General features: G+C 68.2%; 52 protein-coding genes (2 of these 52 only partly in view). 25 read left to right on the top strand and 27 right to left on the bottom strand.

Translation table 11 applies throughout. The features are described from left to right. Both rfbB and NYE39_RS15190 read right to left on the bottom strand, forming a co-directional pair. Positions 1-231, bottom strand: partial view of a dTDP-glucose 4,6-dehydratase gene (gene rfbB / locus NYE39_RS15195; RefSeq protein WP_341013191.1) — the beginning only. 771 nt of this gene lie to the left of the window's left edge; 231 of the gene's 1002 nt are visible here — the first part of the coding sequence; its start codon is at positions 229-231; the stop codon falls past the left edge of the window. A gap of 1 nt (position 232) precedes the next feature. Then, positions 233-1795: a bifunctional dTDP-4-dehydrorhamnose 3,5-epimerase family protein/NAD(P)-dependent oxidoreductase gene (locus tag NYE39_RS15190; protein WP_341013190.1), complete on the bottom strand. Its 1563-nt coding sequence runs from the start codon at positions 1793-1795 to the stop codon at positions 233-235. Positions 1796-1852: 57 nt separating this feature from the next. On the opposite strand from NYE39_RS15190, the gene rfbA reads away from it, so the two are divergent. Beyond that, the gene (rfbA, locus tag NYE39_RS15185; RefSeq protein WP_341013189.1) at positions 1853-2722 is read left to right on the top strand and encodes a glucose-1-phosphate thymidylyltransferase RfbA; all 870 of its coding nucleotides are present in this window, start codon (positions 1853-1855) and stop codon (positions 2720-2722) included. 113 nt (positions 2723-2835) lie between these two features. Here rfbA and NYE39_RS15180 read toward each other — a convergent pair whose 3' ends face one another. The 3 genes from NYE39_RS15180 to NYE39_RS15170 all read right to left on the bottom strand — a co-directional run bounded on the left by NYE39_RS15180 (position 2836) and on the right by NYE39_RS15170 (position 5635). Continuing rightward, entirely contained in the window at positions 2836-3609 is a 774-nt protein-coding gene (locus NYE39_RS15180; protein WP_341013188.1) for an SGNH/GDSL hydrolase family protein, read from the bottom strand. Between the two features lie 9 nt (positions 3610-3618). After that, positions 3619-4848, bottom strand: coding sequence for a hypothetical protein (locus NYE39_RS15175; RefSeq protein ID WP_341013187.1), 1230 nt, complete (start codon positions 4846-4848; stop codon positions 3619-3621). Between the two features lie 199 nt (positions 4849-5047). Beyond that, positions 5048-5635, bottom strand: coding sequence for an arsenate reductase/protein-tyrosine-phosphatase family protein (locus tag NYE39_RS15170; protein ID WP_341013186.1), 588 nt, complete (start codon positions 5633-5635; stop codon positions 5048-5050). Positions 5636-5718: 83 nt separating this feature from the next. Between NYE39_RS15170 and NYE39_RS15165 the strand changes: the two genes are divergently transcribed. Further along, complete coding sequence (locus NYE39_RS15165; protein WP_341013185.1) at positions 5719-7152, top strand: polysaccharide biosynthesis tyrosine autokinase; 1434 nt, start codon at positions 5719-5721, stop codon at positions 7150-7152. Positions 7153-7176: 24 nt separating this feature from the next. On the opposite strand, the gene NYE39_RS15160 is transcribed toward NYE39_RS15165, so the two are convergent. Beyond that, a complete protein-coding gene (locus tag NYE39_RS15160; RefSeq protein ID WP_341013184.1) occupies positions 7177-8655 on the bottom strand; it encodes a polysaccharide biosynthesis tyrosine autokinase in 1479 nt (492 codons plus the stop codon). Between the two features lie 297 nt (positions 8656-8952). Here NYE39_RS15160 and NYE39_RS15155 point away from each other — a divergent pair, with 297 nt between their 5' ends. The 11 genes from NYE39_RS15155 to NYE39_RS15120 all read left to right on the top strand — a co-directional run bounded on the left by NYE39_RS15155 (position 8953) and on the right by NYE39_RS15120 (position 23288). Next, positions 8953-10758: a polysaccharide biosynthesis protein gene (locus NYE39_RS15155; RefSeq protein ID WP_341013183.1), complete on the top strand. Its 1806-nt coding sequence runs from the start codon at positions 8953-8955 to the stop codon at positions 10756-10758. After that, the gene (locus NYE39_RS15150; RefSeq protein ID WP_341013182.1) at positions 10758-11720 is read left to right on the top strand and encodes a hypothetical protein; all 963 of its coding nucleotides are present in this window, start codon (positions 10758-10760) and stop codon (positions 11718-11720) included. Before NYE39_RS15155 ends, NYE39_RS15150 begins: the two co-directional genes overlap by 1 nt. Continuing rightward, positions 11717-12637 (top strand): NAD-dependent epimerase/dehydratase family protein, encoded by a 921-nt coding sequence (locus NYE39_RS17340; protein ID WP_445667080.1) that lies wholly within the window; start codon positions 11717-11719, stop codon positions 12635-12637. The genes NYE39_RS15150 and NYE39_RS17340 overlap by 4 nt, the downstream gene beginning before the upstream one ends. Then, positions 12634-13833, top strand: a complete 1200-nt coding sequence (locus tag NYE39_RS15145) for a glycosyltransferase family 4 protein (RefSeq protein WP_341013181.1) — start codon at positions 12634-12636, stop codon at positions 13831-13833. Before NYE39_RS17340 ends, NYE39_RS15145 begins: the two co-directional genes overlap by 4 nt. An 81-nt stretch (positions 13834-13914) precedes the next feature. Further along, positions 13915-14862: an NAD-dependent epimerase/dehydratase family protein gene (locus NYE39_RS15140; RefSeq protein WP_341013180.1), complete on the top strand. Its 948-nt coding sequence runs from the start codon at positions 13915-13917 to the stop codon at positions 14860-14862. A 1325-nt stretch (positions 14863-16187) separates the two neighbouring features. Beyond that, positions 16188-17270, top strand: a complete 1083-nt coding sequence (locus NYE39_RS15135) for an EpsG family protein (protein WP_341013179.1) — start codon at positions 16188-16190, stop codon at positions 17268-17270. Positions 17271-17309: 39 nt separating this feature from the next. Next, on the top strand, positions 17310-18107 hold the full coding sequence (locus tag NYE39_RS17335) for a glycosyltransferase (RefSeq protein WP_445667079.1): 798 nt from the start codon (positions 17310-17312) through the stop codon (positions 18105-18107). Positions 18108-18144: 37 nt separating this feature from the next. Continuing rightward, a complete protein-coding gene (locus tag NYE39_RS17330) occupies positions 18145-18741 on the top strand; it encodes an acyltransferase (protein WP_445667078.1) in 597 nt (198 codons plus the stop codon). A 204-nt stretch (positions 18742-18945) separates the two neighbouring features. Then, positions 18946-20274, top strand: coding sequence for a phenylacetate--CoA ligase family protein (locus NYE39_RS15130; protein WP_341013178.1), 1329 nt, complete (start codon positions 18946-18948; stop codon positions 20272-20274). Positions 20275-21042: 768 nt separating this feature from the next. After that, the gene (gene cysD / locus NYE39_RS15125) at positions 21043-21957 is read left to right on the top strand and encodes a sulfate adenylyltransferase subunit CysD (RefSeq protein WP_341013177.1); all 915 of its coding nucleotides are present in this window, start codon (positions 21043-21045) and stop codon (positions 21955-21957) included. Continuing rightward, positions 21957-23288: a sulfate adenylyltransferase subunit 1 gene (locus NYE39_RS15120; protein WP_341013176.1), complete on the top strand. Its 1332-nt coding sequence runs from the start codon at positions 21957-21959 to the stop codon at positions 23286-23288. The genes cysD and NYE39_RS15120 overlap by 1 nt, the downstream gene beginning before the upstream one ends. Before the next feature lie 203 nt (positions 23289-23491). Here NYE39_RS15120 and NYE39_RS17325 read toward each other — a convergent pair whose 3' ends face one another. From NYE39_RS17325 to NYE39_RS15105, 4 genes are all read right to left on the bottom strand, one after another. After that, positions 23492-24361 (bottom strand): nucleotidyltransferase family protein, encoded by an 870-nt coding sequence (locus NYE39_RS17325; protein WP_445667077.1) that lies wholly within the window; start codon positions 24359-24361, stop codon positions 23492-23494. After that, complete coding sequence (locus tag NYE39_RS15115; RefSeq protein ID WP_341013175.1) at positions 24358-24627, bottom strand: hypothetical protein; 270 nt, start codon at positions 24625-24627, stop codon at positions 24358-24360. Before NYE39_RS15115 ends, NYE39_RS17325 begins: the two co-directional genes overlap by 4 nt. A 79-nt stretch (positions 24628-24706) precedes the next feature. Further along, positions 24707-26446, bottom strand: a complete 1740-nt coding sequence (locus tag NYE39_RS15110) for a serine/threonine-protein kinase (RefSeq protein ID WP_341013174.1) — start codon at positions 26444-26446, stop codon at positions 24707-24709. 16 nt (positions 26447-26462) lie between these two features. Next, on the bottom strand, positions 26463-27623 hold the full coding sequence (locus NYE39_RS15105; RefSeq protein WP_341013173.1) for an NAD(P)-dependent malic enzyme: 1161 nt from the start codon (positions 27621-27623) through the stop codon (positions 26463-26465). Between the two features lie 411 nt (positions 27624-28034). Between NYE39_RS15105 and NYE39_RS15100 the strand changes: the two genes are divergently transcribed. Both NYE39_RS15100 and NYE39_RS15095 read left to right on the top strand, forming a co-directional pair. After that, entirely contained in the window at positions 28035-28862 is an 828-nt protein-coding gene (locus NYE39_RS15100; RefSeq protein ID WP_341013172.1) for an AraC family transcriptional regulator, read from the top strand. A 68-nt stretch (positions 28863-28930) separates the two neighbouring features. Then, complete coding sequence (locus NYE39_RS15095; protein WP_341013171.1) at positions 28931-30931, top strand: hypothetical protein; 2001 nt, start codon at positions 28931-28933, stop codon at positions 30929-30931. Positions 30932-30950: 19 nt separating this feature from the next. Here the strand turns inward: NYE39_RS15095 and NYE39_RS15090 are convergent, their stop codons facing one another. The 3 genes from NYE39_RS15090 to NYE39_RS15080 form a co-directional block, all read right to left on the bottom strand. Beyond that, positions 30951-32210 carry an HD-GYP domain-containing protein gene (locus tag NYE39_RS15090; RefSeq protein ID WP_341013170.1) on the bottom strand — a complete coding sequence of 420 codons (1260 nt, stop codon included), beginning with the start codon at positions 32208-32210 and terminating at the stop codon, positions 30951-30953. Next, entirely contained in the window at positions 32210-33304 is a 1095-nt protein-coding gene (locus tag NYE39_RS15085) for an HD-GYP domain-containing protein (protein WP_341013169.1), read from the bottom strand. The genes NYE39_RS15090 and NYE39_RS15085 overlap by 1 nt, the downstream gene beginning before the upstream one ends. 149 nt (positions 33305-33453) lie before the next feature. Further along, on the bottom strand, positions 33454-33639 hold the full coding sequence (locus tag NYE39_RS15080) for a hypothetical protein (RefSeq protein WP_341013168.1): 186 nt from the start codon (positions 33637-33639) through the stop codon (positions 33454-33456). Positions 33640-33767: 128 nt separating this feature from the next. Between NYE39_RS15080 and NYE39_RS17320 the strand changes: the two genes are divergently transcribed. Beyond that, a complete protein-coding gene (locus NYE39_RS17320; RefSeq protein ID WP_370543570.1) occupies positions 33768-33842 on the top strand; it encodes a 50S ribosomal protein bL37 in 75 nt (24 codons plus the stop codon). Positions 33843-34246: 404 nt separating this feature from the next. Here NYE39_RS17320 and NYE39_RS15075 read toward each other — a convergent pair whose 3' ends face one another. Continuing rightward, positions 34247-34540 (bottom strand): GIY-YIG nuclease family protein, encoded by a 294-nt coding sequence (locus NYE39_RS15075; RefSeq protein ID WP_192911574.1) that lies wholly within the window; start codon positions 34538-34540, stop codon positions 34247-34249. A 533-nt stretch (positions 34541-35073) separates the two neighbouring features. On the opposite strand from NYE39_RS15075, the gene NYE39_RS15070 reads away from it, so the two are divergent. Genes NYE39_RS15070 through galE form a run of 3 tightly spaced genes read left to right on the top strand, consistent with a single transcriptional unit; the run spans position 35074 to position 37095 of the window. After that, on the top strand, positions 35074-35724 hold the full coding sequence (locus NYE39_RS15070; protein ID WP_341013167.1) for a sigma-70 family RNA polymerase sigma factor: 651 nt from the start codon (positions 35074-35076) through the stop codon (positions 35722-35724). Then, positions 35721-36023, top strand: a complete 303-nt coding sequence (gene rsrA / locus NYE39_RS15065) for a mycothiol system anti-sigma-R factor (protein ID WP_192911573.1) — start codon at positions 35721-35723, stop codon at positions 36021-36023. Before NYE39_RS15070 ends, rsrA begins: the two co-directional genes overlap by 4 nt. 55 nt (positions 36024-36078) lie before the next feature. After that, positions 36079-37095 carry a UDP-glucose 4-epimerase GalE gene (gene galE / locus NYE39_RS15060; protein ID WP_341013166.1) on the top strand — a complete coding sequence of 339 codons (1017 nt, stop codon included), beginning with the start codon at positions 36079-36081 and terminating at the stop codon, positions 37093-37095. 317 nt (positions 37096-37412) lie between these two features. On the opposite strand, the gene NYE39_RS15055 is transcribed toward galE, so the two are convergent. Together NYE39_RS15055 and NYE39_RS15050 are read right to left on the bottom strand one after the other, a co-directional pair. Then, positions 37413-38654 (bottom strand): fatty acid desaturase family protein, encoded by a 1242-nt coding sequence (locus tag NYE39_RS15055; RefSeq protein WP_341013165.1) that lies wholly within the window; start codon positions 38652-38654, stop codon positions 37413-37415. A gap of 1 nt (position 38655) precedes the next feature. Then, a complete protein-coding gene (locus tag NYE39_RS15050; RefSeq protein ID WP_341013164.1) occupies positions 38656-39738 on the bottom strand; it encodes a ferredoxin reductase in 1083 nt (360 codons plus the stop codon). 246 nt (positions 39739-39984) lie between these two features. Here NYE39_RS15050 and NYE39_RS15045 point away from each other — a divergent pair, with 246 nt between their 5' ends. After that, positions 39985-41166 carry a PucR family transcriptional regulator gene (locus NYE39_RS15045; RefSeq protein ID WP_296216497.1) on the top strand — a complete coding sequence of 394 codons (1182 nt, stop codon included), beginning with the start codon at positions 39985-39987 and terminating at the stop codon, positions 41164-41166. Positions 41167-41395: 229 nt separating this feature from the next. On the opposite strand, the gene NYE39_RS15040 is transcribed toward NYE39_RS15045, so the two are convergent. Next, positions 41396-42016 carry an alpha/beta hydrolase family protein gene (locus tag NYE39_RS15040; protein ID WP_341013162.1) on the bottom strand — a complete coding sequence of 207 codons (621 nt, stop codon included), beginning with the start codon at positions 42014-42016 and terminating at the stop codon, positions 41396-41398. Next, positions 42009-42887: an SOS response-associated peptidase gene (locus NYE39_RS15035; protein WP_341013161.1), complete on the bottom strand. Its 879-nt coding sequence runs from the start codon at positions 42885-42887 to the stop codon at positions 42009-42011. The genes NYE39_RS15040 and NYE39_RS15035 overlap by 8 nt, the downstream gene beginning before the upstream one ends. A gap of 98 nt (positions 42888-42985) precedes the next feature. On the opposite strand from NYE39_RS15035, the gene NYE39_RS15030 reads away from it, so the two are divergent. Genes NYE39_RS15030 through hisN form a run of 4 tightly spaced genes read left to right on the top strand, consistent with a single transcriptional unit; the run spans position 42986 to position 46747 of the window. Next, a complete protein-coding gene (locus NYE39_RS15030) occupies positions 42986-43501 on the top strand; it encodes a DoxX family protein (RefSeq protein ID WP_341013160.1) in 516 nt (171 codons plus the stop codon). A gap of 6 nt (positions 43502-43507) precedes the next feature. Beyond that, positions 43508-44806 carry a 3-phosphoshikimate 1-carboxyvinyltransferase gene (gene aroA, locus NYE39_RS15025; RefSeq protein ID WP_341013159.1) on the top strand — a complete coding sequence of 433 codons (1299 nt, stop codon included), beginning with the start codon at positions 43508-43510 and terminating at the stop codon, positions 44804-44806. Then, on the top strand, positions 44806-45906 hold the full coding sequence (gene rsgA / locus NYE39_RS15020) for a ribosome small subunit-dependent GTPase A (protein WP_072623938.1): 1101 nt from the start codon (positions 44806-44808) through the stop codon (positions 45904-45906). The genes aroA and rsgA overlap by 1 nt, the downstream gene beginning before the upstream one ends. 43 nt (positions 45907-45949) lie before the next feature. Continuing rightward, positions 45950-46747 carry a histidinol-phosphatase gene (gene hisN / locus NYE39_RS15015; RefSeq protein ID WP_192911565.1) on the top strand — a complete coding sequence of 266 codons (798 nt, stop codon included), beginning with the start codon at positions 45950-45952 and terminating at the stop codon, positions 46745-46747. 66 nt (positions 46748-46813) lie between these two features. Here the strand turns inward: hisN and NYE39_RS15010 are convergent, their stop codons facing one another. From NYE39_RS15010 to NYE39_RS14970, 9 genes are all read right to left on the bottom strand, one after another. After that, a complete protein-coding gene (locus tag NYE39_RS15010; RefSeq protein WP_341013158.1) occupies positions 46814-47650 on the bottom strand; it encodes a hypothetical protein in 837 nt (278 codons plus the stop codon). A gap of 158 nt (positions 47651-47808) precedes the next feature. Next, positions 47809-49185, bottom strand: coding sequence for a M16 family metallopeptidase (locus NYE39_RS15005; RefSeq protein ID WP_341013157.1), 1377 nt, complete (start codon positions 49183-49185; stop codon positions 47809-47811). After that, positions 49182-50477 (bottom strand): M16 family metallopeptidase, encoded by a 1296-nt coding sequence (locus tag NYE39_RS15000; RefSeq protein WP_341013156.1) that lies wholly within the window; start codon positions 50475-50477, stop codon positions 49182-49184. The genes NYE39_RS15005 and NYE39_RS15000 overlap by 4 nt, the downstream gene beginning before the upstream one ends. 44 nt (positions 50478-50521) lie before the next feature. Further along, the gene (locus NYE39_RS14995) at positions 50522-51904 is read right to left on the bottom strand and encodes an NAD(P)/FAD-dependent oxidoreductase (protein ID WP_341013155.1); all 1383 of its coding nucleotides are present in this window, start codon (positions 51902-51904) and stop codon (positions 50522-50524) included. A 99-nt stretch (positions 51905-52003) separates the two neighbouring features. Continuing rightward, positions 52004-52972, bottom strand: coding sequence for a PDR/VanB family oxidoreductase (locus NYE39_RS14990; protein WP_341013154.1), 969 nt, complete (start codon positions 52970-52972; stop codon positions 52004-52006). Continuing rightward, on the bottom strand, positions 52965-53633 hold the full coding sequence (locus NYE39_RS14985; protein WP_341013153.1) for an HAD-IA family hydrolase: 669 nt from the start codon (positions 53631-53633) through the stop codon (positions 52965-52967). Before NYE39_RS14985 ends, NYE39_RS14990 begins: the two co-directional genes overlap by 8 nt. Further along, positions 53626-54681, bottom strand: a complete 1056-nt coding sequence (locus NYE39_RS14980) for a histidine phosphatase family protein (protein WP_341013152.1) — start codon at positions 54679-54681, stop codon at positions 53626-53628. The genes NYE39_RS14985 and NYE39_RS14980 overlap by 8 nt, the downstream gene beginning before the upstream one ends. Before the next feature lie 10 nt (positions 54682-54691). After that, a complete protein-coding gene (locus tag NYE39_RS14975; protein WP_341013151.1) occupies positions 54692-55603 on the bottom strand; it encodes a catechol 2,3-dioxygenase in 912 nt (303 codons plus the stop codon). After that, positions 55603-56667, bottom strand: coding sequence for a catechol 2,3-dioxygenase (locus NYE39_RS14970; RefSeq protein ID WP_341013150.1), 1065 nt, complete (start codon positions 56665-56667; stop codon positions 55603-55605). Before NYE39_RS14970 ends, NYE39_RS14975 begins: the two co-directional genes overlap by 1 nt. Before the next feature lie 98 nt (positions 56668-56765). Between NYE39_RS14970 and NYE39_RS14965 the strand changes: the two genes are divergently transcribed. Next, on the top strand, positions 56766-56820 hold the 5' portion of the coding sequence (locus tag NYE39_RS14965; protein ID WP_341013149.1) for an IclR family transcriptional regulator. It continues 752 nt past the right edge of the window; only the first 55 of its 807 coding nucleotides appear in the window; its start codon is at positions 56766-56768; its stop codon lies beyond the right edge, outside the window.

Below are 56820 nucleotides of genomic sequence, written 5' to 3'. Positions count from 1 at the left end.
GAAGTGCACGACGACGTCGGCCTCCCCCACGAGCCGGTCGACGAGCTCACCGTCCTCGACCCGGCCTTCGACGAAACGCACGTCGTCAAGCACCCCGTCGAGCGAGGTCCGCGACCCGGCGTAGGTCAGCGCGTCGAGCACGGTCACCTCCGCGTCCGGCCGCGTCGCCAGCGTCTGGTGGACGAAGTTGCTCCCGATGAACCCGGCTCCCCCGGTCACGAGCACCCGCATGTCAGCTCCCCTCCCCTTCTGCCCCGGTGGTGGAGGCGCGAGGAACGAGCCCCGACACCCCCTGGTCTCGAGGCTCGCTGGCGCTCGCACCTCGACCCACGGTGGTGGAGGTGCGAGGAACACCCCCGGTGGTGGAGGCGCGAGGACCACCCCCGGTGGTGGAGGTGCGAGGAACGAGCCTCGACACCACGTGGTCCCGCAGCGCCTCGACCTGGTCCACGGGCTCGTACCCCGCGGCCACCAGCCGGTCGAGCGCGAGCGTCGAGTGCCGTGGCCGCGGCGCGCTCACCCGGTCGCCGAGGCCGGCCTCGTAGTCGGCGGTCGTCACCGCGGTCACGTCGTCGCGCGAGCGTCCCCTCAGCGCGAAGACCTCGCGGGCGATCGCCGCCCAGGTCATCGGCTCCCCCGCCTGCGTCACGTCATAGGTGCCGAAGGGGGCCCCGCTCACCACGAGGTGGAGCGTCGCCGCCGCGATCTCGTCGGCGAAGGACAGCCGGCCCCACTGGTCGTCGACGACGCGAGGGGACCTCCCTTCGTCCGCCAGGCGGGCCATCGTCGCGACGAAGTTGCCCCCGTCGCCCACCACCCACGACGTGCGCAGCAGGTAGTGGCGCGGCGCGACGCCCACGGCGAGGTCACCGGCGGCCTTGGTGCGGCCGTACTCGCTCACCGGGGTGAGGGCCTCCCCTTCGACGTGGACCTCGCGCTGCCCGTCGAAGACGTAGTCCGAGGAGTAGTGCACGAGCGTGCAGCCTTGTGCCGCAGCCTTCCTCGCGAGCTGGGCGGGCAGCTCGGCGTTGAGCCGCCAGGCCAGCGGGCTGCCGTCGGGGGTCTCGGCGGCGTCGACGGCGGTCATCGCGGCAGCATTGATGACCAGGTCGTGGCCGCTGAGGTCGAGTGCTTCGACGGCGGCGGGGTCGGTGAGGTCGAGCTCGTCGCGGCCCGGCGCGACGGCGTCGGGCAGGAGTCGGCGCAGGGCCGAGCCGATCTGCCCGCTGCCCCCGAGGATGAGCGCCGGCCGCGGGACGAAGGGGGCGACCTCCGCCAGCCGCGGGTTGGCCCGGTCCTTGTCACTGATCTCGCTGCGCGACAACGGGATCGGCCACTCGATGGCGGCGGTGGGGTCGTCGAGGGCGAGCGCGGGATAGGTGAGGTCGGGGCGCCAGTGCTCGTTGACGAGATAGGAGTAGACGGTCTCGTCGGCGAGGGCCTGGTAGGAGTTGCCGACGCCGCGCGGCACGAAGACCGCGGTGCTCTCGTCGAGCTCGAGGGTGACGGTGGCGCCGAAGCCTTCGCCCGCCCGCAGGTCGACCCACGCGCCGAAGACCCGGCCGTGGACGACCGTGACGAACTTGTCCCACGGCTCGGCGTGGATCCCGCGGGTCGCGCCGCGCGACGAGTTGTAGGAGATGTTGTGCTGCACCGGCGCGAAGTCCGGCAGCCCCGCCGCGACCATCTTCGCCCGCTGCCAGGACTCGGTGAACCACCCCCGCGCGTCACGGTGCACCGGGCGCCGGACGACGAGCAGCCCCGGGATGCGGGTGTGCTCGATGCTCAGGTCCATGGTCGGAGGCTATCGGCCGCGGACCCGCGGAGGTGTCGGCGTCGCTACCCTCGACTCATGCGCGGCATCATCCTCGCGGGGGGCACAGGCAGCCGGCTCCACCCGATCACCCAGGGCATCTCCAAGCAGCTCGTGCCGGTCTACGACAAGCCGATGATCTACTACCCGCTGAGCACCCTCATGCTCGCCGGCATCCGCGAGGTCCTCGTCATCACCACCCCGCACGAGGCCCCCCAGTTCGAGCGGCTGCTCGGTGACGGCGCACGCTTCGGCATCGCGATCACCTATGCGCAGCAGCCCCGGCCAGAAGGCCTCGCCCAGGCCTTCCACATCGGCGCCGACCACGTGGCCGGCGGCCCCTCGGCGCTCGTGCTCGGCGACAACATCTTCTACGGGCCGGGCCTTGGCACCCAGCTGCGGCGCTTCGCCGACATCGAGGGCGCGGCCGTCTTCGGCTACCAGGTCGCCGACCCGTCGGCCTACGGCGTGGTCGACTTCGACGACGAAGGGAGGGCCCGTCACCTCGAGGAGAAGCCGGCCAACCCGCGCTCGCGCTACGCCGTCCCCGGCCTGTACTTCTACGACGAGACCGTCGTCGAGCGCGCCCGCGGGCTGCGCCCGTCGGCGCGCGGCGAGCTGGAGATCACCGACCTCAACCGCACCTATCTCGACGAGGGGCGCCTGCACGTCGAGGTGCTCCCCCGCGGCACGGCCTGGCTCGACACCGGTACCTTTGCCGCGCTCAACGACGCGAGCAACTACGTGCGCACCCTCGAAAACCGCCAGGGCCTGAAGATCGGTTGCCCCGAGGAGGTCGCCTGGCGCATGGGCTTCGTCGACGACGACGGTCTGCGCGAGCGCGCCGAGCCCCTCGTCAAGAGCGGCTACGGCCAGTACCTCCTCGAGCTGCTCCACCCCGGTCCCTGAGGAGCTCTGCCTCTAACCGTTGGTCGAGGTGCGAGGAGCTCTGCCTCTATCCGTTGGTCGAGGTGCGAGGAGCTCTGCGACGAGCCTCGAGACCCTGCGGAGCCCTCGGCCCCCTACCCCAGCGCCTCCGCCACCGTCTCCGCCCACAGCTGCGAGCCCTCCGGCGAGGGATTGATCTCGTCCACCAGCAGGACGCTCGGGTCCGCCGCGTCCTCGAAGGCCGCGGCCACGTCGATCGTCGGCAGCCCCGCGTCCTTGGCCCAGTCGGTGATGGCGGCACGCCGGTCGGCGTCGGCGTCGTCGGCCTCCGGGTTCTGCAGCACGACGACGACGGGCGCCTCCGGGTAGCGGTCGGCGAGCTCGACCCGTAGGTCCTCGAGCGCGTCGGTGGCGCCGCTCGTCGAGTCGTGGAAGTGCCCATAGCTCAGCAGCACGAGGTCGGGGTCCTGCTCCGGCCAGATTTCGTCGTGGTCGAGCGGGTAATCGGCGGTCCCGCTGTTCATCGCGCCCGACCACAGGCGGGTGTCCTCGGCCTCGTTGGCGTAGCCGGCCTCGGTCGCGGTGTCCCACCGGGCGAGCGGCAGCTGCGCCGACTGCGCCCACAGACTCACCCACTCGTCGTTGCCGTTGCCGGTCGAGTCCCCGAGCACGAGCACCCGCGACCCGTCGCCGGCGAGCGCGTCACGCGCCTGGTCGATGGTCCACGTCGGCTCGGCCTTCGTCGGCGAGCTCGTGGACGACGAGGACGAAGGGGGTGCTGCCGCCGTCACCCCGGCCGGCGCCGTGCCCTGCTCGGCGAAGACCCATGCCCACGCTCCCCCGACCGCCAGCACGAGCGCGAGCAGCGCCGCCCCGACCACGACCGGTGAGCTCCATGCTTTCGACATGCCTAGAACCTACGGCCTATCGCTGGTCGAGGTGCGACGAAGGAGCCTCGAGAGAACCCCGGCTGGTTGAGGTGCGACGTAGTCACCCCGCTGGTTGAGGTGCGACGAAGGAGCCTCGAAACCAGCCCCCACCACCAGCACCGCACACCAGAAGAGCCACGCCGAAGGAAACCCCCGCACGAGATACGTCTCGACGAGCATCGCGGGTAGCGCCAGCAGCACCGCGACCGCGACGAGCTCGAGCCGCCCACCGCGCCGGATCTCCAGCACACCCCGCCGCACGACGAGCCCGAGCACGACGAGCAGCAGGACGAGGCCCACGATCCCGTACTCGACGAGCAGCCCCAGATAGGTCGAGTGCGCGTGGTAGAGCACCGCTCCCCACGGCCCGTCGTACTGCAATGGCCCGTCGAACTGCTCACCGGGCCGCCCCCGCTCCAACTCCATCCACGGCCACATCCGCATCGGGCCGAGCCCGAAGAGCACCGTGCCAGCCGAGCCCGACCACGCCTCCACGCCCACGGCCGCGTTGTGCCAGCGCGACTCGTCGACGAGGAGGCTCAGCCCGCGTCGTCGGGTCAGCTCGCCGAGGACGACGGCGACCACGAGCAGGACGACCGGCCCACCCCACCGCAGGTTCCAGTGGCGATGCCGCACGATCGCCACGACCGCGACGACGAGTGCCAGCACCCACCCCGCGCGCGAGAGGCTCTGCACGATGAGCAGCGCCGTGACGAGGGCGGCGCCCAGCCACAGCCACCGCTGCTCGGGCCACAGCCGCCGCCCCGTCAGCGCACCGGCGAGCACGAGGGTCAGGCCGACCGCGTTGTTGGAGGCACCACCGATCGGCAGCCCTGGCCGCCACCCGAGGCTCTGGTCGATTACCAGCGGGACCACCCACGCCGCGAGCACCGTCCCGAGAGCCGCCGCCCCGAGCACTAGGACGAGCGCCTGCTGCCTCTCCTCCGGCTCGACCGCACGAGCCCAGGCCCATGCGGTGAGCAGCGCGAGGGTTGCGAGGGCCGTGGCGGCCAGGGCCGTGTCCCACCGCTCCCCCGACCGCAGCAGCGACAGCCAGAGCCATCCGAGCAGCGCGCCCCCAGCCCACACCTCGGCCCGGACGACTCCCCGACGTCCGTGCCCGGCGGCGGCGAACCACCACAGGGCGCCCGTGAGGACGAGCAGCACCCACACATAGCCCAACGGCCCCGGCCCGACATTCGTCGCCGGCGGCCCCACCGTCAGCAGGAAGGCAACGACCGCCCCCGCCTTAACGCTGGTTGAGGTGCGAGCGCCAGCCGGCCCAACGCTGGTTGAGGTGCGAGCGCCAGCCGGCCCATCGCTGGTTGAGGTGCGAGCGCCAGCGAGCCTCGAAACCACGTTCCCCACGCTGGTAGAGGTGCGACGAAGGAGCCTCGAAACCAGCCCCGACCCCTCGCTAATCGAACTGCCGCTCGAAGGCCACGATCCGCTCCACGGCCGCGTCGACCTCAGCAGCCATCCGGTCGAAGACCTCCTGCGACTGCCGGTAGGGGTCGTCGATGTCGTCGGCCCCCTCCGGAGCACGGCTCAGCCCTCGCTCCCGCGCCAGGTGCGACGGGAGGGCCGCCCACCGCTCCTCGGGTGTGGTCAGCCCGGCGAGCCGCCGGGTCCACGGCTCGCGCTCGCCGGCGGAGTCGAGCAGCCGAGTGAGTTCCTTGACCGTGTAGGCCCGCTTGAGGTGACGGGGCGAGTAGGAGAGCACGATCTTGCGGTGTGCCACCTCGAGCGGCAGCACGATGTCGACGTCGTCGAGCATCCGCTCGCTGATCTGCCGCGCGGCAAAGGTGTCGTGAGCGATGCCCTTGGTGTCGAGGATCGAGGCGCTCCCCGCCTCGACGGCATGGCCGATGAGCGCCTGTGTCCCCGCGCTCACCACCTCGAAGGCCCCCGGCCGCACGGATTCGAGGGCGTGACCGAGGGCCAGCTGGGCATAGGGCGATCGGCAGATGTTGCCGGTGCAGACAGTCATGATGCGCACGCTCATGGGGCAATCCTGCCGGATGGCGGCCCCTGTGCCAGACTCGCGTCTGCTGTCATCATTTGCGACCCGAGAGAGGCACCGAGAGCGTGGAGCTGCAGGACTACCTGAGGATCGTCCGCAAGCGGTGGGTGACGATCGTCGTCACGACTCTTGTCGTCGTCGGCCTCGCCGCTGCCGTCACCGCACTCCAGACGAAGAGGTACACCTCCTCGACCCAGTTCTTCGTCTCGGTCTCGGGCGCCGACACGACGCAGCTGAGTCAGGGCAGCACCTTCACCCAGCAGCGCGTGAAGTCCTATGCGGAGCTGCTCAAGACCCCGCGCGCTCTTAACCCCGTCGTCGAGGAGCTCGGCGACGACACGACGACGGCTGACCTCGCTAGCCAGCTGACCGTTACGACCCCCCCGGAGACGGTCATCCTCGAAGTCGCGGTGACCGACACGGATGCGGCCCACGCGCAGGCGATCGCCACGGCGATCGGCGAGACCTTCCCCCAGGTCGTCTCCGAGGTCGAGCGCCCGGAGGGGTCCAACCGGACGTCACCGATCAAGGTTTCGCTCGTCGAGCCCGCGTCGACGAGCGAGACCCCCACGAGCCCGGTGCCGGCCCGCAACCTCGCGCTCGGCGTCGTTCTGGGTGTCCTTCTCGGCCTGGGGCTGGCGATGCTGCGGCACCTGCTCGACACCACGGTCCGCACCGATGACGACGTCGAGGAGATCACCGAGGAGCCGGTCATCGGAGCGGTCCACTACGATCCGCGCGCGGGCAAGGAGCCGCTCATCGTCGAGTCGGACCCTAGCTCGCCGCGGTCCGAGGCATTCCGTGCGGTGCGGACCAACCTCATGTTCGTCGACGCGGCCCACCATCCGCGCACGATCCTGCTCACCTCGTCGATCCCGGGCGAGGGCAAGTCGACGACAATCGCCAACCTCGCGCTGACGCTGGCCCAGTCGGGCTCGACGGTCTGCCTCATCGAGGCCGACCTGCGCCGGCCGCGCCTGCTCGAGTACCTCGGGCTCGAGGGCGCGGCCGGCCTCACCGACGTGCTCATCGAGCGCGCCGACATCAACGATGTGCTCCAGCCCTACGGCGAGGACCGTCTCGAGGTCATCGGCGCGGGCGCCATCCCGCCCAACCCGAGCGAGTTGCTCGCCTCCGACGCCATGAGTCGCGTCCTGACCCACTTGTCGACGCGCTTCGACTACGTGCTCATCGACACACCGCCGGTGCTCCCCGTGACCGACGCCGTCGTGCTGAGCACCAAGGTCGACGGAGTCATCGTCCTCGTCGGCACGACGATCGTGCGCAAAGAGCAGCTCAAGGCCACGCTCGAGTCCCTCGGCGGCGTGGACAACACCCTGCTCGGGCTCGTCCTCAACCGCGTCGGCCACAAGTCCGCTGGCGGCTACGGCGGCGGCTACTACGGCTACTACGGCTACTACGACCCCGAGACGGCCCCCCGCTCCGAGCGGCGGGGGAAGCGTCAGCTCAGCCTGGCGGGTCGGGGTTCCAAACGCTGACTCGGGTCGCGCGCCGAGCCCGGGTCAGGACCGGCCTCGGCGTGCGGCCTTCACGTCGCGTCGGCTGACCGCGCCGTCAGTCTCGGCGATGTAATCCCTTTCATAGGACGTGACGTGGCCGTACTCGACGTCGCCGTAGCGGATCCGGTCGACCTTCTTCGTCGACGCCTGGTTGAGCACGGCACCGAGCACCTTGGCGTCCACCCCACGCAGGGAAGCCGCGGCCCGGTCGAGAGCCTCCTTGTGCGTCCTGCCAGCAGCGACGACGAGCACGGCGCCGTCCGCGCTGCGGGTGAGCAGGACGGCGTCTGTGACCGGCAGCAACGGCGGCGCGTCGAGGATGACGAAGTGCCGCTGGCTCAGCTCCTCGATGAGCTGCTCCATCCGGTGGGACCCGAGCAGTTCCGACGGGTTGGGCGGGGTCGCGCCCGCCGCAAGGATCTGCAGGCCGGGCACGTCCGTGTCCTGGAGCGCGTCAGCCAGCGTGATCGTGCCGGCGAGCACCTCGGTGAGCCCGACAGCGCCATCGAGGTCGAAGGCGCGAGCCACAGCGGAGCGTCGGAGGTCTGCGTCGATGAGCACGACCTGCTCCCCCGACTCGGCGAGGACGGTGGCGAGGTTGGCGGCCACGGTCGATTTGCCCTCGCCCTGGTTCGCGCTGGTGACCACGATCGAGCGCGGCTGGTTGTCGACGTCGACGAAGCGCAGGTTGGTCCGCAGTTTGCGCAGCGCCTCTCGCTCGTGGAAGGCCTTGGACCGGCGGGCCTCCCCCCGCTCCGACCCGAGGTCCTTGCTCATCGGCAGCACCCCGAGCACGCCGGCACCGACCGTCTCCTCGACGTCGTCGACGTGCCGCAGCTTGGTGTCGTTGTAGTGCCGGACCGCGGCGACGCCGTAGCCGACGAGCAGGCCGAGCAGGAGGCCCAGCGGCAGGATGCGGGTGGGGTCGGGCGACGAAGGGGACGTGGGCAGGATCGCCGACTCGTTGGGCTCGATGAGCACCTGGGCCTGCGACTTGACCGTGCGGGTGCTGCCGTCCGCCTGCACCACGCGTCGAGTCGGCCCGGCCTCCTCGATCCGCTTGGCCTCCGCCGCAGCCGCTGTGACGACGGAGTCGGCGATCGACTTCGCCTCCTGCGGTGAGGGTCCGGAGGCGGTCACGCTGATCGAGACCCCCTCTTCGGGGACGGTAGCCGTGATCCGTGCTGCAAGAGCCTGCGGCGTGGCATCGAGCCCGAGTTCCTTGATGACCGCCTCTGTCACGCGCCGATTGGTGAAGAGAGTGACGTATGCCTTGGCCTTTTGCTGGGCCAGCGTCTGCGACGAAAAGGACTCGCCGATGCTCGAGCCGCCTCCGGCCGTGACGTAGCCGGCGGCCGTCGCGGTGTAGACCTTGGGCTGCAGGCTCATCCACACGAAGGCCAGCAGCAGCCCGGCGAGCGCGGCGACGCCGATGACGACGAACTGCCGCCGGGTCAGCTTCCAGAGATCTTCCAGGGTCACGCGGTCTCCTCGCAGACAGGCCAAGCCACAGGCATGGTCGAGCGCCGTCCCGGACGCCGCGCGCCAGTATAGGCGGCTGTCTTGCTGGACTGTGGTTATGCCGTCGAGTGCTGGCTGGAGCATCGCATGGACCCGAGTTGCTGGGTAACGCACATCTGCCATAAGTTCGGCAAGTCACACCAGCACCGCCACGGGGAGTTCACCAGTGCACGCTCGAGTCGCACTCTGATGATGGCCATCAGTTCACGATCCGCCGCGAGTCTTCAACCGCGGACGAACCGGTGGCTCTGGGCCGTGGTGGACGTCAGCACCCTCGCAGTCGCCGTCTTCTTCGCCGCACTCCTCCGGTACGACTTCCACCTTGACAACGCGCTGACCATCCCAGTCCTCCGGCTGACGGTGGTTGCAGCCGCGGCACATGTGGCGATCGGCGCCCTCGTTGGCCCCTACGCGGTGGGCCACCACCGGGGTTCCTACGAGGAGATTGTCGACCTCATGAAGACGGTACTCGTGTGGTCCATCCCCCTTCAGGTCGTGACCTTGGGGCCTTGGGATCTGGGGCCCAGATCTCTCCCCCTGGCGGCAGGCGCAACGGCCCTCCTCGGCATGTTCGGGGCCCGGTATGTCCTGAGAGCAACCAGAACTCGACTCGACCCCCGAGACACCGCGGAGTCCAGAGTCTTGGTCTTCGGCGCCGGGGAGGGCGGCCGCCAGCTGGTGCGCGCGCTGGTTCGCGATCAGCTTTCTTCCATGACTCCCATTGGCCTGCTGGACGACGACCGGGCGAAGCGTCGTATGCGCATCGATGGCGTCAAGGTGCTCGGGACCGGAGACGACGTGGCTGCCGTCGCGGAACAGACCGACGCGACGACCCTCGCCATCGCGGTCCCCAGCGCACAGCCGGAACTGGTCAAGAAGTTGCGCGATGCCGCACAGAGCGCGGGCCTCGAGACCCTGATCCTCCCGCAGGCGCACGAAATGCTCGGCCGAATCGGGGGGAGCGACCTGCGCAGCCTCGATCTGGCAGACTTCCTCGGCCGGCGCCCCATTGAGCTCGATGCCACTGCGATCGCCGACACCATTTCCGGTCGGACCGTCCTCGTCACCGGTGCCGGAGGATCCATCGGGTCCGAGTTGTGCCGCCAGATAAGCAAGTTCGGTCCCAAACACCTGATCATGCTTGACCGGGACGAATCCGCCTTGCATGGCACGCAGTTGTCCGTGACCGGGCAAGGGCTCTTCGAGTCAGACGACGTAGTACTAGCAGACATCCGTGACGCCGACCGCATGATCGAGATCTTCGAGCGCCACCGGCCCGAGGTCGTCTTCCACGCGGCGGCGCTCAAGCACCTGCCACTCCTGGAGATGTACCCAGAGGAGGCCTGGAAGACCAACGTACTCGGCACTCTCAACGTCCTACGGGCCGCGCACCACGTCGGCGTCTCGACCTTTGTCAATGTCTCAACGGACAAGGCAGCTAACCCGTCGTGCGTCCTCGGTTACAGCAAGCGGGTCACAGAACGGCTGACCGCCGACTTCGCAAACAAGGACGACCACACCTACGTCAGCGTCCGATTCGGAAATGTCCTGGGCTCACGTGGGTCCGTCATCGCAGCTTTCACGACCCAGATCGAGCAAGGTGGACCTGTGACGGTCACCCACCCCGACGTCGAGCGCTACTTCATGCTCATCCCAGAGGCGTGCCAATTGGTCCTGCAAGCAGCGGCCATCGGCCGCGACGGCGAAGTTATGGTGCTCGACATGGGAGAGCCGGCAAAGATCCAAGACGTCGCGACGACGCTTATCGAACTCTCCGGCCGCAAGGACATCGAGATCGTGTACACCGGGCTCAGACCAGGTGAGAAAATGTCCGAGGAACTCTTCACACCAGGGGAGGAAATCCACCAAACTCTTCACAACCTGGTTAACAGCGTTGCTGTTCCCAGCCTGAGCGGCGAAACGGTGTCCCGAACATCCCACGCTGGCCCAACTGAAACCGCCATCTGGATGCGAGAGGCATCGAGGACCGATGCACCTACCAAAGAAAATGGTGCTCTACGAGTCAGCCACCCCAAGGACCTCCCCCTACAGGAGGAAATCTAATGACCCGCCCACTGGCTGTTGGGGCCATCGCCGCCTTCCTCACCACGGCCGGGACGCCTTTGGTGACGCGAATTCTCCGCGAAAACGCCCACCTGGATGTGCCGAACTCTCGCTCCTCCCATACACAACCGACCCCCCGCGGCGGGGGGATCGCCTGCCTAGCGGCCTTCGGAACGACCGTCACGGCCGCAGCACCCTCATCAATACCTCGGTCGGCAGTGACAGGTATTGTCGCGATCAGTGCACTCGGCATGGCCGACGACCTACTGGGCGGCATAAGTCCGGGAGCTCGCATCCTTGGACAAGGCTTGGGGGCGGCACTCTTGCCCAGCAACCATCCATTCGATCGAGTACTGGTCCCAGTCGGCACAGTTTCCATGGTTAATGCCGTCAATTTTATGGATGGCATCAACGGGATCACTGGGGGAACCATAGCCGCTTGGGCAGTGAACGCCCTCCTCCTGAGGACTGACTACGACACGAGCTCCATCGATACCCTCGCTGGACTCGCCCTGGGAACTGCCGTTGGATTTCTGCCTTGGAATTCACCTCAGGCGAAAGTTTTCTTGGGCGATTCTGGCAGTTACCTCTATGGGGCACTCCTCTCGGCTGCTTTGGCCAGCGCGCCTAGGACTAGTCACCGCCTGCAGCTAGCCGCCCCTCTACTCCTGTACGCCACCGACACGTCAACTACGCTTTTTAGGCGCTTGATGCGCGGCGACTCAATAACCGCACCTCACCGCGACCACGTCTACCAACAACTGGCCATCAACCACGAGATTGGCCATTTCCCGATAGCCGCGTTGCACACTGCGGGCGCTCTGACCGCTGGCCTACTTTGGCAATCCAAGCTCCCCCTCACGCAGCGCATAGCATTCACTGCTGCCATAGTTGGCGGATATACCCTGGCGCCAACGCTAATCAAACGCCTGCACTTCACGCGAAAAAGGGTTGACCAATGAGCACCGTTGCCATGCTTGGATCGACGGGATTTGTGGGCACCGCCGTGGGCAACGCGCTCCGCGCGGCTGATCACGCCATAGTCTCCATAACATCACCTCGGCTTCGGGTGAGAACCGCCGACGCCTGCATTTCGGCCCCAACAGACTTTCCCGAACTGGTCTCCGCAATCGCTGAGCACCTTAGCGGCGCTGATTGCCTGATTATCGCGGCCGGCGTACCCGACGCGTCATCTCAAGATACTAGCCTGCTGTTGGGCGCAAATGCCGCGCTGCCCTCAATTGCCGCCGCGGCGGCAAAGACCGCCGACGTCCCGAGAGTCATACTCGTCAGCACGGCAGCCGTTCAAGGACGCATTCCGAAACTCGACGAATCCACGGACGTCGCACCATTCTCTGCCTATTCCTGGTCGAAGGCTGTTGGCGAGGCATCCTTTCGAAAGTGGGCGGGGGCTAGGGGGCTCGTGTACCGGCCCCCCAGTGTCCATGCTCCCGGTAGGCGCGTAACAGTCTCCCTGACTCGATTGGCGCGCTCACACCTCTCTAGCGTTGCAGGATCTGGCACCAATCCCACACCGCAGGCTCTCCTTGAGAACGTCGCATCGGCAGTCGCTTTTCTGGCCACAACCGAGAAGCGGCCACCAGAAGTTGTTGTCCACCCGAGTGAAGGTCTGACCACAGCAGGCCTACTTCAGGTACTTGGCGGAAAACCTCCACGCCACCTCCCCACTAGCACGGCCAAGGCACTGGTCAACCTGGCGACCTATGCCGGTCGCTATCACGCACCCACAGCGGCGAACGCCCGCCGGGTGGAGATGTGCTGGTTCGGTCAAGAGCAGGCCACGAGTTGGCTCACCACCGTCGGCTGGACTCCTCCGGCAGGAATAGAGGCGTGGTCGACTCTCGGAGAGTGTCAATGACCCATCATCGCCCCCGTCACAGGTCAGCGAATCAAGGAACCATCCTCTACGGTACTACCGTCGGAAGCAGTGCACTCAATTTCCTAAGGGGGCAGCTATCCCATTTCCAGTCCCTTGGCTGGGACGTACACATAGCAAGCAACCCGGACGCCGAGTTCAAACGCGCTGTGCTCCGTGAAGGCGTAACCGGTCATGGACTGCCCATGTCCAGGGAAATCTCCGTTCTCGCCGACGTCCGCTCACTCGTGGGATGGCTCAAACTTCTACATCAAGTTCGCCCAGAGACCGTTAACATCGGGACACCCAAGGCTGGCCTGCTTGGACTGTTCGCTGCATGGAGCTTCCGAACGCCAATTCGCATATACACCGTGCGTGGTCTCCGCTATCAGACCGAACACGGCATAAAGCGGCGGCTTCTCTTGAACATGGAGCGGGCTGCCATGTACTTCGCGACACACGCAGTAGCAGTGAGTTCCAGCGTCAGAGCCGAGATGATCCAAGACGGCATCGCCATTCGGCCCATCACAGTCATTGGGCTGGGCAGCAGCAATGGCGTTGACACCTCGCCTCACCCTTCACCGCATATGCGGGAAGACATTGGACTGAACCCATCCTCCTTCGTCATTGGCTTCGTCGGCCGCTTAACCGCCGCGAAGGGCATTGACGTATTAGCAGAAGCTCTGCAGTTGGCCTCCGGGCACATTCCGAACTTGACACTCCTGGCAATTGGCGCGACAGAGGACACCGAGGCGCAGAGACAGTTGGAAGAATCGGGCATTACGGTATCCATAACCGGATGGGTCGATGACCCACTAGCCTATTACAATGCCATAGATGTACTAGCCCTACCCACGTTACGAGAAGGCTTTCCCAACGTTGTCCTCGAAGCCGCGATTGCACACACTCCATCAATCACCACGCAGGCCACCGGAGCAGTCGACTCCGTCATCCCAGACGAGACGGGGATCATCGTCCCCATCGGCGACCCAAAGGCCCTAGCCAACGCGCTCGTGAAGCTCAGCCAAGATCCCGTCTTGCGCACAGATTTGGGCAACAACGCCTACCAGTGGGTCACTGAACACTTTCAACGCAAACGAGTATGGGCGGGACTGGCTGCCCTCTACGAGAACCGAGCGCACTCAGACAATGACACTCACTTCCCACCAGGGAATCGTCACGTCCAATATGCGAAGTAGATTCGAAGTAGACCAGCAAATTTCCCATTACTCAGGGCGCCACCACGCGCCCACCCGGAACGAGATGGAAGGGACCATGTTGTGCGCGTTCTAGTCACTGGGGGTGCGGGATTCATCGGCTCAAACCTCTGCAAAAAGCTTCTTGCCCAAGATGACGAAATTGAAGTCCGAGTAATCGACGACCTGTCATCCGGCTCCCTAGCAAATCTTGCTGAACTCGACGTGCAGTTCTTCAATGGATCGATTCTGGATCAAGAGATCTTGTCGACAGCGGCACATGGCGTGGACGCGATCGTCCACCTCGCGGCCCTAGGCTCTGTTCCGCGCTCAATCAGTCGCCCAATTCCGAGCCACGAGGCTAATGCCACCGGCACTCTCCAAGTCTTGGAGGCCGCCCGCGCGAATCACAGCGCTCATGTCGTTTTGGCTTCATCATCATCTGTTTATGGCAAAAATCCAACACTGCCGAAGGTTGAAACCCTGCAGTGCATGCCCATGAGCCCCTACGCCGTATCAAAGCTCGCCACGGAGCAATACGCCCTCGCTTACGCAGAATGCTATGACTTGCCGGTTTTGCCCTTCCGATTCTTCAACGTGTTCGGCCCGGGACAAATGGCAGGTCACGCTTACGCGGCTGTTATTCCTGTATTCCTAGAAGCAGCACTTACCGGTCGGCCATTGCCAGTTAATGGAGATGGAGAACAGAGTCGAGACTTCACTTACGTTGGCACTGTCGTGGACACCATACACGCCGCGCTAACCGAGAGAATCACGGGCGGTCCCACAAACCTGGCCTTTGGAACTAGGACAACACTTAACGAGCTAATTTCAATGATCGAGCATCATCTTGGGCGACCACTGGACATCGTTTATCGTGAGCGTCGAAGCGGAGATGTTCGGCACTCTCAGGCTGACAACACACTTCTACGTTCCACTTTTCCCGGCATCGAACCAACCTCTCTAGATGTTGGTCTATCAGCAACTATCGACTGGATGACGCGACAATTGCCCACGATCCCCGCCTCCTAATGCACCCCCATTTCGGCTCCACCTAACATGCAACGAGTGGGCTTGTGAGACCAACTGAGCGCCTGTTTGCTGGCCCTGCGGCCATCACTTTGAGCAACGTCCTACGCGCGAGCTCCCAATGGTTCATCCTTTGGATATTTGCACGTACGCTCGGAACAGATGACACGGGGACGTATGTGCTGGCACTAGCTTGCACCACCCCAATCTTCGCCCTCCTAGAGGGCGAACTGCGCTTACAAATCGTGACCCGGGGCCCCTCCACGGGACTCGACGTTCGGTTTATCGGGATTCGGCTAATGGCTGTACTTGTGGCAAGCGCAGTCGGGCTCCTAACTCTCCTTGCCCTTGACGTACCGCTGACACTGGTTGCCATTCCCTTGATGCTCATGCGCTCAGCCGACTCCTTGTTGGACGTAACGCTTGCACACTTTCAGGCGCGGAGTCGCTTCCGAACCTATTTCACGGCCCATCTCGTAAACAGCATACTTACAGTGGTGCTAATCCTTGCGTCCTTTATACTTTCTGACAGCTGGACTTTGATTCTATGGGCATCCGCTATCGCTTCCATAACTACCTCACTCATTGTTTGGCAGAAGATGAACATAACTCCGCAACCAGGAATCCAGATTGGGACTGTTTGTCGACGCATGGTTCCATTAGGCGTGTCCACCGGATTGGGCTCGGTTCTTGTGTACATTCCCGTATACATGCTCTCTGCGTTCGGATCCAGCGACGCGACGGGGCTATACGGAGTGTTGGCCCAAGTCGTCACCATTGCCAACTTGGCTCTAGTTGGCTCACACCATGGCCTTCTACCCCGCCTAGCAGCAGCCAGAAGACAAGGCATTGAGGCACTGAAGGAGTCGCGACGCCACGTTTGGATCTTTTCGCTTTCCGCTGCTCTTGTGTTGGCCGCGCTGGTCGCTTTCGCAACGCCGCCACTGCTGCCTGTCGTCTTCGGGAACGAATTCGCGGTGTCCTTCCCACAAGTTCTACCACTCGCCCTTTCAATCCTTTCCCTGGCGATGACCTACTTGGGAGAGTCGACCCTTGTCGTACTCGGTGAATATGGCGTTCAGTTCGCAGGTGCGGCTGTCGCTCTATGTGTATCCGTTGTCCTTGCCCTAACATTAGAAGGGGACACAGTTCTGCTGGCAACGACCGTCGCTGCTATCGGTTACGCTTCTCGAGCTATAGTCACGCAAATGGTTAGCCAACATCACTGGAAGAGGACCCTAGGACGGCATGTTCCCTGAGTCAATTGATGGAGTCAGCCCGAAAGAATTCGGACTGCTCTCCCCTCATGCACCGAAAGGAGCACCCTGTTGGGATTCGCGTTGATCTGTGCCGCGATGTTCGGCGGTTTGATCCTTAGCCTGGCGGGGCCGATTCGCGAGCTTGGCAATCGCTGGAACTCGATAATTATCGCAGTCATTCTTGGAGCCACATTTGTGACCGCCTGCGCGGTCAGCGACTACGAGGTAGACGACAAGTATGTGTATTCAGCTGCATTCCAGTCAATCGCGCGCGTCGGCGATGTTCGCGATATACCACTGGACGCAAACTGGGCCTTCAGCTCGACACTCTGGCTGTTTGCAAAGGTTGTCAACACCTCCGATGCCGCTCTGTACGGCTCGGTGGCACTGGCGATCTTCACCGCTTTCACCTATTGCTCATTTCGCTATGTTGCTGACTGGGGTGTGCCTGGAGCGCTGGTCACAGCCCTGTCCACCGGAATTCTATACTCATACTCGGTAGTTGCGATTCGGCAGGGCCTTTCTATGGCGCTTCTCCTTATCGCAATAGCAACCATGTCCCGAGAGAGCGGCGACCGAACATCACGGGTAACGTACGTCGTTCTCGGGCTTGCGGCAAGTATGCACTGGTCAGCGGCACTTCCTGCGGCGATTCTGGCGTTTCATGCATTTCGGCCGCTTTCTGTGAGAACAGCTCTCGCGCTGTGGGTGGTGATGGGCGGGCTCTATCTGGCCGACATTCAGGAACTTCTCCTAAATCCAATACTTCAAAGTTCCGGAGTCGCTACCGACTTGATTTCTACGTCCGCGTACTCCCACTACGGCGCGTCTGGCAACCGGCTGGACTTCTTTCTTGTGAGCTTGGCGGTGGGTCTGCTGGGTTTGCTTGCCCACCGGCGCCACCCTAACGATCCGAAACTCCGCATGTTGCTAGTTTGCTACCTCCTGCTGAACTCGATGTTTCTGACATTTGGCTTCATTGCCTATGCGGATCGAGTTGCCAGTTACTCGTGGATCTTGGCTCCGCTGATTGCTTGGCGACTTTTAGGATGGCTTCAGAAATCGGCCCTGCCGGCGGCCTTCTATATCGCTAGCGTTCTAGTTGGAGTATTCGTCACCCAAGGGATTGGCATGTTTGCGAACTTCTACTGACTTCCCGCGATACCCCTTCCGCTGAAAGGATGATGTTCAATGGGTTCTAGGCCCTCGGTTTCGGTCTTACTCCCCACGATGCCGGATGACCCTTGGCTAGACGACGCCCTCGCTTCGCTCCTGGACCAAATTTCAGATGTCGATCTCGAGGTCATTCTGATTCGAGATGGCCCAAGTTCACATGGTTCACGCGATCTGGTTGAGCACCCAGCCGTACGAACGATCGTCCGTGACAGTCCGCAAGGGCTTGGAGCAGCCCTCAATGCAGGCATTCGAGAGTGCACCCATGAGTTTGTGGCGAGGCTTGATTCGGACGACGTTTGCATGGGCGGCCGTCTAGCTCGGCAGGCTGAGTATCTAGTCGCCCACCCCCTTGTCGCAGTGGTTGGCACGGGGGCTTTTGTGATGGATGAACATAGCGAAAGAACCGGAGTCTGTCTCGGTGCCGGCCTTGCGGGCAATGTCCGGAAAGCGCTGCTCTACAAGAATCCCCTTGTTCATCCCAGCGTCATGTTTCGAAAGTCGATCGTGATTGGGGTAGGGGGATATGACGAAAGCATGTCGCGAGTTGAGGACTACGAGCTGTGGCTGCGTGTCGCAGCACGCGCAGAGGTCCATAGCATTGAACAAGCTTTCGTCGAGTATCGCGTTCACGGCAACCAAATGAGTCGCAAGCTTCCGACGCTCCATGACTATTCTCGCATCGCGAGCAGTCGAATCGAGTTCGCTCGTCGAAACGATTTGGGCGCCCTTCCCTTGATAGTTTCATTTGGGCGCTCGTTCGTCTCTCACGCCACTTGGGCAACCGGGCTTCGAAAGCTTTCTTACAGACGTTAAGCGATATTTGGGTGCTGACTTTTCGGTGGCCCCGTAAATGTTTCCGGCTTTCGCGGGAGAAGGAGTTACGATGATGAGTAGCGGTATTCATTTGGCGTCATTGGCTGGGGCCAGGTTTCGTGGCTATTTGTGGGCAAGCTCCGCCAAATTGTCACCCGGAATCCGCATGGGATCGGGCGTCAGAGCTATCGGATGGCCAAGCGTTCGGCGCGCAACTGGCGCCACAATAGAAATTGGCGATTCTGTCACTCTAAATTCGTGGCGGCGGGGATACCATGCAGCCATGCACTCCGGTGTCACCCTGATCGCAGATGTTCCGGGAGCGAACATTTCTATCGGAGAGGGCAGTCGAGTGAATGGAGCGACTATTCACGCCCAGGCGAATGTAGTCCTTGGGCGAAGAGTTCTTGTCGCCGCGCAGGCAACCATACTTGACTCCAACGCACACGCTTTGTGGCCCGCGCGAGAGCGCACCTTCACCCGAGATTCGCCAAGGGCGGTTATTATTGAAGACGACGTGTGGATAGGGCTCGGCGCAGTTGTGTTGCCAGGGACGCACGTCGGAGCCGGCAGCGTGATCGGTGCAAATGCTGTTGCGCGCGGAAGAATCGAACCGGGAAGCGTAATCAAGTGATCATGACGCGGATTCCCTGGCCGGGCAGTTTCCGCCCTGGGAACACTCAGCAATGGTTTTCGAGTGGTGGTGTAGTGGAGAATGCCACAGCCGTCAGATGGGGTCGTAGGTGAGAGTGTGAATCTCAACAGTAGGCTTCAGCAAGTTGCTCTGAGAGGTCCGTACTGGGCGCGAGCGGCCGGTTTCAGTTTTTTCAGTTGGCGGATGCTGCGTCAACGCCGGGGTGTGCATTTCGATCGCCACTTGTCGTTCCTGATGAAGAATTTGAAGAAGAGCGCGGACGAATTGGCGCGAGTTCAAAACCAGGAGCTTTCTTTGCTGCTCAAGGAGGTCAGTCAATACAGTGAGTTCTACGCAGAGCGGTTGTCGGCGGCGGGCGTCGTTCTTGACGATGCCGGAGGTCACAATGGTATGGACGCGCTCACACGGATGCCAGTCCTGGAGAAGGAGGACCTGCGGGAAAGCTTAGAAGCGATCGTGTCGTCCGACCCAGCCCGACCGAAGGTTTCGGTGACCCACACGAGCGGGACGACCGGAACCCCACTGACAGTTGAGGTCGACCGTGAAAGCATGCAAAGGACCTTCGCTGAATGGGAGCGATATTATCGCTGGATTGGGCTCCCGAGCGGGTTTCGCTCTGCTCGACTGTCTGGGCGAATCATCGTCCGACCAGACGCGACGAAACCACCATTTTGGCTGGAAGGTCGCTTTACACGACAACTTTTCTTGTCGACGTACCATATGACTGGTGAGAACTTGGCTCACTACGTCAGAAAGCTGAATGACCACAGACCGCATCTCATCGATGGCTACCCGTCGGCGATTGCAATCCTGGCTCGATATATTCTGGAGAGTGGGGCGGTTTTGGAGTTCGCGCTCATCGCAGTTTCAACCACTGCAGAGACGCTGAGAGACGACCAGCGCGCAGATATCGAAAAGGCCTTCGGCTGCATCGTTTTCAATCAGTATGCCTCCTCGGAAGGTGCGCCCTGGATTGTGCAGTGCTCCTCCGGGCGATATCACATGTGGACCGATACTGGAGTTTTTGAGTTTGCGGATCTACGGACGAATCAGTCGGGTCATCAGGTGGCCGAGCTGGTGGTCACCAGTTTCAGGGCAAGGAAGACACCGCTAATTCGTTACAATATTGGCGACCTTGTCATGCCAGATCAGGACAATGGGGCCCCGTGCCCGTGCGGTAGTTCCTTTCCAACCATTGGCGGCATTGTGGGTCGAGAGGAAGATGTGTTGATGACGAGGGACCGCGGTCCCGTTGGCAGGCTGGACACTGCATTTAAGGGATTGAGTGGCATTCTGCGGTCCAAGATTGTGCAGACATCCTTGGACGAGATCCAGGTGCTACTCGTCGTCACTGCGGATTTCGATTCTCACCTGAAAGGTATCTTGATTGCCAACTTGAAGGATCGTCTTGGCGACGTCCTAGTCGACGTTTCAATTGTAGACAGCATCCCTGTTGGCCCGACGGGCAAGTTCAAGGCTGTTGAGTGCCACTTACCACCGGAGACTTGTTGAGGGCACGCTTGATTTTCGATTACTTCTTCTTGGGAATTGGGTAGCGTCACGCTTCGTGGGTGTTGACTTTCGGTTCTCGCGTCCGCTCGGAATCGCGGATTTGTCTCGCTTGTCATGGATTATCCCCCGATTGTCTCGTGGCCGGTCCAGATCGACGTCGTCGCCCGGGCCATCTGATGGTCTCGAGTTGCCCAAACGGAAGTGAGCCCGGCTGTTGGCCATCCGCACCCAGGGACCGCGGAGTATTGGATGGAGCCCGGCTGGCTGGTCAGCGAGGGGCAGCGTTCGCGGGCCCGCTTGGGGACGAATTCATGCGCCCGACCACGGAGCAGTCACACCGAAGAGCCTCGCCTGAGGTTCCACGTAAGGATGATCCTAGCCACTAGGGCTTCATCGCATTTGACCCTTCGGGATCGCATTCGATCCCGATGTTGACGGGGCGGCAGGCTTCTGCTGCCCATGCCGGGCCTGCCCGGTGGAACCGGACATGCGTGCGACGCAACCTGCCCGACGCCCGATTCCGTCGATCCGCAACATGCGGTTGCAGGCGAGCGACCGCGCCGATGCTCGCGCGAGGCTGACGCTCGCCGACCTTGTCCCGGATGTCGCCTTAGTCCGCAGCTCGACAGAACTACTGCCACGGCCAGGTCGAGGCTCTGGAGTTTCCTTCACCCCTGAAGCGCCCGCCATCCAACACCTGAACACCAGTTTGGACATCCATAACAGACAGTTATGCTCCGATGGTCCCGTTCGAAGAGAGGTTCCCTCGTGCCCACTGCCGCCCCAAAGGCTGCCCTGACGCACCTCGACGTCCTCGAGTCCGAGTCGATCCACATCATCCGTGAGGTCGCTGCGGAGTTCGAGCGCCCGGTCCTGATGTTCTCCGGCGGCAAGGACTCGATCGTCATGCTCCGGCTTGCCGAGCGAGCCTTCGCCCCGGCCAAGATCCCCTTCGGCCTGCTCCAGGTCGACACCGGCTTCGACTTCCCCGAGGTGCTCGCGACTCGCGACCGTTGGGTCGACCGCCTGGGCATCGAGCTCCACGTCGCCTCCGTCGAGCAGGCGATCGCCGACGGCATCGTCATCGACGATGGCAAGACCTCGCGCAACCGGCTGCAGATCGGCACCCTGCTCCACGCCATCGAGGAGCGTGGCTACACCGCGGCCTTCGGCGGCGGTCGACGCGACGAGGAGAAGGCGCGGGCCAAAGAGCGCATCTACTCCCACCGCGACGACTTCGGCCAGTGGGACCCCAAGAACCAGCGCCCCGAGCTGTGGTCGCTCTACAACGGGCGCATCCACGAGGGCGAGCACATGCGGGTCTTCCCGCTGTCCAACTGGACCGAGCTCGACATCTGGCAGTACATCGGCCGCGAGCAGCTCGACATCCCCGAGATCTACTACTCGCACCAGCGCAGCGTCTTCGAGCGCGACGGCATGCTCCTCACCGCGAGCGAGCACAACCCCCTTCGTCCCGGCGAAGAGGCCCACGAGCGCACCGTGCGATTCCGCACCGTCGGCGACCTGACGCTCACTGGTTGCGTCGAGTCCGACGCCAGCACCGTCGACGAGATCATCGACGAGATCTCCGTCGCCCGCCTCACCGAGCGCGGCGCAACCCGTGGCGACGACCGCTTCAGCGAGGCTGCCATGGAGGACCGCAAGAAGGAGGGCTACTTCTGATGAGCACGGACACCCTGACCACTCCCCCTGCCGAGACCACGGCCGTCAGCACGGAGCTCGACCTGGGCCTGCTCCGGGTCACGACGGCTGGTTCGGTCGACGACGGCAAGTCCACCCTCATCGGGCGGCTGCTGCTCGACAGCAAGGCGATCTTCGAGGACCAGCTCGAGGCCGTCGAGGCCACGAGCAAGGCCAAGGGGCACGACCACACCGACCTGGCCCTGCTAACCGACGGACTGCGCAGCGAGCGCGAGCAGGGCATCACCATCGACGTCGCCTATCGCTACTTCGCCACCCCGCGGCGCAAGTTCATCCTGGCCGACACCCCGGGCCACGCGCAGTACACGCGCAACATGGTCACCGGCGCCTCGACGGCCGACCTCGGGCTCGTGCTCGTCGACGCCCGCCACGGCATCACCGAGCAGTCACGTCGTCACACCGTGCTGCTCTCACTCCTGCGCGTCCCGCACATCACCCTCGTCGTGAACAAGATGGACCTCGTCGGCTACGACGAGGCCGTCTTCACCGCGATCCGGGACGAGTTCGTCGCCTTTACCGAGCGCCTCGAAGTCCCCGAGATCAGTGCCTTCCCTATCAGCGCGCTCGTCGGGGACAACGTCGTCGAGACCAGCGACGCGATGCCCTGGTACACGGGCACGAGCCTGCTCGACCACCTCGAGTCCGCGCAGAACGCTGACCTCTTCGAGACCAAGGGTGACCGCTTCCCGGTCCAGTACGTCATCCGCCCGCAGCAGGGCGAGCACCGCGACTACCGTGGCTACGCCGGCCGCGTCGAGTCCGGTTCGCTCGCCGTCGGTCAGGAAGTCGTCGTCCTCCCCAGCGGTGTGCGCAGCACCGTGGCGGGCATCGACACCCTGGAGGCGACTCATGAGCACGCCGTGAGCGGCCAGTCAGTCGTCGTGCGCCTCACCGACGAAATCGATGTCTCCCGCGGTGATGTCATCGCGGACGTCGAGCACTCCCCCACGGTCACCAAGGAGGTCACGGCAACCGTCTGCTGGATGACCACCGGCACGCTCCATGGTCGGCAAAAGTTGCTGCTCAAGCACACGACCCGCACCAGCAAGGTCATCGTGGACGCCATAGGAGCGAAGCTCGACGTCAACACCCTTGAGCGCGACGGAGAGGCCAGTGAGCTCTCGCTCAACGAGGTGGGAACCGTCTCGCTGCGTCTCGCGCAGCCGCTGGTCGTCGACGCCTACACCGATCACCGCACGACCGGATCCTTCATCCTCATCGACCCGGCCTCCGGTGCCACAGTGGGTGCAGGTCTGATCTCCGGGACCCACGGGGTCGAGTACTCCATCTGACCCCACAAACGATCTCGTACTCCATCGGGGAACGACAACCAGGCGCTTTGGCCATGGTCTTCGCCGACGTAACCAGAGCCGAAACCGAACTCGGGTGGCGAGCCCAGCGCTCCATAGAACAGATGTGCCCCGATACATGGCGCTGGCAGTCAGCCAACCCTTCCCGTTACAGCCTCGGGCACGAGGAAATCTGTGGCGGCGGTTTACCTTCGCCTTCCCTGCCGTCGGACGCGGACGATTTGAGTGCACACCCGCTGCCACAGGGTCATCACTCGTCCCCGGTAAGGCCATCCGTGAAGGTCCGCCCAGTGACGTGCACCCGCCTCGTGTGGGAAGAGCGTGGACCACAGAACCGTGGGCGCGTGAAGGGGGGCTCGCTGGATCAGACGCTGCCAGATGACTCTCCGACTCGGCCGTCCCGCGTCCGCAATCCACTCCTCGTACCCGGACGGGGGCGCGGAGCGCGGAGGATGGCCCCCCATGACTGCGACCAGAGGCGCAACGGTGTGCTCGGCGCCCAAGGCCTGAGCGGCACGAGCGACCGAATGAACATCAAACCCCGGAGCACTATCGACGGTCCGGCGGGCAATTTGCGGCCAGTCGTTAGGGGCGGCCGCTTTCAGGCGGTTGAGAGACTCAATCACCAAGGCGTGCTCGGCGCAGGGCGCGTCGACCCCGACATGTCCAAGTTCGATGCTCACCCGTGACGCCCACATTGACTGAAAGGCTTCATTGCGACGGAGCAGTCCTGAGAACCCATGATGGAGATCAAGGGTGACCGGAAAGGTTCGATGCCGCCAAGTGCTCGAGTGGACTACGTCATCCAATTCGGACGGCAACCAGGACGAGACCTGACGCCATCCGGCAGTACGGAGCCGCGAGGCGGCGCTTGCTCGATCGCGCGGTTGGATCAGTAGGTCGATGTCATTGCTCTGCTTCGGCTGCCGCACCCCCAACTCGACAAAGGCGGGACCTTTGATGACCAACGACCGCACGCCGGCGTCGGCCAGGAGACGCTGCAGGTGCACCGTCCCCAGGGGTACGGCCTCGGCGAGGGTCAGGGGCTCGCTCATGCGGTGGTCTCGATCAACCCGGCCTTACCGATGCTGCGGATGAACTCGTCACGCAGCGCCTCCCCTTCGTCCTGCACGAGGCCGGTCGCGACGGCAAGCAGGTCACTCTCCGAGCGCGGCCCATCCGCCAAGGCCTCCCACAGCTCGGCAAAGGGTGACCGCACGAGCATCGGCTGAGCGAGCGGGTCACGCGTGTCGATGAGGGCGACCCGACGAGGCTCGGCCGCGACCCACGCGATGCCGTCGGCGATGCGCCAGCGGGTCATCCTGCTCCCTTCGTGGGTCCCGGAGGTTTGGAGAGGTGTCGAGGCTCGGCCAGCGTAGTGATGCAGCCTCAGACTAGGGTCACCCCTGCGTCTGCTGGTCAGCGGTCTTGCTCCCTGGAGGAGCGGGGTAGGTGCGCTCGAGGGCCCAGGTCTTGTCCTTGCAGCGCACGAGCCAGCCGCCGCCCTCGATGGCGTACTGACCGGCCTCCGTGCACGAGCCATCGCGCGTGACCCGCTCGGGCGCCCACGACGGGGCCGGCGGCACCTCGGGCGGCTTCGTCGCCTTGGCCGCCCAGTGCACCGGCATCTCCTTCGGGAGATACCCCCAGACGAGCTCGTCCTGCCGCTCGATGCACCGGGCGGGGTATCCGCCCTGGGTGATCATCAAGCTGCCCTGGGTCAGGCACTCCTTGCCGAAGGGCACCCGCTGCTCCACCCACGTCGGCAGGTACAGCGCGGGGTTGCCGCCCCCTTTGCCGTCACCCGTGGGGTACTCCGCCTCCGGCGCCCACAGCGACCCGTTGCAACGCAAGAGCTCTCCGCGGCCGGTCCAAATCGCGTACTCCCCCACCTCGTCACACGGCTCACCACCCCGGTGGGCCCGCGACGACCACGTCGGCTTGGCCGGAGCGTCCGTCAGCACGGCGTTGGCCGAGATCGGCGCCGACGTGGAGCGCTGCCAGGTCGCCTGCCCACCGGAGGCCGAGCACACCGCCACGCCACCGGTCTGGGTGACCGCCCGCACGTCCTCGTCCTGCTCCGCGCACGGGGCGCCGATCGTCACGCGGGACTTGGCCCACCCCTTCGTCAGCATCTCGACGGACTCCGCCGAGGTGGACGCGGCCGTCGTGGGCCGCGTCGGGTCGTCGTCGCCGAGGGTGACCAGCGCGACGGCACCACCCACCCCGACGACGAGGGCGAGCGCTACGGCGGCGGCGAGCCACCCCCTTCGTCTGCGGGGGGACGGCCCGGTGGGCGGAGCCTCGGGCGCGGTGTCAGTGGCCGGGCCGAGCGCGGCAACGACGTCGGGCACGACGACACCCGCGCCGCCGGCGGGCCACGCCATCTCCGGCGCCTCGAGGTCGGCGAGCGCCTCCTGCGCGGAGCCGTGCCGACGGGAGGCGTCGGGGTCGGTCAGGCGCCGCAGGACCCGCCACAGGGGACCCTCCTGCGCCTCGGTGGCCACGCCCAGGTCCCGCGGACGAGAGCCGGTGAGCAGCACCTGCCCGGTGATGCCGGCGGCATAGAGGTCAGCCCTCGGGTCGGGGTCTGCCGTGCGCTCGGGCGGCATGTAGCCCGGGGTGCCGATCTCGCCGGAGTCGACAGTGTGCGTCAGGCGCGGTTCGTCGACGGGCACGGCGATCCCGAAGTCCGTCAGTCGCACCCGCGGCCGGTCCGTCGGCGCGCACGGGTCGAGCAGCAGGTTGCCCGGCTTGACGTCACGGTGCACCCAGCCCTGGGCATGGACGTGGTCGAGCGCCGCGAGGAGCTGGCGCAGGACCTCCGCGACGAAGGGGGCCGGCAGCGGCCCGTGGCCACGCACCAGGTCGGCAGCGGAGCCGCCCCGCACGAGCGGCATGGCGAAGGCGACCCGGTCGTCCTCGGCCACCCACCCGGTCGGCGCGGCGATGTGCGGGTGGTCCATGCGCAGCCCGGCCTCGCGGACGAACCGCAGCAGGTCGACGGCCTCCACCTGGTGGAGCAGCTTGACCGCGACGACCTGACCGTCGCGCAGGTCCCGGGAGACCCACACCGACCCCATCCCCCCACGAGCCAACATGTCGAAGAGCTCGTAGCGGCCGGCGATGATCTGCCCCATGCGCCGGATTGTGCCCCTATCCGGCGTGGGCGGCGACCGCAGCGGCCACCGCCTCGGCGACACCCTCCTGGAAGACGGGCGGCACGATCCGGTCGGCCGTGGGCTCCTCGACGAGGTCGGCGATGGCGCGGGCGGCGGCGAGCTTCATTTCCTCGCTGATCTGGACCCCGCCGGCGTCGAGCGCCCCGCGGAAGATGCCCGGGAAGGCGAGCACGTTGTTGATCTGGTTGGGGTAGTCGCTGCGGCCCGTCGCGACGACCGCCGCGTACTTGTGCGCGAGGTCGGGGTGGACCTCGGGCGTGGGGTTGGCCAGCGCGAAGATCATGCAGTCGTCGGCCATCGACGCGACCTGCTCCTCGGGCACCGAGCCGCCTGAGACACCGATGTAGACGTCGGCACCCCTGAGCGCGTCGCCGATGGTGCCGGTCTTGCCCGAGACGTTGGTCGTCGCCGCGAGCATCTCCTTGTGCGCCACGAGGTCGTTGCGGTGCTTGCCGATAATGCCGCGCGAGTCGCAGACGACGACCTCGGTGACGCCCGCGAGCTGGAGCAGCTGGGTCACGGCGACGCCGGCCGCACCGGCGCCGGAGACGACGACGCTCAGCGAGGCCATCTGGCGGTCGAGGACCCGGCAGGCGTTGATCAGGCCGGCGAGCACGACGATCGCCGTGCCGTGTTGGTCGTCGTGGAAGACGGGGATTTCGAGCCGCTCGCGCAGCTTGCGCTCGAGGTCGAAGCAGCGCGGCGCCGAGATGTCCTCGAGGTTGATGCCGCCGAAGCTCGGCGCCATGCGCGCGATCGCGTCGACGAGCTCGTCGACCGACCCCGAGTCGAGGCACACCGGGATCGCGTCGACCCCGCCGAAGTGCTTGAAGAGGACCGCCTTGCCCTCCATGACCGGCATCGCGGCGAGCGGGCCGATGTCGCCCAGGCCCAGCACGGCCGTGCCGTCGGTGACGACCGCGACCGTGTTGTTGCGGGCGGTGTAGGCGCGCGAGAGCGCCGGGTCCTGCTCGATCGCCAGGCACACGTCGGCGACACCGGGGGTGTAGAGCAGGGAGAGGTCGTCCTCGTCGCGCAGCGGCTTCGTGGCCCGTACCTCGACCTTGCCACCCTCGTGGGCGACGAACTGCGGTGCAGTCAGGTCGAAGGTGGTGGTGGGCTCGGACGCAGACACGGCAGACAAACCTCGGCAGAACTCGGTGAAGCAGATGGTGGGGGGCGCCCTGCAGCGGCCGGGTGTGGCCACGACGGGCGGCGGGTGAGCCGAGCGCAATCCTCGCACATCGGCCGAGCGGGTTTCGAGGCTCCTTCGTCACACGTCGGGCGGGCTGGTTTCGAGGCTCCTTCGTCGCTCCTCAACCAGCGGAGGTCGTCGCTCCTCAACCAGCGGAGGTCGTCGCACCTCAACCAGCGAAGGTCGTCGCTCCTCAACCAGCGGAGAAGGTGCGATGATCGAAATCAGACACGATGTGGTCAGATTCGGACACACGGCCAATAGTCAGGAGATGGTCAGTTGAATCTTGAAGGGCAGCACACCAGCCTCCGGGGGGAGACGCCGAGCGCACCGGCGGCCGCGTGGCGCCCCGTGACGGACGACATCCGGGGCCGCCACGTGGCGGGACCAGCCACCGTCGACGTCGACCGTCAGCGCTACCCCGTCCACATGGCCCTCGTCCTCGAGGGCACCTGCCGGCTGCGCCGCCACGACGGCACCCTCGTCCCGCTCCCCCACTCCACGCTCCTCATCGAGCCGACCCACGCCACGATCGAGGTGCTCGACGGCGCCCGGCTCGGCCTGGTGAGCTTCCTGTCGGTCGCCTCCGGCCCCAGCCTGTTCGAGGGCGCTCCCGGGCTGCGTCAGGTCGCCCCCGTCGACGCGGCCCTCACCCGGATCACCGAGGTCGTCTTCGCCTGGGTCCTCGCCGAACCGCCGACCGGGACCTTCGCGCGCCACATCATCGAGCGGACGCTGCGCGACCTGCTCGGCGGCCTGATCCTCGACAGCCGGTTGCGTCCGGTGACCGCCCCGGAGCAGAGCCTCTACTCGGCAGTCCTGCACCACATCGCCGACCACTACGCCGATGCCGACCTCGGCCCCGAATCCATCGCCGCCGCCTTCAACGTCTCGCCCCGCCATCTGACTCGCGCCTTCCAGGAGGAGGCCACGACCATCACGGCGAGCATCGCCTCGATCCGGGTCAACGTCGCGGCCGCGCTCATCAGCCAGCAGCCGGACCTCGGGTTGGCCGAGGTCAGCACCAAGAGCGGCTTCTCGTCCCTGCAGGCGATGCGGCGGGCCTTCCGAGCCAACGACCGGCCCTCCCCTTCGACCATGCGGACGCTGTCCGCACAGCGCCACCGGGCCGCCAACCGCTCCCGCCACGAGCCCGACGCCGCAGGTGATGGTCAGTGACGGTGCACGGGTCTACGATCCAGTGATCGAGGCACAGTCGGCGCCTCCCCATCGCCACGGAGCACCCCATGCACGCCCGCCCACTCCTTGCCCTGCTCCTCTCCTGCGGACTCGCCAGCGGTGCCCTCGCCACGAGCGCACTGGCCGCCCCCGGAGCTGCCGACGACGCCCTCGTGCGGCTCACCGGCGAGGTGATGCGCACCTCCGTCGAGACGAAGGGGGGTACCGCCTTCACCGCGCTCCGCGTGGGTGATCGCTTCCTCCCGGTGACCGGGGCGGGCGTTGACGACGTGCCCGTCGGGGCCACCGCGACGGTCGACGTCGCCGTGCCGCAGGTGGTCACCAAAGCCGCCGAGGCCGACGGCACCTCGACGATCACCTCGCTCGGCGGAGAGGACACCCGACACGACCTCGGGCCCGCCGACCTCGCGGCCGCCTCCGACAGCAGCCCGGCACCCGCGTCGTCGGCCATCGGGCGGGCGACCCGCGATGCCGCCTTCGCCCCGGGCGCCAGCGCCCTGACCGTCGACCGGCTCGTCACGACCCGGGCCTCGACCGCCGCCTACACGCCGGCCACCCGCCGGATCACCTATGTCGAGGTCACGCCGCGGGGCATGACGCGCCACCCCGTGACGAGCGCGGAGGCCACGACCCAGGTCGCTGGTGCCGACGCCTACTGGCGCGACCAGTCCCGCAGCGAGCTCAAGATCGCGGCCCCGACGGTCAAGCCGCGCTACACCTCGGCCTACTCGTGCGACACCGACCCGTGGGTCATCTGGAACGAGGCGATGGAGCGCACCGGCTGGACCGGCAGCGCCAACTCCAGCCTCGTGCTGTCGATGCCGCCCGCGGCCTCCGACACCTACTGCGGCTACGGGCTCGGGTCGATGGGTGGCTCCCCCAACAGCGCCGGCTTCGTCAACGTCGCCGACCGACTCCACCCCGTCCTGACCCACGAGATCGGGCACAACATGTCGCTCGGCCACGCCAACTTCCTCGTGTGCAGCGGCCGCAGCGACGCGGCCCGCTCCGGCAGCGGGTGGACGAGCGGCTGCGTCGAGGACCCCTACGGCGACAGCCTCGACATCATGGGCGGGGCCGGCTCCGACGAGCCGCACGCGCCGATGCTCTCCTCCCCGCACGCGATCCGCACCGGCATGCTCTCCTCAGCGGCCACGGTCACGGCGGGGTCGGGCACGACGCGCGTGACCCTGCAGCCGATGTCGGGTCGCGCGGGCATCCGCGCGGCGAAGGTCAAGGAGGTCTCGACTGGCGTCACCTACTACGTCGAGTACCGCACGCCGACCGGGCGCGACGCCTCCAACGTCTGGGACATGGCGACCGGCGTGCGCGTGCTGCGCGTCGGCCCGCAGCAGTCCTCCGTTCTGCTCGACCCCACGCCCTCCGGCGGCTGGGACCGCGACGCGGTGCTCACCGCAGGCCGCACCGTGACGAGCTACGGCGGTCGGGTGCGGGTGACGACCGTCTCGACCTCGTCGACGCAGGCGGTCGTCGACATCAGCAACAACACCACGCTCGGCACGTTCACCGTCAAGGCCTCGCCGCGCATCAGCGGGACCAGGGGGGTCGGCAAGACCCTCACCGCGTCGACCGGCTCGTGGTCGCCGACGCCCTCGTCCTACTCCTACCGGTGGAAGCGCAACGGTGTCGCGATCTTCGGGGCGACCGGACGCACCTACACGGCCACGACCGCCGATGCCGGCCGCTACCTGACGGTGACGGTGACCGCCAAGCGCAGCGGCTACACCTCGCGCGCAGTGACCTCGGGCAGGGTCGGGATCCCGATCCACGCGACGACCCGCCCCTACATCTCCGGCACGCCCAAGGTCGGGCGCACCTCGACGGTCATGGTCGGGTCGTGGACGCCCACGCCGACGAGCTACTCCTACCAGTGGTACCGCAACGGCGTGGCGATCAGCGGCGCGACGGCCAAGACCTACACGGCGCGCTCCTTCGACCGGGGCAAGCGGCTCCAGGTCAAGGTCATCGCCCGCCGCTCCGGCTACTCCACGGGCATCGTGACGACCTACAGCAAGACGGTGCAGTAGCGCGGTCTTTGGGCCGCGCTCAGTGGGCGCTCAGGGCGCGCTCGAGGGCGGCGACGACCTCGGGGTCGTAGTCGTAGCCCAGGCCCAGGTGCAGCCGCTCGAGGGCGACGGCGCGGGCGCGGGATGAGACCGCGCCCTCGGTGATGTCGTCCCAGGCGTTGGCGACCCGCACGATGCGCGAAGGGAGCGGGATCCGTTCGCCGAACTCGCGGGCCCGACGGAAGGGCGTGCGCACCTGGTCGAGATAGGGAGTGAGCTCGGCGAGCTGCGGGGTGCCCGCGATGACCCGGGTGACCGAGCGGGCCATGACCGCCTCCTCCGAGGTGCTCGCGTGGATCGTCGCGCCGGTGCGCAGCGGCTCGTCGAGCCCGAGCTGGCCCACGTCGTGCAGCAGCGCGGTGCGCTCGATGTCGCGCAGCATCGCGACGTCGACGGCCATCTCCCGGCCGATGGCGACGCTGAGGTCGGCGACCCGCTGGACGTGCCCGGCACGGGTCAGCTCGGTGATCTCGCTGAAGCGGGACAGGGCGATCACGGCCTCCTCCATGGCCTGGCGGGTGGCGACGACGCGCTGGACCGAGAGGTAGCTGAGCAGCACCGGGAGGATGAGGAGCGGGGTGGCGGCCCAGTCGAGCACCGGGCTGGCGAGCGCGATGAGCGGGCCGGTGGCGACTGTGGCCATCGAGATGCCGGCGAGGGGGCCCACCTCCGCCGCCACGATGTGGGCGAGCGAGCCGCGCTGCCCGATCCACACGACGAGGTTGTCGAGCACCCGCTCGACGAGGCCGCCCGCGAGCGCGGCGAGGAGCAGGCCGAGTGCCCCGAGGGCCGCGTGCGTCTGCGCATCGAAGGCCCACTCGACGAGCGTCTGCCCGTCGGTGACGATTCCGCGAGCGATGAGGGTCGTCACGGCCATGCCGAGGAAGCGCGAGCCCAACGAGCCCTCGACGACCGACAGCCCCCGCAGGCGTGCGATGAGACCGCCGAGCAGGATGCACAGCCACACCACGGCGAGGACTGTCCACGCCGAGAGCCGCACGCCGCTGGCGGCCAGTGGGGTGAGGATGAACCCGAGCGCCGGCGCCGTCGTCAGCGGGGCGATGACCCTGCCCGAGATCCGCATCGGCAGCTGCTCCCCGAGCACGATCGCGAGCAGGGCGACGACCGTCAGCGGTCTGATCTGTTCCTCGGTGACGTCGGCGCGCAGCGCCGCCACAGACCCGAGGAGGACGGCGACGGCGAAGAGCACCAGACCCGGCCGGCGACCCACCGCGGCCATCAGACGACTCCCCGCCGCGGCAGCTGGTCACGCTCGAGCGCGCGCCGCAGGGCGGCCACGCAGTGCTCGTCGAGACTCTGCCCGACCATCCGCTCGCAGTGGGCCACGGCGTCTGCCGGGGACCCCCCTTCGGCCACGTGGTGGCCCCAGGTGTCGGCGACGGCGAGGACCCGGCCGCCGAGCGGGATGTCGGCGCCGCGCAGACCGTGCGGGTGCCCGAGGCCGTCGACGCGCTCGTGGTGGGCGGCGATGAGGTCGAGCGGCTCGCGCAGGAAGGTCACCGACCCGACGACCTGGGCAGCGGCCTCGGGCTGGTCACGCCGGACGATCGCCGGCGGCGAACCGTCGAGGGCGAGCATGCCGACGTCGCGCAGGCGGGCCGCCGTGGCGATCTCGTCGACCTCGGCCGAACCCATGCCCATGCCCGTGGCGACGGCGCTCGCCGCCCCGGTCACGAGGCGAGCCTCCTCGGCAGCCCCGGGGTGGCGCAGGTCGAGGGCTTCGACGAAGGGCGTGAGCAGCGCGTGGCGGGTGGCCCACTCCGTGGCGTGCGTGTGCAGACCCCACTGGATGACGAGGATGGCGGGGAGGAAGAGGACCGCGGAGGCGAGGCCGAGACCGGCAGGGGCCCAGAGGACGACGAGCAGGTAGGCCGCGATCGCATAGCTCGAGTAGGAGGAGACGACCTGCGGCACGAGGTCGGCGATGATCGCGCGCAGCGATCCGGCCGAGCTGAGCTGGATGACGACCGCGAGCAGGGCGCCGTTGACCATGCCTGCTGCGGCCGTGGCGAGGCCCATCTGGACGCCGAGCGCTTCCGGCCGGATGGGGCTGGCTGGCCCCAGGATGACTCCCCCGGCGGCTTCGTAGACGAGGCTGCCGAAGAGGATGTAGGTGACGCGTTGGCTGAGGTTGAAGACGCGTTTGACCAGCTCGTTGCGATCGGCGATGACGGGCAGGACCGCGATGATCGCGGCACCCACGGGTCCGAGCAGGGGGATCGCGGCGATCTGCACGATGCCGGAGGTGGAGAACTGCAGGGCCCCGATGGCCTGCGGTCGACCGACGGCGGCGACGACACCGATGACGAGCATGGCGAAGAGCCAGCTCAGGTGCTGCGGAGGACCTGATCGAACCCAGACCCAGATCAGCAGCCCTCCCGCGAGGGCTGTCGTGGCCGCGACGAAGACCCAGATCGCCCGGTGGGGTTCAGGCGATCTGGGTACTACGTGGTCTCGTGCGCTCAGACGTCGGTGGACGAGCTCGGCTCGGGCAGAGCCCAATCGATGTTGCGCGCGTCCTGCGTCGCCCAGTCGATGTTGCGGTGCTGGCTGCCAGCCCAGTCGATGTTGCGCGCAAAGGCATAGTTGCCAGCGATAGCCAGACCCAGAGTCGTCGCGCCGAGGAGCGCCATGGTGATCTTCTTCACGAGCCCCATGATGCCACCTCATGGGGGTGGATCACTAGCACGACGTGAGTCGTGATCCGAGCGTTGTGTCAGAATGACCGCCTGTATTCGGTCCCAGTCGGCTGGGACACCACAGTCAAGGAGTCACCATGAGCAAGCGCGCCCGCAAGCGTCGCTCCCGCAAGGGCAAGGCCGCCAACCACGGCAAGAAGCCCAACAGCTGAGCACTGCACCACCTGTCGAAGGGGGCCGCACCGGATCACCGGTGCGGCCCCCTTCACGTTGGTCGAGGTGCAAAGCCGCCCGCGGCCGAGCCTCGAGACCCGGCACCACGCTGGTCGAGGTGCAAGGCCGCCCGCGGCCGAGCCTCGAGACCTGGTCCCACGCTGGTCGAGGAGCAAGGCCGCCCGCGGCCGAGCCTCGAGACCCGGTCCACGCTGGTCGAGGTGCAAGGCCGTCCGCGGCCGAGCCTCGAGACCTGGTCCCACGCTGGTCGAGGTGCAAGGCCGTCCGCGGCCGAGCCTCGAGACCCGGTGAGACGCATCCGCAGGCCCACCAGGTCTCGAGGGTCCTCGCAGAGCTCGGACCACCTCGACCAACGTTGGGCCCCCTCGACCAACGTGGGGCGTCAGGCCGGCGGGCGACCTCCCCTTCGCCGTGACGCCTGCTGGATCGCCTCCCAATCGCCGCGCATCAGTGCCTCGCGCTTCCTGCGAGACCACCCTTGGATCTTCTTCTCCCACGCATAGGCCTCGGCGATGCTGTTCGTCGCCTGTGCCCAGCGAAGCGTGACGGGCAGCCGACGACTGGTGTACTTCGCTCCCTTGCCGGACGCGTGCTGCTGCAACCTCGCCTCGAGGTCCCATGTGCTGCCGACGTAGTAGGAGCCATCGGAGCACTCGAGGATGTAGACGTGGGGCATGTCCTGATTGCACCCGAAGGGCGTGGAGGCGGGGGGCGGTTTTCCACAGGTGGCCGGTCGCGAGCCTCACCAGGTCTCGAGGGTCCTCGCAGAGCTCGGGCCACCTCGACCAACGTTGCTGGGCCACCTCGACCAAACGTTGGTCGAGGAGCGAGGAGCTTCGCGACGAGCCTCGAGACCTGGTGAGACCGACGCTCAGGGCTCACCAGGTCTCGAGGGCCCTCGCAGGGCTCGGGCCACCTCGACCAACGTGGACGGGTCTCGAGGGTCCTCGCAGGGCTCGGACCACCTCGACCAACGTGGGTGGGTCTCGAGGGCCCTCGCAGAGCTCGGGCCACCTCGACCAACGTTTGACGTCACCCGGTCTCGAGGGCCCTCGCAGAGCTCGGGCCACCTCGACCAACGTGGGGGCCGGGAATGGGAGCGGGTATCGGGCTGTTGGACAGCGGGAAGACATGCCGCGAAGGACAGGAGTCCAGGTGCTCGTACTGCACGCCGGAGAGCGCACCGCCACCCCGCTAGGGTGGAGCGCGATGACTGAGCCCACGAACGACGAGGTGGCCGCACAGGCCGAGGCCGATGCCGCCGTCGACATCGCCTCCGAGACCACCGAGCAGCGACGCGCGCGCTTCGAGCGCGAGGCGATGCCGCTGCTCGACCAGTTGTACTCGGCGGCCCTGCGCACCACGCGCAACCCCACCGATGCCGAGGACCTCGTCCAGGAGACCTACGCCAAGGCCTTCGCCGCGTTCCACCAGTACCGGCCGGGGACCAACCTCAAGGCGTGGATGTACCGCATCCTCACCAACACCTACATCAACACCTACCGCAAGAAGCAGCGCGAGCCGAAGCAGTCCGACTCCCCCGAGGTCGAGGACTACCAGCTGCACAAGGCGGAGCAGCACACGAGCCGTGGCCTGCGCTCGGCGGAGGTCGAGGCGCTCGACCGCATGCCCGACACGCAGGTCAAGCGCGCCCTGCAGGAGCTGCCCGACGACTTCCGGATGGCGGTCTACCTCGCCGACGTCGAGGGCTTCGCCTACAAGGAGATCGCCGAGATCATGGGCACGCCCATCGGCACCGTCATGTCGCGCCTGCACCGTGGCCGTCGCCAGCTCCGCGAAAAGCTCACCGACTACGCCGCCGAGCGCGGCGTTGCCGCGGCGAAGGAGAGCCAGGCATGAGCCACGACGCCGAGCACATGGACTGCTCCCAAGCGCTCTACCGGATGATGGAGTACGTCGACGGCGAGATGACCGCCGAGGACACGCGTCTCCTCGCCGCGCACCTCACCTCCTGCGCCCCCTGCCTCGCCGAGCACGACCTCGACAAGGTTCTGCGTGACGTCGTCCACCGCTCCTGCGCCCAGGAGCAGGCACCACCGCAGCTGCGCGCGACGATCATGCAGCGCATCACGACGATCTGCGACAACGGGTCGTGGACAGAGGTGACACAGGTGCGCCACATCTCCGCCGAAGGGTGACCCTTCGAGACGGTCGCTGAGCGACCTCCTCAGGGAGCGTGGATAACCTGACGCCATGCGCGTCCTCGTCACCGGCGGAGCCGGCTACATCGGCTCCCACACCGTCGTCCAGCTCGTCGCCGCGGGCCACCACCCCGTCGTCGTCGACAGCTTCGTCAACTCCCGCCCGAGCGTCATCGCGCGCCTCGAGGAGCTGACCGGCGAGCACATCGAGACCCACTCCTTCGACCTGCGCGACGCCGACAAGACGTCGGCGCTCTTCGCCGAAGGTGGCTTCGACGCGGTGATCCACTTCGCCGGGCTCAAGGCCGTGGGCGAGTCCTCGCAGATCCCGCTGGAGTACTACGACAACAACCTCGGCACGACCTTTTCGCTCATGCGGGCGATGGAGCACCACGGGGTGCGTCGACTCGTCTTCTCCTCGTCAGCAACCGTCTACGGCGAGACAGAGACCGTCCCCATGCCCGAGGACCTCCCGACCAGCGCCACCAACCCCTATGGCTGGACCAAGGTCATGCAGGAGCAGATCCTGCGGGACGTTGCAGCCACGGGCGCCGCGCAGGTGGCCCTGCTGCGCTACTTCAACCCCGTCGGCGCGCACCTCTCGGGCCGCATCGGCGAGGACCCGCAGGGTGTGCCCAACAACCTCATGCCCTTCATCGCGCAGGTCGCGGTCGGACGAAGGGAGCGCCTCCAGGTCTTCGGCGACGACTACCCCACGCCGGACGGGACCCCCCTTCGCGACTACATCCACGTCGAGGATCTCGCGGCCGGCCACGTCGCCGCCCTGCAATACCTCGACGCGCACCCGGACGTCGCCGTGCGCGAGTGGAACCTCGGGACCGGGCACGGCACATCGGTGCTCGAGATGGTTGCGGCCTTCGAGGCGGGCAGCGGACGCGAGGTGCCCTACGACGTGGTCAGCCGGCGCCCGGGCGATCTGGCGGCCGTCTACGCCGACCCGAGCCGCGCCGAGATCGAGCTGGGCTGGCGGGCCGAGCGCACCATCGAGCAGATGTGCGCCGACACCTGGCGGTGGCAGTCGGGCAACCCGCAGGGGTACCCGGGCTGAGGCCGCTGGACTGATCCACTGGCAGCGTGTCGGACTGCAGTTCACCCGGACGAAGGGGGAAGACCCCCGGTATTCCGCGGCAGGAGTCGGGGGCCACGCTCGAACTGCAGCGCGACACGCCACGACGGGTCAGCTTGGGCAGTTCGTGTCCGCCCGGACACGGCAAAGGGCGGCTACTCGAGGGAGTAGCCGCCCTTTGTTGGCCTTCGCCCGGTGGTCTCGAGGCTCGTACCTCGCACCTCGACCAACGTTTGCGCGAGCCTGGTCTCGAGGCTCCTCGCTGCGCTCGTCGCACCTCGACCAACGTGGGGGTCGGGTCAGGCCGGGCGGAAGCGGGTGGCGCGCGCCCGCGCCTTCAGGCCCTTCATCCCCTTCGTCCGCAGGATGTGGACCGTCTGCCGCAGCGAGGTGTCGTTGGGCAGGGAGAGGCGGATGATCTCGCTCCACGCCGAGCCGACCTGGCGGTGCAGCGGGCCCGTGACGTAGTCGAGGCCGTAGCGGTCGAAGAGCGCCTGGATACGCGGCGCGATCTCCTGGTAGCGGCGGCTCGGCATGTCCGGGAAGAGGTGGTGCTCGATCTGGTAGCTGAGGTTGCCCGTCGCGATGTGCATGGCCTTCGACCCCGAGATGTTGGCGGAGCCGAGCATCTGGCGCAGGTACCACTCGCCGCGGGTCTCCCCGTCGATCGAGGTCTTGGTGAAGGTCTTGACCCCCGCCGGGAAGTGGCCGCACATGATGACCGAGTGCGTCCAGTAGTTGCGCACGATGTTGGAGACGACGTTCGCAGCGAGGGTGGAGAAGAAGTTCGGTCCGGACAGCAGCGGGAAGAGCAGGTAGTCCTTCGCGGCCTGCTTCTTGATCTTGTTGACCACCTGCTTGGCCTCGGCCTGCCACTGCGGGTTGTCCTTGCGCGTCTTCCAGTTGGCGCCGAGCTCGAGGTCGTAGGCGGCGATCCCGTACTCGAAGAAGGTCGCGTTGACGAAGTTGAGCAGCGGCTGCGCCAGGTAGGCCGGGTACCACTTCTGGGCGTCGTCGACGCGCATGATCCCGTAGCCGAGGTCGTTGTCGTGGCCGACGACGTTGGTGTAGGTGTGGTGGACCTTGTTGTGGCTGTTCTTCCAGTGGTCGGCGGGGGTGACGTTGTCCCACTCCCACACCGAGGAGTGGATCTTGGGGTCACGCATCCAGTCCCACTGGCCGTGGATGATGTTGTGCCCGATCTCCATGTTGTCGAGGATCTTGGCGACGCTCAGCCCGGCGGTCCCGGCGACCCAGGCGATGGGGTTGCCGCTGAAGAGCAGCACCGCGCGCGAGCCCATCTCGAGGTAGCGCTGGGTGGTGATCATCCGGCGGATGTAGCGGGCGTCGGTCTCGCCGAGGTCGTCCATCACCGAGGCGCGGATCTCGTCGAGCTCGCGCCCGATCTTCTCGATGTCGTCAGGGGTGAGGTGGGCGATGGGGTCGTCCGTCGCGTTGACGCGGGTGTGGACGACCTCGGACCGTCCGCCGGTGATGCGGGCGTCGGTGGTGCGGGGGGTGCGCTCGAGGGTGGCAGTCATGTCAGCTCTCCGTCGTCTCGATCGTGCAGGAGCCGGCGACCGCGGAGATGCAGGTCTGCACCTTGACCGCGGGGTCGTCGGGCGTGGTCGTGGTCAGTTCGCCGGTGCGCAGGTCGCGCACGGAGCCGTCGGTCATGGGCAGGACGCAGCCGAAGCAGATGCCCATGCGGCAGCCGCTCGGCATGAGGACGCCGGCGTCCTCGGCGGCGTCGAGGATGGTGGTGCCGCCGTCGAGGTCGAGCGTGGTCGTCTCCGGACCGACGCGAAGGGAGGCGGTCCCCCCTTCGCCCGCCTCGACGATGCTCGGCCGGAAGCGCTCCACGTGGAGCAGCTCGGTATGGCCGTGCGCGGCGTAGTGCTCCTCGAAGGCGTCGAGCATCGGGGTGGGCCCGCAGATCCACGTCTCCCGCTCGCGCCAGTCGGGGACGACGCTGTCGAGCTCGTCGGGGGTGAGCATGCCCTCGTCGTCGGTGTGCCGCACGATGGCGCGCACACCGGTCGGGGCGTCGGCGAGCTCGCGGGCGAAGATCACGTCGTCGGCCGTCGGCGCGGAGTGCGCGTGGACGACGTCGAGACCGTCGAAGTCGTGGTTGCGCAGCATGCCCATGACCGGCGTGATGCCGGAGCCGCCGGTGAGGAAGAGAACCTTGGCCGGGACCGACTGCGGCAGGACGAAGTCACCGCTCGCCTGGTCGATCTGGATGATCGTGCCCGGCGTCGCGCGGTGGACGAGGTGCTGGGAGACGAGGCCGTCGGGCATCGCCTTGACGGTGATCGAGATCAGGCCGTCGCGGGCGCTCGTGTCGGAGGTCAGGGAGTAGGCGCGCCAGTGGCGCACGCCGTCGACGTCGACGCCGACGCGGATGTACTGGCCCGGGGCGTGGCCCTGCCAGTCGCGGCCGGGGCGGATGGTGATCGTCGCGGCGTCGCGGGTCTCGGGCGTGATCGCCACGATCCGGCCGCGCAGGTCGGCCCCGGAGCGAAGGGGGGCGAAGAGGTCGAGGTAGTCCTCCGGGATCACCGGGGTGGCCAGGCCGCGGGCGATGCGGGCGGCGGTGTCGCGAAGCGAGCGTGCACTGCCCACGGTGCGAGGACGGGACACAGTTGCTGTCATGACTCCATCCTCTCGGCTCAACCCCTGCCCTTCGCTGTCCTTCGCGGGTAGGGTTTGGGGCAGTGTTTTGTTCGCTTGGGACAAGGGGTCTCGAGGCTCGGCCGCGGGCGGCCTCGCACCTCGACCAACGGGGTGGGCGGCCTCGCACCTCGACCAACGGGGTGGGCGGCCTCGCACCTCGACCAACGGGGTGGGGCGGTGACGAAGGGAGCGGCGGTGGCAGCAGCAGGGTCCGGGCGCACGGCCCGGCAGGCGGCCGGGCTGGTGCTCGACGAGGCGACGGTCGACGCCCTTCGCGCACAGCTGCCGAGAGTTGCCTCGGTCGTCGTCGCCGAAGTCATGCAGCAGGTCCCGGCCTACGACGTGCCCTTCCAGGGGCGGATGGGCAAGATCATCGAGCGGGCGGTGCAGGTCTCGCTCGCCAGCTTCGTCACGCTCGCGGCCGGCGCCGCGCCGCAGGGCGCCCCCGTCGGGGTGGGTGTCGCCGCCGCGCGCGAGCTGGGGCAGGCGGAGGCCCAGCGGGGCCGCCCCGTCGAGGCGCTGCTGTCCGCCTATCGCGTCGGCGCGAGCGCCGCGTGGCGCGAGCTGTCGGTCGAGGCCATCGCGGCCGGGGTCGACGCCGCAACCCTGGGGCGCTTCGCCGAGCTGGTCTTCACCTACATCGACGAGCTGTCGGCCGCGTCGGTCGCCGGGCACAACCAGCAGACGAGCAGCGCCGAGCGCGAGCGCCTCGTCCAGCTCGACCGCCTGACCCGCGGGCTGCTCACGGGCCTGCCGGAGCTGGCCCTCGACGAAGCGGTCGCCGCGGCCGGCTGGGTGCCGCCGCGCACCCTGACGGCCGTGCTCGTCGAGCGCGATCGGGTGCTCACCACCGCGGGCGTGCTCGACCCGCGCACGCTGACGCTGGCCGAAGACCTGCCCGGTGCCGACGACCACGCCGTGCTGCTCGTCCCCGACAGCGGCGGGCGCTCGCGGGCGCGCCTGCTCGAGGTCCTCGCGGGGCACGACGCGATCGTCGGACCTGCCCGCCCCTGGGCCGAGGTGTCCAGGTCCTACGCCCGCGCCCTCTCGGCCGTGGCGCTCGGGCGCTCAGGTGTCCTCGACACCGACGCCGTGCTGCCGGAGCTCGTCCTCCACGCCGACCCGAGTGCCCTGGCAGACCTGCGCGAGGTGACGTTGGCTCCCTTCGCCGACCTGCCGGAGGAGACCGCCGAGCGGCTCAAGGACACGCTGCGCGCCTGGCTGCTCCTGCAGGGGCGGCGCGAGCTCGTCGCCGAGACGCTGCACGTGCACCCGCAGACCGTGCGCTACCGGATGAACCAGGTCCGCGACCTCTACGGCGAGCGCCTCGCCGACCCCGACGAGGTGCTCGCGCTGGTCCTCGCGCTGGGGCGGTGACCCCTTCGAGACGCTGCGGCCGCGGGCGGCCCCGCTCCTCAGGGGCAGGCAGGCTCAGGGCCGGGAAGAGTGCGGATGGCCGGGAAGACAGAGGATCGCCGGGCAATAGCTCGGCCATGTCCGGATTTCCCGGCCATGCTGGTGCTTCCCGGCCACCCCGCCCTCCCGGAGCCGCAGCAGCTCGAAGCCTCGCCCCACGCAGCCATTGACATCGGTCGACGGCGGGAGATCAGGCCCAGTGCGCGAGCACGGCGTCGGCGACCGCGCCGCCGCCGGTGAAGGAGTGGGTGCCGGGGGCCTCGTCGACGCGCACGTCGGCAGCCCTGTCCCCCAAGGCTGCTCGCACGTCGTCCGGCGACCCGAAGGGGTCCTTGGCGCCCTGCACCACCTGCACGGGCAGCCCCGCCTCGACCGGCAGGAGCAGCTCGTGGATGCGGGACTTGTCCGGCCCCTTGCCCGGCGGCACGAGCGGGAAGCTCAGCGCCAGCACACCGGCGGCCCCGAGCTCCGCCGCCAGCCGGCACGCGACCCGCGCCCCGGCGCTGCGGCCACCGAAGACGACCCGCTCCGACAGCGAGCCCCGCACTCCAGCGACGATCTCGCGCCAGGCGGCGTCGAGCTTGGGCGGCATGGGCGCGACCTTCTTGCCCGCGACCCGCCACGGCATCTCGACGAGCGCCACCTGCCAGCCCGCGTCCGGCAGCCGGGTGGCGATGGCCGAGAGGTCCTTGGCACCGATCCCTCCGCCGGCACCGTGGGTGAGCAGCAGCGTGCCGAAGGGGGTGCCCGTCGCCTCGTGCAGGTGGACGCGGGCGGGGCCTTGGGCGGTGGGGGTTTCGAGCTCAACCATCGGGGTTGATCACCTCGCCGGTCTCGGGGTCGACGACGCCGACGAGCTGGTCGCGGGAGAGCGGCTCGAGCAGGCCGGGGCCGTTGTTGCGGGTGGCGCCGACAGCCGGCGAGATCGGGTGGGCCGCAAAGCGCCCTGGCTGCGCGAAGGCGAGCAGCTCCCCCACCTCGCCCGTGTCCGTGAGCGTCGGGTCGAGCCAGCGGGCCCAGTCCTCGCGCTCGAGCACGAGCGGCTGCCGGTCGTGGATGCGGTCCATGCCCGGGTCCGCGGCGGTAGTGATGATCGTGAAGGTCGTCAGCCACGCGTCGGGGTCGTCACCCGCCGCGACCGCCGGGTCGCGCCAGAACTCGTAGAGCCCCGCGAAGGCGACCGGCGCGTCGTCGCCGCGGTGGATGAAGAAGGGCTGCTTGCGCGGCTTGCCCTTGGCGTCCTTGGCCACCGGCGAGACCTGCCACTCGTACCAGCCGGCGGCCGGGACGATGCACCGGCGGCTGGCCGCCGCCTTGGCGAAGGCCGGCTTGTCGAGGAGGGTCTCGGCGCGGGCATTGGTCATCCGCAGGCCGACCTTGGTCTCCTTCGCCCACGACGGCACGAGACCCCAGGTGAGCAGTCGCAGCTGACGCACCCCCACCCCCGGTTCCTGAGGTGCGAGGGCCTCCGGGCCCGAGCCTCGAAGGGCCCCCTTCGGCACGCGGGTGAGGACGACCGGAGCCTGCTTGGTGGGCGCCATGTTGTAGTCGGGCGTCCCCGCCGGTGGGTCCTGGGGCGACTTGAGGATCGAGCGCGAGGGCTCACCGACGCGGTCCGCGTCGATCTCGAACTCCTCGATCAGGTCGTCGGGGTTGGCCGTGGCCGCATATCGTCCGCACACCCCTCCGAGACTAGGCCCACGGCCGATCCCGACTACGGTAGGAGGCGTACCCGCCGGGAGATTCCCGGTGACCACACGACGACAAGGAGCCATCACCCATGATCGTTCGTCGCATCGCCCGTCCCATGCTCGCCGGAATCTTCGTCTGGGGCGGCATCAACGCCCTGCGCTACCCCACCGCCCATGCCCCTGCGGCCGAGCCTGTCACCAAGCCCCTGGCGGCCAAGACCCAGCTGCCCGACGACACCGAGCTGCTCGTGCGCGCCAACGGCGCCGCGATGGTCGCCGGCGGCGCGCTCCTCGCCACCGGCAAGGCTCCCCGCCTGGCCTCCGCGCTGCTCCTCGGGACGATGGTCCCGACGACCGCGACCCACAACTTCTGGGCCGAGTCCGACCCGCAGGCCAAGGCGGGCAAGCTCACCCAGTTCATCAAGGACGTCAGCCTCATGGGCGGGCTGATCCTCGCCGCGGTCGACACCGAGGGCAAGCCCGGCGTCGCCTACCGCGCCAAGCTCGCCGGCGAAGGCATCGAGCGCACCGCCCGCCAGGCCCGCAAGTCCGCGGCCCGCGAGGCCAAGCTCGCCGCCCTCCAGGCGAAGCAGGCGGTGTCCTGACCGGCGATGACCAGTCCTGATTGGCATGCCCCGGCAGCGTCCGGTCGCCTCGACGCGACCGTGACGCTGCCGGGGAGCAAGTCCCTCACCAACCGCTACCTCGTCCTCGCGGCTCTCGCCTCCGACATCTCCCGCCTGCGACGCCCCCTTCGCTCCCGGGACACCGAGCTCATGGCCCAGGCGTTGCGCCAGCTCGGCGCGAGCATCGACAACGCCACGTCCACGGCCTCCGGCTCCCCCGACTGGATCATCCACCCCGCGACCCTGCGCGGCGGCCGCACCGTCGACTGCGGCCTCGCGGGCACGGTCATGCGCTTCCTGCCCCCGGTCGCGGCACTGGCCAGCGGTCCGGTGACCTTCGACGGCGACGAGCACGCACGGGTGCGCCCCATGGCCGCGATCATCGACGCGCTGCGGGACCTCGGCGTCACCGTCGAGGACGAAGGGAGAGGCACCCTCCCCTTCGTCGTGGAGGGAACGGGCTCCGTGCGGGGCGGGCGGGTCGTGATCGACGCCTCCGCGTCCTCGCAGTTCGTCTCCGCGCTGCTGCTCGCCGGGTCGCTCTTCGACGAGGGCGTGACGGTCGTCCACGACGGCAAGCCGCTGCCCTCGCTGCCCCACGTCGAGATGACCGTCGAGACGCTGCGTGACGCCGGCGCCGCGGTCGACGACTCCGAGGCCAACACGTGGCGGGTCGAGCCGGGCGAGCTGCTGCCGCTCGACGTGACCGTCGAGCCCGACCTGTCCAATGCCGCGCCCTTCCTCGCCGCCGCGCTCGTCGCCGGGGGCCGGGTGTCGGTCCCGGACTGGCCCGGCCACACGACCCAGGCCGGCGACATGATCCGCGACGTCCTCGACCGGATGGGCGCCGAGGTCAGCCTCGACTCCCGCACGCTCACCGTCGCCGGCGACGGTCGCCCCAGCGGCATCGACGTCGACCTGCACGATGCCGCCGAGCTGACGCCGGTCGTCGCCGCCGTCGCGGCGTGCGCCGACGGGCCGTCGATCATCCGCGGGGTCGCCCACATCCGCGGGCACGAGACCGACCGGATCAGCGCCCTCTCCCGCGAGCTGGGCGGCATGGGCGTCGAGGTCACCGAGCTCGACGACGGGCTACGGATCGACCCGGCGCCCTTGCGCCCCAGCACCTTCCACACCTATGCCGACCACCGCATGGTCATGGCCGGAGCGGTCCTCGCCCTGCGTGCCCCCGGCACGGTCATCGAGGACCCCGCGACCGTCGGCAAGACGCTGCCGCGCTTCGTCGACCTGTGGCAGGGCATGCTCGAGGCGTCGGAGGGCTGATGAGCCGGTCCTCGCGCAGCTGGGACGAGTCCGACGTCCGCGTGCGCCCCAACCGCCGCGGCTCCCGGCCACGGACCAAGGACCGCCCCAAGCACGAGGACGCGATCGTCGGCCGGGTGACGGCCGTCGACCGGGGTCGGTGGACGACGCTCGTGCCCGCCGGCGAGGGCCTGCCCGAGCGCGTGGTCATCGCCATGCGGGCGCGCGAGCTCGGCCGCTCCCCCGTCGTCGTCGGCGACCGGGTCGCGATGGTCGGTGACACCTCGGGTGCGCCCGACACCCTCGCCCGGATCGTGCGCATCGAGGAGCGGGCCACCGTGCTGCGGCGCACCGCCGACGACACCGACCCCGTCGAGCGGGTCATCGTGGCCAACGCCGACCAGCTCGTCGTCGTGGCCGCCCTCGCCGACCCCGAGCCGCGCCCGCGCCTCATCGACCGCTGCCTCGTCGCGGCCTACGACGCCGGCATGGACCCGCTGCTCGTCCTCACCAAGTCCGACCTCGCGTCCGCCGAGGACTTCCTCGCGCAGTACGCCCCCCTCGACGTCCCGCACGTCGTCACCTCTGTCCTCACCGAGGGCAGCGAAGGGCTGGCCGAGCTGCGCCGTCGCCTCGCCGGCCGAGTCTCCGTGCTCGTCGGCCACTCGGGCGTCGGCAAGTCGACCCTGGTCAACGCGCTGTGCCCCGACGCCGACCGGGCCACCGGGCACGTCAACGACGTCACCGGTCGGGGACGACACACCTCGACCAGCGCCCTCGGCCTGCGGCTGCCGCCTCTCCCCCCTTCGCACGACCGTGAGGACGTGCGGGCCCAGGAGGCCGAGCCGGTGGACCCGGACGCTGCGGGCTGGATCATCGACACCCCGGGCATCCGCTCCTTCGGGCTGGCGCACGTCGATCCGGACCGGATCATCGGGCACTTCCCCGAGTTGGCCGAGGGCGCCGACGAGGGCTGCCCGCGCGGCTGCACCCACGACGAACCGGACTGCGCCCTCGACGCCTGGGTCGCCGCGGGGCACGCCGGGCCGGGCGGGGAGCAGCGGCTGGACTCCCTTCGTCGTCTGCTGCGGGCGCGGTCCGGCGAGTCGGACGAGCGCTGAGCCGGTCCCCCGCCGGGGCCGCTGGTGCGGGTACGTTGACCGGATGGCCGACAGTTCCCCCTACGCCGATGACCTGCGCCTGGCCCACGTGCTGGCCGACCAGGTCGAGCGGATCACCATGGCCCGCTTCCAGGCGGCCGACCTCGTCGTCGAGTCCAAGCCCGACCTGACGCCCGTCAGCGACGCCGACCGCTCCTGCGAGGAGGCGATCCGCGCGCAGCTGGCTCGTTCTCGCGGGCGGGACGCCGTGCTGGGCGAGGAGTTCGGCAGCTCCGGCAACTCGCAGCGCCGCTGGATCATCGACCCGATCGACGGCACGAAGAACTACGTCCGCGGCGTCCCCGTCTGGGCCACCCTCATCGGGCTCGTCGACGGCGAGGACTGCGTCGTCGGGCTCGTCGCGGCCCCCGCCCTCGGCCGACGCTGGTGGGCGGCGAAGGGCGCCGGCGCCTGGACCGGCCGCTCCCTCGCCCAGGCCAAGCAGATCCACGTCTCGCGGGTCTCGCAGGTGGCCGACGCATCGCTGTCCTACAGCTCGCTCGACGGCTGGCGCGGGCTGGGCCGGGCCCGCAACTTCCTCAACCTCACGTCCGACCTGTGGCGCACGCGGGCCTACGGGGACTTCTGGTCCTACATGCTCGTCGCCGAGGGCGCGGTCGACCTCGCCGCCGAGCCCGAGCTGGAGCTCTACGACATGGCCGCGCTCGTGGCCATCGTCGAGGAGGCCGGCGGGCGCTTCACCTCGCTCGACGGGGCCCCCGGCCCTTGGGGCGGCAATGCCCTCGCCTCCAACGGCCTGCTCCACGACGAGATCCTGCGCCGGCTGGCGCCTGACGCCTGAGGGGCGAGCACAAGAGGTCGTCCTGGTGCATCTCGTGCCGTTGACGAGGGCATTTCGGCCGATGCACTACCTCTTGTGCTCGCGACGCAGCCGGCGGGTGCGCAGCCACTGCTCCGGAGGCACGAGGTGCTCCCCCGTCGCCAGGACCTGCGCGAGCCACATCGCCGTCGCATCCCAGTCGGGGAAGCACATATCGTAGGTCAGCCGACTCGTGCGGTACCCGAGCGCGGTCGCGCTGAAGTCCCGACCCCGGTCCTTCGCGTAGGCGTCCTGGTCCTTGTGGTGCGTCTTGCTGTCGCACTCGATGATCCAGCGCTCACCCACGAGCATGTCCACCCGGCCGACGCCCGGAATCTTGACCTGTGGACGCACCGGCACCCGCTGGAGCAGGAGGTGCAGACGCACCTTGGACTCGCTCCCTGACTCGGGCAACCCCGAGGCATGGGCCAGCACTCGCTGCACCTGCCTCGGTGAGGCCCGGCGAATCGCCGCGACGTCGGCCTCGTGGAGCAGCTCCAGGTGCATGGCCGACTCGGCGAGGATGCCCACGTCGACAGGGTCGACGCAGCGAGCCGCGTGCTCGAGGAGCAGCGCGGGTGAGGCCACCGGGTCGTCTTCGGGCCACGCGTGGTGATAGCCGTGGTCGACCCACGCCCCGGGCACCGGATGCCCACGTCGGCCGTAGACATGTCGGCCGCGTCCTGGCGGCGTCCAGATCCCGTGATGCCGTGCGGCCGTCAGACAGGTCGTGCGCAGCCCCTGGCCCAGGGCCGCGATGATCGCGTCATCCGTCCCCGGGAGCACGAGGTGGCGGCCGGCTCTCACCAGTCGCTCCTCGGCGACCAGACGGTCGATCTGCCGACGTGAGTAGTGCTCGCGCAGCTGGGCGTGGGTGTAGATCATCGAGCCAGTCCAACGGCCCGCACCCAGCGGCTCCAGTGCCACCGCGAGACTGGGGACGAGCCGAGCGACTGCTCGCCCCCTGTGCACAAAGGGGCGTCCTGGTGCATCTCGTGCCGTTGGAACGCCCATATCGGGCAGAGGACGACCTCTCGTGCACGTCAGTTCGGGACGACGGTCACCGGCCCGAGCCCGAGCTCCTCGACCTCGTCGCGGTAGGTCGAGGCGTCACCGACGACGACGATGGTCCACTCGGGCCGCACATGGTCGCGCCACGCGGCGTCGAGGTCGGCGGCGGTGAGCCGGCGCATCGCGGCGATCACGTCGCTGGTAAAGCTCAGCGGCAGGTTGTCGCCCGCCAGCCCGCTCGTCTCGTCAGCGATCGCGTCGGCGGTGTCATAGCGCCCGGGCGCGGTGAGCGTCATGAAGTCGACCCCGGCGCGGGTCTCGGCCTCGGTGAAGCCCTCCCCGACCCCACCGAGGATCTGCGAGAGCAGGCGAAGGGAGTCGACCGTCGAGTCGGCGCGAACCGACCCCGAGACGGTGAAGGCGGAGCCCACCTGGCGCGGGCGGAAGCCGGCCCGGATGCCGTAGGTGTAGCCCTTGTCCTCGCGCAGCACCTGGTCGATGCGGGCATTGGGCGCACCACCGATGACCCAGGCGAGGACGGGGAAGGGGGCCCAGCCGGACTCGACCCGCCGGTCCGGGCCCGGTCCGCCGATGAGGATCTCCGACTGCACCGACCCCGGCCGGTCGACGAGCACCACGCGAGCGGCGTCGTCGGCACGCGGCGCGGGCGCACGGTCGGTCGAGGCGGCGCGGCCGGCGGTCTCCCACGCACCGATCGTCGCGGCGAGCAGCGCGTCGACGTCGATCCCGGTGAGGTCGCCGGCGACGACCACCGTCGAGCCCTGGGGGTGCACGTGCGTGGCGTGGTAGTCGACGACGTGCTCGCGACGGATCGCCGCGACCGTCTCGGCCGAGCCGGAGGCCGGCCGGCTGGCCCGGGTGTCCCGGTCGTAGTAGCTCGCCGCCCACTCCTTGAAGGCGCGCCGCCCGGCGGAGGCGCGCTCCTGCTCGATCTCGGCCAGCCGAGTGCGGACCACCCGGGTGACCTCGCCCTCCTCGAAGGTCGGCTCGGACAGGCACTCGGTGAGCAGCTCCAGAGCCTCGGGCAGGAAGCGCTGCGGCACGTCGAGATCGACGCCCAGCGCCGCCTCGCTCATGCCGGCCCCGAGCGCGATGCCGCGCCGCTCGAGCAGCTCCGACAGCTCGCGCTGCCCGTGCGTGCTCGTGCCCTCGTCGAGCAGCCGCGCCATGATCCACGCGACGCCCTCGACCTCGCGCGGCTCGTGCCGCAGGGCCGCCGGCACGGTGACCCGCACCGAGATGACGTACTGGCCGGGCACGTCGTGGACGAGTGCCCGGATGCCGTTGGGCAGCTCGACCTCGCGCGGCTCGGGGAAGGCCCACTCCCCCGGCGCCGCCACCTCGGGCCGTGGGACAACGGGCGTGCTCGTGCTCTCGACCTCGCTCACGCGACCTCCTCCTGCTCCTGGGCCGCCCGGTAGACGACGGCGGCTCGACTCTGTGGCCGCAGCCACCGGTCCGCAGCCGCCTGCACCTGCTGCGGCGTCACCTCGGCCAGCCGGTCGAGGAAGGTGTTGATGAAGCCCGGGTCGTCGTGCAGGCAGGTGTAGTGCCCGATGAGGTCGGCCCGCTCGTCCTTGGCCGCGAGCGCCGACAGCCAGGCGCGCTCGGCCTGCGCCCGCACCGCCTCCAGCTGCTCGGGCGTCGGCCCCTCGTCGGCGAAGGCGCTCAGCTCGGCGCACACCCGCTCCTCGAGCGCATCGGTGTCGACGCCCTCGGCGACGTCAACGACGACGAGCCCGAGTGAGACGCCGTCGACGAAGCCCATCGCCCCGACGTCGACGCTGTTGGCCACCTGCTCCTCACGCACGAGGTGCTGCTCGAGCGGCGAGAAGCTCAGCCCGCCGAGGCAGTCCAGGGCCATCGAGGCGGCGAGGAACTCGTCACGGGTGTCACCCCCTTCGGCAGGGAGCCGGAAGGCCAGGTGGATCCGGTCGTTGGGCACCTCGTCGACGACCTCCTCCCGCAGCGGCTCCGGCAGCGGCGGCAGGGGCGCGACCGGCGCCCGCCGCGGCTCGGCCCGGTGGGTGATGTGCCCGAAGTAGCGCTCCGCCAGCTCGAGCGCCCGCTCGGCGGTCACGTCACCGACGATCGTCAGGACGGTGTTGTCGGGGGCGTAGTGCCGGGCGAAGAAGTCGTGGACGTCCTGCACGGACGCGGCATCGAGGTCCTCCATCGACCCGATCGTCGGGTGGTGGTAGGGGTGCCCCTGCGGGAAGACCGTCGCGTAGACGCGGGTCAGCGCCTGGCCGTAGGGCTGGTTGTCGTAGCGCTGGCGCTTCTCCTCCTTGACCACGTCGCGCTGGTTGTCGAGGTTGGCCTGGTTGACCGCAGCCAGGAGGTTGGCGTGCCGGTCGGCCTCGAGCCACAGCGCCAGCTCGAGCGCCCCCGAGGGGATCGTCTCGAAGTAGTTGGTCCGGTCGAACCACGTCGTGGCGTTGAGCCGACCGCCGACGCCCATGAGCGCCTGGAAGTGCTCGCCGTTGGCCACGTGCGCGCTGCCCTGGAACATCAGGTGCTCGAAGAGGTGCGCGAAGCCGGTGCGCCCGGGCTCCTCGTGACGTGATCCGACCCCGACCCACAGGTTGACCGTGACGGTCGGGGTCGTGTCGTCCGGCTGCACGACGACGCGCAGGCCGTTGGGGAGGGTGTGGTCCTCGAGGGTGAAGTCCAAGGGCATGGACGCACCTTACGACGCGCGCCCGGGAGGAGTCCCGTCAGCCGTCAGGAGGCCTCGCGCCGCTGCTCCTGCTCACCGGTGCGCGGCAGCTCGGGGAAGGCGTTCTCGCCGAGGTCCTCGATGGCCCGGCGGGCGAAGACCTGCTGCATCGTCGTCGCACGCTCGTTGCGGTTGTTGCCGACGAAGGTGATGATCCAGTTGAGCAGCGTGGAGACGCGGTTCTTGAAGCCGACCATCGCCATGAGGTGCACGGCCAGCCAGGCGAGCCAGGCGATGAAGCCGGTGAGCTTGATCTTGCCGATGCTCGCGACGGCGGAGTACTTCGAGATCGTCGCCATCGAGCCCTTGTCCTTGTAGACGAAGGGGGCCTGCGGCTCCTTGCCCTCGAGGCGCCCGAGGATCTCCTGGGCCGCGTAGCGGCCGCCCTGGATCGCCAGCTGGGCGACGCCGGGGTAGCCCTTGAGGTTGATCATGTCGCCGACGAGGAAGATCTCCGGGTGACCCTTGAGGGTCAGGTCCTCCTCGACCTGGACGCGCCCGGCGCGGTCGATCTCGGCACCGGCCTGCTCGGCGACGAGCTTGCCGAGTGGCGAGGCGGCGACGCCGGCGGCCCAGACCTTGGTCATGGCTTCGATGCGCTGGGTGGAGCCGTCCTTGTACTTGACGTCGATGCCGCTGCCGTCGACGTCGGTGACCATGGCCCCGAGCTGGACCTCGACGCCGCGCTTCTCGAGGCTGGCCCGGGTCTTGCCGCCGAGGCGGTCTCCGAAAGAGGGCAGCACCTGGTCGGCGCCGTCGAGCAGGATGACGCGCGCGTCGCGGGGGTTGATGCAGCGGAACTCGTGGGCGAGGGTCTTGTGCGACAGCTCGGCGATCTGGCCGGCCATCTCGACACCGGTCGGGCCGGCGCCGACGACGACGAAGGTGAGCAGCCGCTCGCGGTCCTCGGGGTCGGTCGTGGTCTCGGCCAGCTCGAAGGCGCCGAAGATGCGGCCGCGCAGCTCGAGGGCGTTGTCGATGTCCTTCATGCCCGGCGCGTAGCGGGCGAAGTGGTCGTTGCCGAAGTACGACTGTCCGGCACCGGCGGCGATGATCAGGCTGTCGTAGGGCGTGACCGTCTCCTGGCTCAGCGAGCGGGAGGTGACGGTGCGCGCCTCGATGTCGATCTCGTGGACGTCGCCGAGGATCGTGCGGACGTTCTTGTCGCGGGCGAGGATGTCGCGGGTCGCCGGGGCGATGTCGCCCTCGGAGAGGATGCCCGTGGCCACCTGGTAGAGCAGCGGCTGGAAGAGGTGGTGGCCGGTGCGCGAGACGAGGGTGACCTCGACGTCCTTGCCGCTCAGGGACTTCGCGGCGAAGAGGCCGCCGAAGCCGGAACCGATGATGACGACGCGGTGCTTGCCAGAGTTAGCGCTCACGCCTTCCATTGTGGCCCAGCGCATGGCGAAGGGAGAAATCGCGCCCCTCCCCTGTGTCCACCGGCACATCCGACCTGATAGGGGCCACAGAGGGCCGCTCGCGGGCCGTCACAGGTCGAGCTCGAGCCGCGCGCACGTCGGCCGAGAGACGCAGATCATCATCTCCTTCATCGCAGCATGCTCCTTCTTCGTCATCACGAGGTCGCGGTGGTCGACCTCGCCCGAGATGATCGCCGTGACGCACGAGCCGCAGATGCCCTCTCGGCAGTCGTTGTCGACGTCGACCCCCAGGGCGAGGGCCTTGTCGAGGATGTTGTCCTCGGGAGCCAGACGCAGGGTGTGGCCGGAGCGCGCCAGCACGAGCTCGTAGTCGTCGGCGTCGAGCGCCTGGCCCACCACCGGTTCGAGGCCGTCGCGGCTGAAGAGCTCGAAGCGCACGACGTCGTGGTCGGGTCCGTGCACGGCCTCGGCCGCGGCCTGCACGGCCTGGAGCAGCCCGAGGGGCCCGCACACGTAGACGAGCCCGCCCTCGGGCAGGTCACGCACGAGGGCCTCCAGGTCGGGGCGACCCTGCGCGTCCTCGGCGAGGAAGCTCACCCGATCCCCGAGCACCGCCAACCGGTCCCGGAAGGCCATGGCCCCGCTCGTGCGGCCGCCGTACGTCAGGTGGAAAGGTCGGTCCTCCCGGGCGAGGTGCTCGGCCATGGCCATCATCGGCGTGATGCCGATCCCGCCCGCGACGAGCGCGTGGTGCGACGCGTCCTCAAGGGCGAAGGTGTTCCTCGGCCGGGTGACGAGCAGTCGGTCCCCGACCCGCAGCTCGTCGTGGATGTAGGCCGAGCCGCCACGCCCTTCGTGCTCACGCAGGACCGCGATCTCCCAGTGGTCGCGGTCGGTCGGGTCGCCGCACAGCGAGTACTGCCGGGTCGTGCCGTCGGGCACGTAGACGTCGATGTGGTCACCCGGCGCCCACTCGGGCATGGGGTCCTCGCTCTCGATCCGGGTCAGCCGCAGGGACAGCACTCCCTCGGCCTCCCACTGCATCCGGGAGACCCGGACCTCTCTCTGCTCAGCCATCGCGGACCACCTCGTCCAGTCCCATGAGTGTGCGCGCCCGGTCGAAGGACGCGTCCGGATCCGTCACGTCCAACCACACCGACGGGATGCCGAGGGCCTCGGCACCCGCGATGTTGTGCGGCTGGTCGTCGACGAAGACCATGTCGGCGAAGTCCACGCCGAGCCGCTGCGCGAGTCTGCGGTACAGCTCGGGGTCAGGCTTGAGCACGCCCTCGACGGACCCGTCGACCATGACGTCGACGGTGTGGATGATCTCCGTGCCGTCGATCCAGTCCTGGGTGTGGAAGGCGCGCATGTCGTTGGTGAGGATCGCCGTGCGACGACCGGCCGCGAGGGCCTCGGCGAGCAGCGCGCGGGCCTGCGGGCGAATCATCCGCGGGCCGGGCGGCGAGTAGAGCGACTCGAACATCACCGGCACCTCGGGGGCCGAACCCCCCGCCTCGTGCCATGCCTGCGCCTTGCGCGCCCAGTACTCCCGTTCGCTGAGGCGACCCTCCTGCAGGTCCGCCCACAGCGGGTCCGGTCGCTGCCGCGTCGCGAGCGGCCCCTGCTCGAGGAAGAGGTCACGGACCACCCCCTCGGGCTCGCGGACCGCCATCTCGAAGGGGGTCAGCAGGACCGGCCCGCCGAAGTCCAGGACGAGCGCCGGAACGTCAGCCATCGGTGACCTCGAAGCGGGGCTCGGCGTTGGCCGGCAGGAGGTCCTCGTCGGGGAGGCTGACCTCCTGCACCCGGTTGCGGTAGAGCACGAGCGCTCCCTTCGCCCCGGCGACGAGGCGCACCCGGACGAACTCGGTGTTGAAGGGCTCGCCCGGGTCGTAGCCCATCGCCGTCGTGGCGAAGGCGCGGATCGGGCCCGAGTGCGTCGCGACGACGATCGTGCGGGCGCCGGTGCGCTCGCGGGCGGTGAGGATGCCCCGCCAGAAGCGCTTGACGCACTCGACGGGTGGCTCGAAGGAGAGCATCGGCATCGTCAGCCAGTGGGTGATCGGGTCGCCGCCGCCCTGCTGGATGCCCCAGAAACGGTCGACGTCGACGAGCCACCCGGGCCGCTCGCCGAGACCGATCCGCTCGTAGCGCTCCATCTCCCGCTGGTACCAGCGGTACGCGCTCGTCACATCGCGCGGCCCCTGGGGGGTGCGCACCTCGAAGTTGCGAAAGTTTTCGTCGTCGTGGATCACACCGATCCGGGGGGCACGGCCGAAGAGCGCGGAGTTGTCGACGAGGCCGCGGCGCAGGTGTTCGGCGGTCTGCCGGGCCCGGTTGGTCGGGGCGCAGAGCAGCTCCACGGGCATGTCGTCGGTGACCCGACGCGCGATCTCCTGGCCGCGCCGGTGGGCCTGCCAGGAGCCGAGGGGGGTCAGGCCGGACTCGGTCGAGTAGCCCTGGGTCTCGCCGTGCCGCACGAGGTAGATGTCGCAGTCGACCTGGGTCAGCTCCTCGCGGCGCTCCGGCACGATCTCCTTGGTGCGCGTCACCTCCGCCCAGGCGCGTGAGCTGCCCACGACCCGGCCGTCGTAGAGCACCTCGTCGCCGCCGTCACGCTCGCGGAATCGCCGCAGGTAGAGAGGGGTGCTCTCGTCGCGCTCGTCGTCGGGGTCGGAGTCCCGCGCACTCGGCACGGCCTGCCGGGACAGGTGCCGCGTGAGGTAGGCCGGGGCGTCGGGGCGCTCGGTCCGGGGCAGGGAGGTCGTCGGCTTCGTCGTCATCGTCGCCCCCTCAGCTGTGGACCGTGAGGTAGCGCTGGTCGACGGCACCGTCGTAGTAGAAGAGGGCGCGGCCCATCTCCGCCTCCGTCCACGTGATCGGCTCGCTCCCGGGGTCGACCCAGTAGCCGCCGGTGAACATCTCGTTGCGGTTGCCCGCGGGGTCGAAGAAGTACAGGCACTGCCCGCGAGTGGCCCCGTGCCGCGTCGGGTTCGTCTCGAGCTCGACACCGTGGTAGATGCACGCATCCGCCGCGTTGCGCAGGTCGTTCCACCCGTCGACCCAGTACGCGAAGTGGTGCAGGCCCGCGTTGGGGCCGGTGAGGAAGGCGATGTCGTGCGAGCGGTGCGAGACCTCGAGCCAGGTGGCGATCTGGTAGCCGTCGTCGCCGAGGACGCGCTCGGTGAGCCGGAAGTCGAGGTGCTCGACGAGGAAGGCGGTGACCGTGTCGACCTCCTCACCGGTGAGGAAGACGTGGTCGATGCGCGGCGGCGCGATGCCCACGAGGCCCATCGGACGCGGCGGTGGGTTGGTCTGGGGCAGCAGGTTGCCCACCTGCTGCATCCCGTGGACGAGCTCCATGTCCTGGCCGCTCGGCAGGGTGAAGCGAATGGCCGCCCCGTGCCCGGGGGCCCACTCGTCCGCGGAGTAGCGGCGCACGTCGACGCCGGCCGCCTCGAGGCGCTGCTGGTAGTGGTCGAGGTCGGCCAGGTCGGTGACCTTGAAGCCGAGGTGGTTCAGCCCGTGGGTCGGCTCGTGGGTGAGGACCACGCTGTGGTGCTGGTGCTCGTCCCAGCACTTGAGGAAGACGCGGGAGTCGTCGCGCCCGGTCTCGATCATGCCGACGACCTCGCAGTAGTAGGCGGTGGCCAGCTCCAGGTCCGGCACTCGCAGCTCGACGTGGGACAGTCTCAGGATGCTCATCAGGTGTGCACTTTCATGAAGCGGTCGTTGAGTTCGCCTTCGTAGTAGAAGATCGCGCGGCCGGCGTTGTCTCCGGTCCACGTGAGGGTCGGGAAGTCGGGGTCCGGCCGGTAGCCACCGGTGAAGACCTCGTTGCGGGTCCCGAGGGGGTCGAAGAAGTAGATGGTCGAGCCACGCGTGATGCCGTGGCGCGTGGGGCCGACGTCGACCTGGATCCCGTGGTGCGCCAGCACGTCCGCGGCGTCACGCACCTCGTCCCAGTCGTCGAGCCAGAAGGCGAAGTGGTGCAGCCCGCCGTTCGGCCCCTGCACCACGGCGAGGTCGTGCGGGGTGTGCGAGCGCTCCATCCACGTGCCCACCTGGTGGCCGTTGCCGTCGAGGAGCTGCTCGGTGATGCGAAACCCGAGGACGTCCCGGTAGAACTGCGTGGCCTCCCCCACCTCCTCGGCGGTGACGAGCGTGTGGTCCATGCGCGGTGGCCCGATGTGGTCACGGGGGAAGGGTTCGAGGCCACCGGCCTCGATCCGCGACCGCGGACGGGCTCCCACCTTCTCGACGTCGGCGACGAGCTCCATGACGTGGCCGCTCGGGGTGGAGAAGCGGATCGACTCGCCCTGGCCCACGGACTCGCCGGCCGAGACCCGCTCGACGGGGAATCCGTAGCGGGAGACCCGCTGCTCGAGGTCGGCGAGGTCGTCAGCGTGGTGCACCTTGAAGGACATCAGGTCCATGCCGACGCGGGGCGCATACCTCAGCCGAAGGGAGTGGTGGTCCTCCTCGTCCCAGCACCGCAGGTACACGGCGTCGCCGGTCCGGGCCGTGACCTCCATGCCCATGACCTGCGTGTAGTACGCCGTCGACAGGTCGAGGTCGGTCACCGAGACGTCCACGTGGCTCAGGCGCAGGATCCCTCGCGGCGGGCCGGCGACGGTCCCGGCCGCCCTGCGGCGCGAGTCCGTCGGGTCGATGCCTCGAGAGCGCTCGGAGGGCGCGTCCGGCGCCATGACCCGGCGCATCCCCTCGGGTGTGGCCTCGGCGAGGTCCGGGTCGGTGTCGTCTGCCATGGCCTCACCGTGGCCGTCACGCCCGAGGCTCGCGGTGGGTGTTCCGGTAGGCAGGACACCATTTGCCGCGCAAGCGGGGCGCCCCCGAGTCTGGTGGCGTGGACGAGCACGCGGGACGGCCCGCACCCGGGCGGACGCGAGGGGAGCGCACCG

It is taken from the genome of Janibacter sp. FSL W8-0316 (assembly GCF_038004165.1).
Lineage (GTDB): Bacteria > Actinomycetota > Actinomycetes > Actinomycetales > Dermatophilaceae > Janibacter > Janibacter indicus.
Note: the sequence above shows the minus strand (reverse complement) of the source record. Positions and strands in the feature narration are given on the sequence as shown.

What these genes read in the sequence shown, in the direction of transcription:
- NYE39_RS15095 (WP_341013171.1), top strand. Translation starts at nt 28,931, where the DNA reads ATGCACGCCCGCCCACTCCTTGCCCTGCTCCTCTCCTGCGGACTCGCC.
- rsrA (WP_192911573.1), top strand. Translation starts at nt 35,721, where the DNA reads ATGAGCCACGACGCCGAGCACATGGACTGCTCCCAAGCGCTCTACCGG.
- NYE39_RS15145 (WP_341013181.1), top strand. Translation starts at nt 12,634, where the DNA reads ATGACCCATCATCGCCCCCGTCACAGGTCAGCGAATCAAGGAACCATC.
- rfbA (WP_341013189.1), top strand. Translation starts at nt 1,853, where the DNA reads ATGCGCGGCATCATCCTCGCGGGGGGCACAGGCAGCCGGCTCCACCCG.
- NYE39_RS15055 (WP_341013165.1), bottom strand. Translation starts at nt 38,654, where the DNA reads ATGACTGCCACCCTCGAGCGCACCCCCCGCACCACCGACGCCCGCATC.
- NYE39_RS17335 (WP_445667079.1), top strand. Translation starts at nt 17,310, where the DNA reads ATGGGTTCTAGGCCCTCGGTTTCGGTCTTACTCCCCACGATGCCGGAT.
- NYE39_RS15010 (WP_341013158.1), bottom strand. Translation starts at nt 47,650, where the DNA reads ATGATCTACACCCACGCCCAGCTGCGCGAGCACTACTCACGTCGGCAG.
- NYE39_RS15085 (WP_341013169.1), bottom strand. Translation starts at nt 33,304, where the DNA reads ATGCTCGTCATCGGTGTCGTCGCCGCCGTCGGTCGACCGCAGGCCATC.
- NYE39_RS15180 (WP_341013188.1), bottom strand. Translation starts at nt 3,609, where the DNA reads ATGTCGAAAGCATGGAGCTCACCGGTCGTGGTCGGGGCGGCGCTGCTC.
- NYE39_RS15040 (WP_341013162.1), bottom strand. Translation starts at nt 42,016, where the DNA reads ATGGTTGAGCTCGAAACCCCCACCGCCCAAGGCCCCGCCCGCGTCCAC.
- NYE39_RS14990 (WP_341013154.1), bottom strand. Translation starts at nt 52,972, where the DNA reads ATGGCTGAGCAGAGAGAGGTCCGGGTCTCCCGGATGCAGTGGGAGGCC.
- NYE39_RS15190 (WP_341013190.1), bottom strand. Translation starts at nt 1,795, where the DNA reads ATGGACCTGAGCATCGAGCACACCCGCATCCCGGGGCTGCTCGTCGTC.
- NYE39_RS15150 (WP_341013182.1), top strand. Translation starts at nt 10,758, where the DNA reads ATGACCCGCCCACTGGCTGTTGGGGCCATCGCCGCCTTCCTCACCACG.
- NYE39_RS15130 (WP_341013178.1), top strand. Translation starts at nt 18,946, where the DNA reads ATGCTGCGTCAACGCCGGGGTGTGCATTTCGATCGCCACTTGTCGTTC.
- NYE39_RS15000 (WP_341013156.1), bottom strand. Translation starts at nt 50,477, where the DNA reads ATGCCCTTGGACTTCACCCTCGAGGACCACACCCTCCCCAACGGCCTG.
- NYE39_RS15090 (WP_341013170.1), bottom strand. Translation starts at nt 32,210, where the DNA reads ATGGCCGCGGTGGGTCGCCGGCCGGGTCTGGTGCTCTTCGCCGTCGCC.
- NYE39_RS14980 (WP_341013152.1), bottom strand. Translation starts at nt 54,681, where the DNA reads ATGACGACGAAGCCGACGACCTCCCTGCCCCGGACCGAGCGCCCCGAC.
- NYE39_RS15120 (WP_341013176.1), top strand. Translation starts at nt 21,957, where the DNA reads ATGAGCACGGACACCCTGACCACTCCCCCTGCCGAGACCACGGCCGTC.
- NYE39_RS15115 (WP_341013175.1), bottom strand. Translation starts at nt 24,627, where the DNA reads ATGACCCGCTGGCGCATCGCCGACGGCATCGCGTGGGTCGCGGCCGAG.
- NYE39_RS17330 (WP_445667078.1), top strand. Translation starts at nt 18,145, where the DNA reads ATGTTTCCGGCTTTCGCGGGAGAAGGAGTTACGATGATGAGTAGCGGT.
- NYE39_RS14995 (WP_341013155.1), bottom strand. Translation starts at nt 51,904, where the DNA reads ATGGAAGGCGTGAGCGCTAACTCTGGCAAGCACCGCGTCGTCATCATC.
- hisN (WP_192911565.1), top strand. Translation starts at nt 45,950, where the DNA reads ATGGCCGACAGTTCCCCCTACGCCGATGACCTGCGCCTGGCCCACGTG.
- NYE39_RS14985 (WP_341013153.1), bottom strand. Translation starts at nt 53,633, where the DNA reads ATGGCTGACGTTCCGGCGCTCGTCCTGGACTTCGGCGGGCCGGTCCTG.
- NYE39_RS15170 (WP_341013186.1), bottom strand. Translation starts at nt 5,635, where the DNA reads ATGAGCGTGCGCATCATGACTGTCTGCACCGGCAACATCTGCCGATCG.
- galE (WP_341013166.1), top strand. Translation starts at nt 36,079, where the DNA reads ATGCGCGTCCTCGTCACCGGCGGAGCCGGCTACATCGGCTCCCACACC.
- NYE39_RS15030 (WP_341013160.1), top strand. Translation starts at nt 42,986, where the DNA reads ATGATCGTTCGTCGCATCGCCCGTCCCATGCTCGCCGGAATCTTCGTC.
- NYE39_RS15110 (WP_341013174.1), bottom strand. Translation starts at nt 26,446, where the DNA reads ATGGGGCAGATCATCGCCGGCCGCTACGAGCTCTTCGACATGTTGGCT.
- NYE39_RS17340 (WP_445667080.1), top strand. Translation starts at nt 11,717, where the DNA reads ATGAGCACCGTTGCCATGCTTGGATCGACGGGATTTGTGGGCACCGCC.
- NYE39_RS17325 (WP_445667077.1), bottom strand. Translation starts at nt 24,361, where the DNA reads ATGAGCGAGCCCCTGACCCTCGCCGAGGCCGTACCCCTGGGGACGGTG.
- rsgA (WP_072623938.1), top strand. Translation starts at nt 44,806, where the DNA reads ATGAGCCGGTCCTCGCGCAGCTGGGACGAGTCCGACGTCCGCGTGCGC.
- aroA (WP_341013159.1), top strand. Translation starts at nt 43,508, where the DNA reads ATGACCAGTCCTGATTGGCATGCCCCGGCAGCGTCCGGTCGCCTCGAC.
- NYE39_RS14975 (WP_341013151.1), bottom strand. Translation starts at nt 55,603, where the DNA reads ATGAGCATCCTGAGACTGTCCCACGTCGAGCTGCGAGTGCCGGACCTG.
- NYE39_RS15075 (WP_192911574.1), bottom strand. Translation starts at nt 34,540, where the DNA reads ATGCCCCACGTCTACATCCTCGAGTGCTCCGATGGCTCCTACTACGTC.
- NYE39_RS15070 (WP_341013167.1), top strand. Translation starts at nt 35,074, where the DNA reads ATGACTGAGCCCACGAACGACGAGGTGGCCGCACAGGCCGAGGCCGAT.
- NYE39_RS14970 (WP_341013150.1), bottom strand. Translation starts at nt 56,667, where the DNA reads ATGGCAGACGACACCGACCCGGACCTCGCCGAGGCCACACCCGAGGGG.